Source organism: Aliiroseovarius sediminis, from assembly GCF_022678485.1.
Classification (GTDB): Bacteria; Pseudomonadota; Alphaproteobacteria; order Rhodobacterales; family Rhodobacteraceae; genus Aliiroseovarius; species Aliiroseovarius sediminis.
Window position 1 is genome coordinate 57,333 of sequence record NZ_JALBYP010000025.1, and the last position, 54,463, is coordinate 111,795.

Below are 54,463 nucleotides of genomic sequence, written 5' to 3' on the forward strand. Positions count from 1 at the left end.
GGGAACTGACCCAAAAGCGCGCCGTCGTCCAACGTTACGGCGCTGAGGTAAAGCGCGGTCGGCAGATCAAACAGGGCCGCGTCGATTTGGTTGGCTTTCATCGCCTCGACTACGTTTACGTTGTCGTCGTAAAGCAGGGGCGTTTGATCGGGCGCAATCAACGCCATTACGGTTTCCAGCGCCGTGGTGCCCGCCATCACGCCCCATTTCAGCGACTTGAGCGAGTCGATTGCAGCCGTTGCGCCCGCCTCGATCACCGGTTGGCGCACCAGAACCGCCATTGCGGCGGAATAATAGGGGTCCGAGAAATCCACGACCTTTTCGCGATCAGCCGTGATCGAGACCTGTTGCAGGTTGATGTCGAACTCTTTCGCTCCGGGCTGGATCGACTGGTCGAATGAGGCGCGGGTCCACGCCACGGCGTCCTTGCCAAACCCCATCCGCTTGGCGACCTCATAGGCCACGGCGGCCTCGTATCCCGCGCCGCTGGCAGGGTCGTTATCCATCACCCACGGATAATAGGCCGGGTTGCCGGTGGCGATGGTCAGAACATCCGCTGTCAGGGTTTTTCCATCTGCGCATTGGGTGTCGGCGAACACGGGTGTCGCCCCCAGAAGGCTGAACATCAGGGCTGTCGTGAAAATCGGTTTCATATGAGTCTCCAATTGGATGGCAGGGCGAGTGTATGGCGGGGGCCTTGGAAGTGTCCAGATCAACCTGTCCGCTGGGCCGCGCATTTGGGGTGTTTTCGGCTCTGGTATTCGTAGCCTGGCGCGCTTTATGCTTGCCCGGTCGCGCGACTGGCGTGTGACGATTACAAGGGGCAGACAGACGGATGCGATGGATCAAACGGTGGACACGTTCGAAGCCTGCCAGCGATGCGGGCGGTTTCGATGCCCCAATTGCGCCGGCTGCCCCTTTTTGCGCGGTGGGCGACATTCACGGGCGGGCAGATCTGCTGGAGGCGGCCCTGGCCCGCATCAACGTGAGCTGTGCGGGGCAAACGATTGTATTCGGGGGGGATTACATAGATCGCGGCCCCGACAGCGCAAGGGTTCTGCATCGCCTGTATGCCCAGCAAAATAAGTTTCCAGCCGATGTGGTCTGCCTTTCTGGCAATCACGAGGATATGATGTTGGGCTTTTTGGATGACCCACAGCGCCTGCACGATGTCTGGCTGAGAAACGGCGGCGATGCGACCTTGCGCAGCTTTGGCGTCACGCCACCAGAGGGCGCTGCCAACCCCGAACAGGTGACCAATATCCGCGATGCGCTGCTGCATGCTATCGGGCCGGAATTGCTGGCCTGGCTGCGAAACCTGCCCACGCTTTGGCAGTCGGGCAACGTGTGGGTGACACATGCGGGCGCGGACCCTATGGTGGACATGGGCCGTCAGGACCGCGCGGCCCTTTTGTGGGGGCACCCGGATTTTCGCAAAATCCCGCGCAGCGACGGACAATGGATCGTGCATGGCCATACTATCGTGCCCGAGGTCCGCATCCGCGCGGGTCGTATTTCCATCGACACTGGCGCCTATCGCACGGCGAGGTTGTCGGTGGTTTGTATCACCGACAAGGGGATCGAGGTTCTAAGTTGACGCAGAGTTGCGACTGCCAATCGCCAACGGCGTGTCGAATTCAGGTTGCAGCGTACGGCAACTGTGCGAACATCGGGCTGGTTCACTGGCTTGCCACAAGCCGCCCCATGCAAAAGCGATCAGCATCATGAACGCCGATCACAGCGCTACCGACCGCGATCCGGTTTACCGGATGCAGGACTTGACCAAGACCTATCGCACCGAAGCGGTCGAGGTTCACGCCCTGCGCGGCGTCACGGCTGAGCTTCCGGCGGGTGAATTCGTCGTGCTGCTGGGGGCCTCGGGGTCGGGGAAATCAACGCTTCTGAACATTCTTGGCGGGCTGGATACGGCCACATCAGGCAAGGCGTGGTTCAATGGCCGCGAGCTGACCGCAAAAACGGAACGCGAGTTGACCCGCTATCGTCGCGACCATGTGGGGTTCGTGTTCCAGTTCTATAACCTTGTCCCGTCGCTGACTGCCCGCGAAAACGTGGCCCTTGTGACCGAGATCGCCGCCAACCCCATGACGCCGGAAGAGGCGTTGGAGCGGGTCAGTCTGGATCACCGCATGGACCATTTTCCGGCCGAACTTTCAGGTGGCGAACAGCAACGCGTCGCCATCGCCCGCGCCATCGCCAAGCGGCCCGAGGTGCTGTTATGCGACGAACCCACCGGCGCGCTGGACAGTAAGACCGGCGTTCAGGTGCTTCAGGCGCTTGACATGATCAACAAGGAACTTGGCACATCGACCCTTGTCATCACGCATAATGCGGGCATTCAGGCGATGGCGCACCGGGTGGTGTTCCTTGCCGACGGCAACATCTCGGAAATTCGGGAAAACACCGAACGGGTCGACCCCTCGAAGATCGAGTGGTGATGATGCGGGTGCTGGACCTCAAACTGCTGCGCGACCTCAGACGGCTTTGGACGCAAAGCCTGGCGATCTCGGCGGTGCTGGCGGTGGGCGTGATGATCATGGTCATGTCGAACGGGGCCGAACGCAGTCTGCGCGAAACCCGCGACACCTTCTATGAACGCAACCGCTTCGGGGATATCTTCGCCAGCGCCTCGCGGGCGCCTGATGCGTTGGCGACGGACATCCTTGCCATTGACGGCGTGGCGCGCGTGGACACGCGGATTTCGACCTTCGCGATCCTTGATATCGCGGATATGACACAACCCGCGATGGGGCAGGTCCTGTCCCTGCCGTCCAGTGGGCTGCCGGCGATGAATATTCCAACGATCACGCGGGGGCGGATACCCGAACCCGGACAGCGGGACGAGGTTCTGGTGAACCAGAACTTTGCCCAGGCGCATGGGTTTTCGATTGGCGACCAGTTCGGGGTCACGCTGAACGGGCAAAAGCGGATGTTGACGATAACCGGCACCGCGTTGAGCCCCGAATTCATCTATACGATCGGTCCCAACTCGATCATGCCCGACGACCGCCGCTTCGGCATCCTGTGGATGGACGAGGACGTGCTGGGCGCGGCCTTCAACCTCACGGGGGCGTTCAACGACGTGTCGGTCCAGCTTGGGCGTAACGCTGACCCCGATGCGGTGACGGACGCGCTGGACAATCTGTTGAAACCCTATGGTGGAACCGGAGCTTTTCCGCGCAAAGATCAGATATCAAACGCCTTTCTGGATGGAGAGCTGAAGCAGCTTCGCGTCATGGCCGAGGTCGTGCCGCCGGTCTTCCTAGTGATTTCGGCCTTTCTGGTGAACATGGTTCTGGGCCGGCTGATCGCGCTGGAGCGTGAACAGATCGGGCTGTTGAAGGCGCTGGGCTATCAGCGGACCGAAATCAGTTGGCATTATATCAAGCTGGCGCTGGTGATTGGCTGCGTGGGCGTGGGGTTGGGCTGGACCTTCGGGATGCTGGCCAGCCGCGGCATGGCGCAGCTCTATGCCGAGTTCTTTCATTTCCCTTATCTGGTGTTTGTCCAATACCCCTCGATCTATGCCATCTCGGCGGGGGCGGGGTTGATGGCGGCGGCGTTGGGTGCGGTTGGCGCGGTCCGGCGGGTGGTGGGGTTAAGCCCGGCGGTCGCCATGGCACCTCCGGCGCCGACGCGGTTTCGGCGCGGGGTGCTGGATCGGTTGATCCTGTGGCTGAAGCCGCGCCAGCCGACGATGATGATCCTGCGCTCGATCGGTCGCTGGCCATTCAGGGCGGCGCTGACGACCTTCGGCATCGCGACATCTGCATCGGTAATGATTGCCGCCCTGTTCATGTTCGACGCGATGGACGAGTTGCTGGATGTCAGTTTCGTGCAGATCAACCGGCAGGACGCGGTGCTGCAATTTGCCGAGGCTCGATCTGACCGAGTGGTGCAGGACGTGGCCCATCTGCCGGGAGTGATGGCCGCAGAAGGCGTCTGGTCGATCCCTGCGCGCCTGACCCACGGCCACCTGTCGCGCCGCATCGGGGTCGAGGGGCGGCGGCCGGGCGATACCCTGTCGCGTGTGATTGACACCGACAGTCTTGACTTGGTGCGGCCTGAACACGGGATCGTTTTGGCTCGACGTCTGGCGGATCATCTGGACGTTGGTGTTGGAGACGCGATTGAGGTTGAGTTCCTGACCATTCCCGACAGCCGCCACAAACTGATTGTGACAGGTCTGGCCGGGCAGTATTTCGGGTTGGGCGCCTATATGGAGGTGACCACGCTGGCCCGGTTGCTCGACCGTCCCGTGCAGGTCACGCACGCCAACCTGCTGATCGACCCGGCACGCGAAGAGGCGTTGTTTAACGCCATCAAGGGTGCGCCAGCCGTGGCCGGTCTGACGCTGTTGGCGCAGGTGCGGCAGTCCTTCACCGACACGATTGCGCAGAATGCTGGTATGACGACGACGATCAACTCGTTCCTGGCCGCATTGATTGCGATCGGCGTGGTTTACAACTCGGCCCGCATCCAGTTGTCCGAACGCGCCCGCGAACTGGCCAGTTTACGCATCCTTGGCTTCACGCGCGGCGAAGTCAGCTATATCCTGCTGGGCGAGCTTTTCCTGCTGACGCTGGCGGCGATCCCGCTGGGGCTTTTGATCGGGCGATTGCTGGCGGGGGCGATGGTGGCCAGCTTCGACAGTGATCTGTATGCGATCCCGCTGGTCGTGTCGCGCGGGACATATATGTGGGCGGCGGGGGTGGTTGCTGCTGCCTCGGTGGTGTCAGCGTTGATCGTGCGCCGGCGGATCGACAGGATGGACCTGATCGCCGTCATGAAAACAAGGGAGTAACCCGATGGGCTGGAATATGCGCAAGATCATACTGGCTGGTGCGGCGGTCGCAGCGGTGGCCGTGTTTGCTTATCTGGCGATGAAACCTGAACCAGTGCCGGTCGATATCGAAACCATCGTCAGCGGCCCGATTGAGGTCACGGTAAATGCGGACGGGCAGACCCGCGTGCGCAACGTCTATGACGTGTCCGCGCCGGTGTCCGGCCAATTGGCGCGCAGCCCGGTGTCTATTGGTGATCAGGTGGTTGCGGGCGAAACCGTGGTTGCGCGGATTGCGCCGGGCGACCCTGCATTTCTGGACGAACGGTCGCGCGCGCAGGCAGCGGCAGCGGTGGCGCAGGCCGAAGCGGCGGTGGCCGAAGCCCAAGCCCAAATCGCGATGGCCGAGGCCGATCTGGCTCATGCGCAGACCAGCCTGAACAGGCTGCACGATCTGTATGCGCGCGGAACTATCCCCCAAGCCCAACTGGACGATGCTGAACTTGGGGTCGATGTCGCGGCGGCAAGACTGGACAGCGCACACGCTGCCTATGACATGCGCGTGGCGGAGTTGGCCGCGCAGAAGGCCACCCTGATCGAGCCGCGCTCCCATGAGACGGTCACGCCGAACGAGGCCTGTTGCATCGACGTGAGGGCCCCCGTATCGGGCACGGTGCTGAGCGTTGCCAGCGAGAGCGAACGACCCATTCTGCCCGGCGCGCCGATCCTGTCCATTGGCGAAACCGATGATCTGGAGATTATGGCCGAGATCCTGTCCACCGATGCGGTCCGGCTTCAGGTCGGCGCCCCCGCCTATGTCGAACGATGGGGCGGCGCGGGCAATTTGGACGCCGAGGTGCGGATTATTGAACCGGCAGGCTTTACCAAAGTTTCGGCGCTGGGCATCGAAGAACAGCGCGTTCGTGTCGTGTTGGACCTGTTGACCCCAGCCGAAGATCGCGCTGCGTTGGGCCACGGTTTTCGCGTCTTTTTGCGCATCGTCGAGTGGCAAGGCGACGGCGTGATCGTCCCCTTGTCTGCGCTGTTTCGCGATGGCCCGGATTGGGCGGTCTTCGTGGTCGACGGCGACCGCGCGGTGTTGCGCAAACTGTCCGTGGGCCACCGCAACAGCGATGTTGCCGAGGTGGCTGGGGGGCTTGAGGAAGGTGCGCGGGTGATCACCCATCCCAGTGATCGTGTGAGCGATGGTGCCTTGGTGGTCGATCGCTCTACGCTTTAATCTCGCCGGTATGACAGTTGATCAGGTGGGGTTGCCCACGACATCGCGGCACGAGGCGCGGTTTTTTAACCAAGCCGCACTTATCCAATATGACGCGAAAATCACAAAATGCGTCGGCTGGAGTGCCGCCCGAGTAACAATAATATAGAAACTATCATTACCACGTTCTAAAGTTTCAAAATATCGTGCATATTTGCAGTTGAAATTCGTGTTAGCATCGTGTTGGCTTGCGCCGAACAGATGAAAAAAAAGAAAAATAGACCAAGGGGGGTCACTTGGCTGATACAGCTTCCAGCGACGGTTTCGTCGTTTTTGATCGTGTCCAGAAAAGCTATGATGGGGAAACACTGGTCGTCAAAGACCTGAATTTGTCTGTTGCACGTGGCGAGTTTCTGACGATGCTTGGACCTTCGGGGTCGGGCAAGACAACATGCCTAATGATGCTTGCGGGATTTGAAACCGCGACACATGGCGACATCCTGCTCGGCGGTCAGCCGATCAACAACATCCCGCCTCATAAGCGCGGCATCGGGATGGTTTTTCAGAACTATGCGCTTTTCCCTCACATGACCGTTGCCGAAAACCTCGCCTTCCCGCTGGAAGTGCGCAAGATGGGCAAATCCGAGCGTGAGGCCAAGGTAAAGCGCGCGCTGGATATGGTTCAGATGGGTGATTTCGGCGGACGCCGTCCGGCGCAGTTGTCGGGGGGGCAGCAGCAGCGGATCGCTCTGTCACGCGCATTGGTGTTTGAGCCCGAACTGGTCTTGATGGATGAACCCCTGGGCGCGCTGGATAAGCAGCTTCGCGAACGTATGCAGTTCGAAATCACGCGTCTGGCGCATGAGTTGGGGATCACCACGGTTTACGTGACCCACGACCAGACAGAGGCGCTGACCATGTCCGACAACGTCGCCGTGTTCGATGATGGACGCATCCAGCAATTGGCCCCACCAGATCAGCTTTACGAAAAGCCGGAAAACAGCTTTGTTGCGCAATTTATAGGTGAAAACAACACACTGGAAGGTGTCGTGACCGAGATTAGCGGCGACACCTGTATCGTAAAGCTTGACGACGGCGAGATCCTGGACGCAACCCCGATCAATGTCAGCAAGGTCGGCGACCGGACGCAGGTCTCGATCAGGCCCGAGCGGGTGGAATACAACAAGGATCGTTTGCAGGAAGGGGCGCACACCCTGAAAGCCGAAGTGCTAGAGTTCATCTATATGGGCGACATTTTCCGCACACGTTTGCGGGTGGCGGGCAATGACGAATTTGTCATCAAGACCCGCAACGCGCCTGACCAAGACCGTCTGATGCCAGGCCAACAGATCGAGATCGGCTGGCTGCCGTCAGACTGCCGCGCACTGGACGCGTAAGAAACCAGTCAGGGGTTCGCGGTGTTCCCGTTCATGCGAACCCGACCAATCAAGCGGGACAACTAGGGAGAATAAAGTATGAAGCTTGTGAAAACTCTTTTGGCCAGTTCGGCGCTGACGGTCACCGCCGGTGCGGTGTCCGCACAGGATATGGCCAACGAGATGACCCTCGTTTCTTGGGGTGGGGCCTATCAGGCCAGCCAGGTAAAGGCTTATGTCGAGCCTTATCTGGAAATGTACCCCGAGGTGAGCGTGACGTGGGACGAAAGCTCGGCCGAGGCTGTGGCAAAGTTGCGCGCCATGAACGAGGCTGGCAACGTCACATGGGATCTGGTCGACGCGGTGGCATCTGACGCCATGCGTCTATGCGACGAAGGTCTTGCAATCGAACTTGAGCACGATGAGGTGCTGGAGCCCGCCCCGGATGGCACGCCCGCATCGGAAGATTTCGGTGACCTGCTGGTGTCCGACTGCTTCGTGCCGCAGATTGTCTATTCAACAACCTTCGGATATCGCACCGACCTTATCGGTGACGAAGCACCGACCAGCGTCTGCGATGTGTTTGACCTTGAGAAATTCCCCGGCAAACGCGCGCTGCAGAAGCGTCCGATCGACAACATGGAATGGGCCTTGTACTGCGATGGCGTCGAGAAAGACGCGATCTATGACACGCTGGGCACGGATGAAGGCGTGAACCAAGCGCTTGATAAATTGGCTACAATCAAAGATCAGGTTGTTTGGTGGACCGCAGGTGCGGAAACACCCCAGCTTCTGGCCGATGGCGAAGTCGTAATGGGGTCGACCTATAACGGTCGTCTGTTCTCGGCAATTGCCGAGCAGGATCAGCCGATTGAAATGCTGTGGGACATGCAATCCTTTGACCTTGACGGCTGGGTGGTTCCCGCTGGTCTGCCCGAAGATCGCAAGGCGCGCGTGATGCACTTCTTGAAGTTCGCCACCGACACGCAGCGTCTGGCGGATCAGGCGAAATTCATCTCGTACGGCCCGGCGCGTAAATCGTCGGCTCCCTTGGTCGGCCAACATGCTGAACTGGGGATCGAGATGGCACCGCATATGCCGACCGATCCCGCCAATTCGGGCAACGTTCATATCTATGACTATGAATGGTGGGCCGACAACCGCGACGATCTGAACGCCAAGTTCGAAGCTTGGTTGGCCAGATAAACACGACATCGGGAGGGGCCGGGGGCGGCCCTTCCCACCCAAATAAACGACTTGCGCCCTTGTCAATCGTTGGCACACGGCGCGTCGCATAATTAATAAAAGCAAACGCTGACAGGGAAAATATGAGCGACATGACCGATACGGGCGGCCCCGTTCTGGCCGCAGATGGAACGCCGCTGAAACGCAGCCTAAGGAAAGCGCTGCGACGTCAAAAAATGCGCGCTTTGCTTTTGATCGCACCGCTGCTGATCTTTGTTCTGGTCAGCTTCATAATGCCGATCGGGGACATGCTGTATCGCTCGGTCGAAAACAAGATTGTCAGCCAGACGCTTCCCCGCTCCACTCAGGCTCTGTCGTCCTGGGATGCGGATTCGGGTGAGCTTCCCAGTGAAGCTGTGTTCGCCGCGATGGCTGCCGACTTGAAAGAGGCGGCTGAGCAGAAGATTCACACGAGGGTGGGCAGCCGTCTGAACTATGAAAATCCCGGCATGTCTTCCGTGTTTCGAACATCGGGACGCAAGGCCAAGAAGTTCGACTTGGAAAATGGCGGACCGTGGAAAGAACAGCTGATCGAGATCAACGAGGACTGGGCGGACACCGATGTCTGGCGCACTATCAAAACCTACTCTCCGCCGGTGACGGCCGGCTATTTCCTGAACGCCGTCGACATGCGTGTGGGTCCCGACGGGGCCGAGATGCGCCCGGAACGTGAACGCATTTACATGAATCTGCTCAAGCGGACGCTGTGGATGTCACTTCTGATCACCTTTTCCTGCATTGTGCTGGCATATCCGGTGGCATGGCTTCTGGCGAATTTGCCGACGCGCAAAGCCAACCTTTTAATGATCCTCGTGCTGCTGCCGTTCTGGACATCGCTTCTGGTGCGAACGTCGGCGTGGAAAATTCTGTTGCAGCAACAAGGGGTGATCAACGACGTTCTGGTCTGGATCGGCCTTGTGGATGACAATGCACGGCTGATCATCATCAACAACCAGTTCGGCACGATCGTTGCGATGACCCACATTCTGCTGCCCTTCATGATCCTGCCGATGTATTCGGTTATGCAGACCATTCCGCCCAGTTACGTCCGCGCGGCCAAGAGCTTAGGCGCGACGGATTGGACCGCGTTTTGGCGCGTCTATTTCCCGCAAACCATTCCAGGCATTGGGGCGGGGTCGATTCTCGTGTTTATCTTGGCAATCGGTTACTACATCACGCCCGCGCTTGTGGGTGGCACCAAGGGGACGTTTATTTCGAACCAGATCGCGTTCCACATCTCGACATCCCTGAACTGGGGCCTTGCCTCGGCGTTGGGGGCCATTCTTCTGGCGGTCGTCTTGGTCCTGTATTGGGCCTATGACAAGATCGTCGGCATTGACAACGTGAAGCTGGGGTAACTGACATGGCCAAACTTCCTCCTTATGCAACGACCGGCCAGCGGATCTGGCACTATACCTTTCTGGTAATCTGTGGCTTGATCTTCTTTTTCTTGATCGCGCCCATTGCCGTCGTGGTGCCGCTTAGCTTCAACGCCGAGAACTTCTTCACCTTCACGCCAGAGATGCTGCGGCTTGACCCGGACGGGTATTCGCTGAAGCACTATCGTGATTTCTTCTCGAACCCCGATTGGCAGAACGCCATGTGGAATTCGATCAAGATTGCGCCGGTGGCCACGGTGGTTTCGGTATCGCTGGGCACTTTGGCGGCCATCGGGTTAAGTCAGCCGCATGTGCCTGCGCGCCGTGCAATCATGGCGATCTTGATTTCACCGATGATTGTGCCACTGATTATTTCAGCAGCGGGGATGTATTTCTTCTATTCCAAGATCAATCTGGCGGGCACTTACTGGGGCGTTGTTCTGGCCCATGCCGCGCTTGGCATTCCCTTCGTCATCATCACGGTGACGGCAACCTTGGTCGGGTTTGACCGGTCGCTGACACGCGCTGCGGCGAATATGGGTGCGGATCCTGTGACCACGTTCTTTCGTGTGCAGATGCCGCTGATTCTGCCCGGCGTGATCTCGGGGGCTTTGTTTGCCTTCATCACCTCGTTTGACGAGGTGGTTGTGGTGATTTTCGTCGGCTCAGCCAAGCAGCAAACCCTGCCTTGGCAGATGTTCACCGGCCTGCGTGAGCAGATTAGTCCGACCATTCTGGCGGTTGCTACGCTTCTTGTCGGTGTCTCGATTATCTTGCTGACGGTGGTCGAACTGTTGCGTCGCCGGTCCGAGCGTCTGCGCGGAATGAGCCCCGGTTGACCCAAGCACATCTTTTAAGGACAACGGCGCCTGAAAATGGCGCCGTTTTTCTTTTCGCCGGGGAAGGCACTCTGCAAGTGGCAGGGTTTTATTAACCAATTTGCGGCATCTCGGAGCCAAACGTCGTCCCGCGGGGCAGACGGGTTGCGCGCCCCCCCTTGCAGCCCCTTTCCTGCGACTTTAACATCATGCGTCAGGGGCCGGATTGGCGGCCTTGGCGTGAACATGAAAGCAGGCTGAAATGCACGACCCACTCGAAATTTATAACAATACCCTTGTGCCCATGGTGGTGGAACAGACATCGCGGGGCGAACGGGCCTATGACATCTTTTCCCGCCTACTGAAGGAACGCATCGTTTTCGTGAACGGCCCCGTCCATGACGGCATGTCCAGCCTGATCGTGGCACAGCTTCTGCACTTGGAAGCCGAGAACCCGAAAAAAGAAATCTCGATGTATATCAATTCGCCCGGCGGCGTGGTGACGTCCGGGCTGTCGATCTATGACACGATGCAATATATCAAACCGGCGGTATCAACCCTTGTGATCGGGCAGGCGGCGTCCATGGGATCGCTTTTGTCGGTGGCGGGTGAAAAAGGCATGCGCTTCTCACTGCCGCATTCGCGGATCATGGTCCACCAACCGTCCGGCGGTTATCAGGGGCAGGCGACGGACATCATGATTCACGCCGCCGAGACCCAGAAGGTCAAGGATACGTTGAACCAGATATACGTAAAACATACCGGCAACACGTTGAAAGACGTTGAAAAAGCGTTGGAGCGTGACAATTTCATGTCACCGCAAGAGGCCAAGGACTGGGGCCATATCGACGAGATCGTTGAGAATCGCGGCAAAGGTGACGACGACGAATAAGCGCCACGCCCGGTGCGTATCGGGCTGGCAACACGCGGGCAGGCCGTTCGGAAAAACCGGATTGTGCCTGCCCGGCCACTGGCCTAGACTTGGGGTTGCGAAAGAAATTTACGGCTCGAATGGGCATAAACCGGATCCGACCACGGACCCAATAGGACGAGATGATGGCGAACAACTCCACCGGCGACAGCAAGAACACACTCTATTGTTCGTTCTGCGGCAAAAGCCAACATGAAGTGCGCAAGCTGATCGCGGGTCCGACCGTGTTCATTTGTGACGAATGTGTCGAATTGTGTATGGACATCATTCGCGAGGAAACAAAAACATCTGGGCTGAAAGCATCAGATGGTGTGCCGACCCCGATCGACATCTGCAATGTGCTTGACGATTATGTGATCGGGCAGGCCCACGCCAAGCGCGTGCTGTCTGTGGCGGTTCACAACCACTATAAGCGTCTGAACCACGCCGCCGCATCGGGCGACGAGATTGAACTGGCGAAATCCAACATCATGCTGATCGGCCCCACGGGTTGCGGCAAGACGTTGTTGGCACAAACGCTGGCGCGCATTCTGGATGTGCCGTTCACCATGGCCGATGCGACCACGCTGACCGAAGCGGGTTACGTGGGCGAGGATGTCGAGAATATCATCCTGAAGCTGCTTCAAGCATCTGAATACAATGTCGAACGCGCTCAACGCGGTATCGTTTATATCGACGAGGTCGACAAAATCACGCGTAAGTCTGACAATCCTTCAATCACCCGCGATGTGTCGGGCGAAGGCGTGCAGCAGGCGCTTCTGAAGATTATGGAAGGCACCGTTGCCTCGGTGCCGCCGCAGGGCGGGCGCAAGCATCCGCAGCAGGAATTCCTGCAGGTTGACACGACCAACATTCTGTTCATTTGTGGCGGAGCGTTTGCGGGTCTGGACAAGATCATCGCGCAGCGCGGCAAGGGCTCGGCGATGGGCTTTGGGGCTGACGTGCGCGAAAATGATGACCGCGGCGTGGGCGAGTTGTTTCAGGAACTGGAGCCGGAAGACCTGCTGAAATTTGGCCTGATTCCCGAATTTGTTGGCCGTTTGCCGGTGATCGCAACGCTGGAAGATCTGGACGCCGATGCACTGGTCACGATCTTGACCAATCCCAAGAATGCCTTGGTGAAACAGTACCAGCGGCTGTTCGAGCTGGAAGATGCTCAGCTGACCTTCACTGATGACGCGCTGAAGGCGATTGCCAAACGCGCCATTGAACGCAAGACCGGTGCGCGGGGTTTGCGCTCGATCATGGAAGACATCCTGCTGGATACCATGTTTGACCTGCCTGGGCTGGAAAATGTGGACGAGGTTGTGGTGAATGAAGAGGCTGTATCGTCGGACGCCAAGCCGCTGATCATCTATAGCGAAGGCGCGAAAGAAGAGGTCAGCGCAAGCTGATCGCGCCCGGGCGCGCAACGTGAAACTATCAAGCCATTGCCCACGCGGTGGCTTTTTTGTCCAGACTATCGCGGCGCCCGCCGCAATTTACCCAAACGCCGCCCAATTGGTTGCAAAGCACTGGACCTTCCGGGCCGCTTGCGCCATATGAAGTAAGAACCAAACCGGAGACTGACATGCGTTTCATCTTGTCCCTGCTGACCTGGTATCACCGTGAGACCATCGGCACCCGTCTGTTCACTTGGCGCAAAGGCGTGAAAGTGGGCGAAGACGAGCAAGGCAATGTCTTTTACCGCAATCGCGACGACAGCCGCCGCTGGGTGATTTTCAACGGCGAACCCGAAGCAAGCCGCGTCAGCCCCGCATGGCATGGGTGGCTACATCACACGTTTGATAACAGCCCGGCCGAAGCCCCATTGCCCCACAAGGCATGGGAAAAGCCGCATCAGGACAACCTGACAGGCACCGCGTTCGCCTATGCGCCGTCGGGGTCGCTGCGTCAGGCCGAACCTGCTGATCGGCGCGATTACGAAGCTTGGCAGCCGGAATAAACGGCGGCAGCCTTCATTCCTGTATTCCCTGTTCACGAGGGGCTTTTATGAGCGATAGCCACACAACCGAAGTCGTCACCGGCAGCATGGTTCTGGCCGCAGCTGTTGGTTTTTTTCTGTATGCTGGCCAGATCGTGGGTCTGTCGGGCAGCGGCGATAGCCACAGTTATAGCGCGTCGTTCCGCACGGCGGACGGGATATCGGTCGGCACCGATGTGCGGCTGGGTGGCGTCAAGGTGGGCGCAGTAACAGGGATCAACCTGAACCCCGAAACCTTCCGCGCGGTCACTTCATTCACTGTGAAATCGGATGTGGCCCTGCCCGAGGATACGGCCGCTCTTGTCTCTTCCGAAGGGTTGCTGGGCGGATCGTATGTTGAGCTTTTGCCAGGCGGATCGCCCTTCAACCTGGAACCGGGGTCCGAAATCGAGGACACTCAAGGCTCTGTCAGCCTTGTTCAACTTCTGATGAAATTTGTCGCTGGAAGCGAGGATGATCAGTGATCATACGCGCCGCCGCATTGGGCATCGTGATCATGGCGTCTGTCATGCCTGTCGCGGCGCAAACCGCTAAGGCAACTGGCGCGATGCTGCGCGGGCTGGACAAAGTTTCAGGCGCACCTATCGACTTTTCGATGAAGGTTGGCGACACTGTCGAACTAGGGCGATTGCGCGTGACGTTGGGGGAATGCAGATACCCCACCAATAACCCGTCGGGTGATGCCTATGCTTGGCTTGTGGTGCGCGACGGCAATGACGATCAGACGACGTTTGAAGGTTGGATGATCGCGTCATCGCCCGCCCTAAACGCGCTGGATCACCCGCGTTATGATGTTTGGGTGCTGCGCTGTACCACGGACTGAGCGTCTGGCAGGGGGCGCGATGTGATGTCTGCCGCACCATCTGACAACGCAGCCTCCAACATTTCGTGATACGTTTTGCGGGGGATTTTAACCGCGCCCAAGCTGGCCAGATGCGGCGTCAAGAATTGCGTGTCAAACAGCCGGAAGCCGGTGTTCGACAGGTGCCGGACCAGATAAGCCAGCGCGACCTTTGACGCATCCCGACGGCGGGAAAACATGCTCTCTCCGAAAAATGCCCGGCCCAGTGTCACGCCATAGACCCCACCAACCAGTGCGTCACCATCCCACATTTCCAACGAATGGGCGTGACCCATGCGATGAAGATCTTGGTAAAGGCTATATATTGTGTCATTGATCCATGTTTCGTCGCGATCTGCACAGGCGGTGACGACGCTCGCAAAATCGCGGTTCAATGTCACGGAAAACGGCGCACGCCGGATAGTGCGCGATAGACTGCGCGAGATGTGAAAATGGTCCAGCGGAAAGATGCCGCGCGCTTCTGGATCAACCCAGAAAACGCGCAGATCATCGCGCCGTTCAGCCATGGGGAACACACCCATTCCGTAGGCGCGCAACAGAAGCTCGGCGCAGAGCGGTGGCGGATCAAGGGACGGGGCCAATGGCCCTAACCCAGATTTTCGTCCAGCCAGCGTTCCAGCCAGTGGATGTTGTAGTTGCCGGTCTGGATGTCTTCTTCCGCCAGCAATTCGTGGAACAGCGGCACTGTGGTTTCGACACCATCGACGATCAATTCACCCAGCGCACGGTTCAGCCGCGCCAGCGCCTCGGGCCGGTCGCGACCATGCACGATCAGCTTACCGATCAGGCTGTCATAATAGGGCGGGATCGAATAGCCATCATAAAGTGCACTGTCCATCCGAACACCCAACCCACCCGGGGCGTGATATTGCGTGATCTTGCCGGGGCAGGGCGCGAAGTTGGGCAGGCGTTCAGCGTTGATGCGAATTTCGATTGCATGGCCGTTCAACACAAGATCGTCTTGCCCGAAGGACAGTGGCAGACCTTCGGCGACGCGGATTTGTTCGCGCACCAGGTCAACGCCGAAAATGGCTTCGGTCACGGGGTGTTCGACCTGAAGGCGGGTGTTCATCTCGATGAAATAAAACTCACCGTCTTCATAAAGGAACTCGATCGTGCCGGCACCACGATAACCCATTTCACCGATCGCGTTGGCACAGATGCCGCCGATACGGGCGCGTTCTTCGGGGGTGATGCTGGGGCCGGGGGCTTCTTCGAACACCTTCTGATGGCGGCGCTGAAGCGAGCAGTCACGTTCGGCTAAATGGACGCCGCCACCTTGACCATCGCCAAAAACCTGAACCTCGATATGGCGCGGTTTTTGCAGGTATTTTTCGATATAGACTTCGTCGTTGCCAAATGCCGCCTTGGATTCGGTTCGTGCGGTTGCGAAGGCAGTGTCGATATCCGCTTCGGTCTGGGCCACTTTCATGCCCCTGCCACCACCACCGGCGGTTGCTTTGACGATCACCGGATAGCCCATTTCGGCCGCCACTTGGCGCGCGGTTGCCACGTCAGGCACGCCGCCTTCGGACCCTGGTACAACCGGGATGCCCAGATTGATCGCGGTTTCCTTGGCGGTGATTTTGTCGCCCATCATGCGGATATGTTCTGCCGAGGGGCCGATGAAGGTGATGTCGTGATCTTCAAGAATCTGCACGAACTGCGCGTTTTCGGACAGGAAGCCATAGCCGGGGTGAACCGCCTGCGCGCCGGTGATTTCACAAGCGGCGATGATGGCGGGGATGGACAGATAGCTGTCGGTGCTGGATGGCGGGCCGATACAGACGCTTTCATCAGCCATGCGGACATGCATCGCGTCCACATCCGCAGTCGAATGAACGGCGACCGTCTTGATCCCCATCTCGCGAGCGCCGCGAATGATGCGAAGAGCGATCTCGCCGCGGTTGGCGATCAGGATTTTGTCGAAATGGGCCATTGGATGTTCCCTATTCGATGATCATCAGGGGCGCGCCGAATTCTACAGGGGCGCCATCTTCGACCAGAATCCGTTTTACTATGCCGGATTTGGGCGCGGGGATCTGGTTCATGGTCTTCATCGCTTCGACGATCAGAAGGGTTTGTCCTTCGTCGATCTTGTCGCCGACGTTAACGAAGGCGGGGGTGCCGGGTTCGGCTTGAAGATAAACCGTGCCCACCATCGGCGAGGGAACGGCGCCGGGATGGCTTGCAGGGTCTTCCACCGGGGCACCGGGCGCGCTGGTATCGGGGGATGCGACAGGCGCCGCGATGGGCGCGGGCGCCACGGTTTGCATGGGGGCGTGCACCACCTCTTTCGCGCGGCTGACGCGCACGTTCAGGCTGTCATTTTCGCCGTAATCGCGCATCACCTCGACTTCGGTCAGGTCGTTTTCCTGCAGGAGCTTTGCCAGTGCCTCGATGAAGGACACGTCGTTTTCATGATGTTTTTTCGTCATGGGTCCTCACCCTAGTTTGGTTGCCCGGAGTTAGCGCGAGCAATGCATGTTCGTCACGCTTATAGGACGCCACGGAAGGGGTGAAAAGCAATTAAAGCGGTTCGTCGGCGGTGGGGTGCGGTATCGTATCGTTCAGCATCCGGGCGTGGGTGCGCTGTGTTTCGATGCGCGCCAGTTGTTGTTGAAGTTTTTGGTCCAGCTCAAGCAGGTTTAGCCGAAAGCTCGGGGGTGGCCCGGCCAAGGTATCTGGGCTGACATCGTCTTCAAGCGCTGAGGGGGCCAGGTGACGGCGATCCTGCGCCGGGTCATGCTGCTTTGCCGAATTATGCAGGTCCGCTCGTGCCTTACCCGCATTTGGGGTGGCTTCCACCTTGGAAGTATCAGGCGCCTTGCGTGCTGGCGAATTGGCTATCAGATTGGCCTGCGCGCCCAGAGGCGCGGCGATTGTAAACTCCACGGGCTTGCTCCTGTCTGGCGACGTGTCTCTAAGGAAAAGAATAATTAACGTTTCCTACCTAATCGTTAATTTACTCGGCCTGTCATAACGTATGGTTAACGACTACAGCGGCATTCCCGAGAATTTGGCGACCAGTTCGGGCAGTTTGCGCGCGCCGAATTTTTGCAAAAGCCGAGCACGGTGTGCCTCGATCGTGCGATAGCTGAGGTTGAGTTGCAGCCCGATTTCTTTCGAGGTCCGCCCCTGACAGGTCAGGATCGCCACATCACGTTCGCGCGGGGTCAGTTCGACCACGGGGCGTTCGGCTGACAGATCTGCCAAGCTCCACACGCCTTTTCTGAAAGGGTCATCCGGGGTCAGGCTGGTGCCGCGCACCCGGCACCAGAAAAGCTCACCATCCAGTCGTCTCATCACCCTTTCGTCTGAATAACGCCCCGTCTTGCGCAAGCTGTCTCCGCCCACGCGTGCGACTTTTTCATAATCTTTGACAGACGGATATAGCCGTTCAAGCGGCATGTCGGTGAAGACACCGACGGCATCGCCAAACATTTCCGCAAACCGCAAATTGCATTGCCGCACGATCCGGTTTTCGGTCAACGCAAGCCCGGTGGGGGCGTGCATAAAGGCAAGGTCCATTGGCGTCATTCGATCATTTTGCCAAAGCTGGGCATGCAATTCAATCTTATGTGATGCAGAGCAGGTCGGGGATGTGTTCTGACAAGTGGGAAAACAAAAAGACGCGCCCGAAGGCGCGCCTTTCGTTGTGGTGTTATGTGTTGATCAGACGGGGCACGGCGCGGTGCGATAGGTCCCGTCACCATTCGAATACGCGCATTGGTTGGTATGTTGGTTGCGGGCAACCATGATACCTGCGGCGGCACCAGCCAATGTGGTCAGAACAGTCCAGTTTTTGTTTGCGCCAATCGCGTTTGCAGTGATCAGCCCGGCGCCGATCCCGGCCACACCGCCGACGATCGTTTTTTCTTGATCCGTCAGCGGGCGGTTACAGGCTGAAAGCGCCAGCGCGGCAACGCATGTGAGGGTCAGTAGGGTTTTCTTCATAGTATCCTCCTGGATGATTCATGGTTTCACCCTAGTGTGTAAGCATTTGTGAGGGCAAGGGAATGTTGGTCGACCGCCGAGGAGCAGAAGCGGCGGGAACTCGCCATGAAGCCGTTGCTGTAGCCTTCTTGGGCTAGTCTAGTGTGCTATTTTGGGTCTGACATAAAGTGAAATAATTGCAGATTGAAAACGTCCAAAAGCCTGCTTTCATGCGTTTACATGGGCTGTGGATGCCTGACGAAATTATGATAACCCCTTTCTCAACACACATGAATCTAACGGATTTCTTGTAAACGCGATCAGAAACCGGCAAGGTTTCTGTAAATGCGGCCGCATGTGGTCGCCTTGGTGTACAGTAAGGAAGCAGCGATGCCTCAGTCCCGTTTGGCAGGAAGCCGTATTCGCGAGCGTCGATTGTTTCTTGGCTATAAACAATCCGCCCTGGCGAAGGCGGTTGGTATCTCAGCAGCGTATTTGAACCTGATTGAACACAACCGCCGCCGCGCGGGTGCGCAGTTGGTTCGCGACTTGGCGCGCGAGTTGAAAACCGACCCCCGTGCGCTGACCGAGGGGGCGGAGGTCGCGTTGTTGGGCGCGCTGCGCGAGGCAGGGCAGCGGATGCCTGATCTTGCCCCGGAAACCCATCGGTCCGAAGATCTGGCGGGTCGCTTTCCCGGCTGGGCGTCCTTGGTCGCCGCCCAGCATCAACGTATCCGCGATCTTGAGCAGCTGGTAGAGGCTTTGTCCGACCGGCTGACCCATGACCCGGAACTTGCCGCGTCGTTGCACGAAGTGATCTCGGCCGTGACAGCGATCCGCTCGACGGTGGGGATTCTGACCGGCGGGGGCGAGATCGACGCTGACTGGCAGCAGCGGTTCATGCGCAATATGCGCGACGAAGGCTTGCGGCTGTCTGGCGCCGCGCAGGGGTTGGTCGGATATCTTGATGCAGGCGCGGATCAGGATATGGCCCCCGTAGTGCCGGGCGAGGAACTTGCCGCTTTTCTGGATCGCTGCGACCACCATCTGGACAAGCTGGAAGGGTTGGATGGTGCCGCCCGCGACGACATCTCTGCCCGGATTGAAACGTTGGTGGCACAGGTTGCAAGCGTGCAGACCGAAGCGGCCAAGGATGTGGCACGACGGCATTTCCAGCAATATGCCGAAGATGCGTGCGCCATGCCGCAGGGTGCCTTTCAAGCCGCGCGGCGCGACCTGTCTGGCGATCCGGGGCGACTGGCGGCCCGCTTTGGGCAACCGCTTCCGTCCGTCATGCGCCGGTTGGCCTTTCTTCCGGCGGGCAGGGACGTGCCGGCTGTTGGACTGGTGTCCTGCGACGGGTCAGGCGCTTTGATCTTGCGAAAGTCAGTGCCGGGTTTTGCCGTGCCGCGCTTCGGCGCCGCCTGTCCATATTGGCCGCTTTATCAGTCGCTAAGCCGACCGGGTCATCCGATACGAGCGGTTGTAGAAATGCCGGGTACCACGCCGCGCCGGTTTCTGTGCCAAGCGGTCTGCCTGCCGCGTGAGCCGTTGCGCTTTGACAAACCACCTGTGTTCGAAGCTGTAATGCTGATCGAACCGTTCGACGATGCGCAAGTCACGACGACGACGGACGGACCGATTTTGGCTGTCGGGTCGTCCTGTCGCGTCTGTCCACGCACCGAATGTGCGGCCCGTCGCGAGGCATCGTTGCTGGCCGCCGACCCCGGCTAGGGTTCAGAATGGCTTTGCGGTTGGCCGTATGGCGGCGTTCCTTGGGGTTTGCTTTTGACAAGGAACTGCGCATTGTCAATATTCAACTCAAAGAGGTCGGCACAGACCGACCCGAGCGGAGGGTGACATGACAAGACAGGTCCTGATCATTGAAGACGAACCGAATATTGTCGAGGCGATCAGCTTCATCCTCAGTCGTGACGGCTGGGCGGTTGCGACGCATGCCGATGGGAAAACGGCTGTCGATGCCGTATTAAACGCTGTGCCGGACGTGCTTGTTCTGGATGTCATGCTGCCGGGGCGATCTGGCTATGACATTTTGCAGGAGTTGCGCGGCCATGACCTGACCCGCCGCTTGCCGGTTCTGATGCTGACCGCCCGCGGTCAGCGGACCGACCGCGAACAGGCCGCGCGCCTTGGGGTAAATTGTTTCATGACAAAGCCCTTTTCGAACGCAGACGTGATAAGATCGCTGAACGAACTCGTGCCGGGATAGGTCGCAGATGTTGCGCATCCTCGTGCCCCCGCCGTTCATACCGGATCTGCCCCGATGAGGGCACGCCAAGAGCCTCTGTTCCTGGCGCGCCAAAGCTATCGCCGTCGGCGGCTGGAGGATGCGGCCCGGCTTTTGCCGATCCTTGGTGCGTTCCTGTTCCTTCTACCGCTTCTGGTTCCCGCGATTGGCACCGCGTGGCAGGGCGTGTATCTGTTTGTCGCGTGGTTCGGTCTGATCATCGCGACGGCCCTTATTTCGCGCGGATTGGGCCGGGCGCCTGAGCTGCCGCAAGATCCTGACACTGGATCTGCCGGGGACCTGCCCGCTGCCACCTCCACCGCCCCGACGGACGAGGGGCGCGACTGATGCTCAGCTTCAACACGCTGGTGGCGGTGTGCCTGATTTACGTGATGATCTTGTTCCTTGTGGCCTTCGTCGCCGACCGCAGTGCCGCGCGCAACAAGAACCGGCTGCTCAGCTCGCCGTTGATCTACACCTTGTCACTGTCGGTCTATTGCACGGCGTGGACGTTTTACGGTGCGGTCGGCTACGCAGCGCGGTCGGGGCTGGAGTTCGTCACGATCTATTTGGGCCCGACACTGGTCATGATTGGTTGGTGGTGGTTTCTGCGCAAGCTGGTGCGCGTCGGTCGCAGTCAGCGCGTGACCTCGATCGCGGATCTTCTATCGTCGCGCTATGGCAAATCGAACCTGTTGGGGGTGATTGTGACGCTGATCGCGGTTGTCGGCTCGACGCCTTATATCGCGCTGCAACTGCAATCCGTGACGTTGTCGTTTTCGGTCTTTGCGCGTCACCGTGCGGCGGGTCAGGAGTTTTTGGGGCTAGAGGCCACGGCGCTTTGGGTTGCGGGGGGGCTTGCGCTGTTCACCATTCTGTTTGGCACTCGTAACCTTGACGTAAACGAACGTCACCACGGTGTTGTGACGGCCATTGCGGTCGAAGCGATCGTGAAACTGGTCGCCCTTCTGGCGGTTGGCGTGTTCGTGGTTTGGGGTGTGGGGGGCGGTCCGGCGGGTATCGCCGCGTCGGTGCAAGACGCGATGCACGCGGCGCCCGATGGTGCATGGCGCCTGACCGGCGGGCGCTGGATTGGGCTGACCTTCCTATCCGCGGCGGCCTTCCTGACCTTACCACGCATGTTTCACGTGCTGGTGGTCGAAAACCTGGGCGAGCGGCAGCTGTTTGTCGCGTCCTGGGCGTTCCCTACCTATCTGTTTTTGATGAGTCTTTTCGTCCTACCCATCGCCGTGGTCGGATTGGGCACGTTGCAGCAAGGAGCAAACCCGGATCTTTTTGTCCTGACCATTCCCTTGCATTTTGAACGTGACGGGCTTGCGATGCTGTCGTTTTTGGGGGGATTCAGTTCGGCGACCTCGATGGTTATCGTGGCGTCGATCGCACTGGCGACGATGTTATCCAATCACATCATCATGCCCATCTGGCTGTCGATCCGGTCGCAAGAGGCAACGGTGTCTGGCGATGTGCGCCAAATCCTGTTGATCGCCCGACGCCTGTCGATCATCGGCGTGTTGGTGCTGGGCTATCTTTACTATCGCATTTCGGGCGGCGGCTCGGCGCTGGCGGCGATTGGCATGATCTCGTTTTGTGGGGTGGCGCAGATATTGCCGGCGATGGCGGGGGGGCTGTTGTGGCGCGGGGCCTCGCGCAATGGGGCCGCGGCAGGGCTGCTGGTGGGGTTCACGCTGTGGGCCTATACACTGTTTCTGCCCAGCTTCGGGGACGCGGGCGCGATGAGCGCATCTTTTCTGGCCGATGGCCCCTTCGGTATCGCATGGCTGAAGCCCCATGCCTTGTTCGGCGTGACGGGAATGGATCCGGTGGTGCACGCGATTTTCTGGTCCATGACCTTGAACACCTTTGCCTTCGTAGGCGTCTCGCTTCTGTCGTTGCCCAGCCCGCTTGAACGGCTGCAAGGCGCGCAATTCGTCAATGTTCTGGACCATACCCGCCCCGCGCAGGGTGCCAGCTTCTCGGCGGCGGCGGCCGAGGATCTGTTGATCATGGCCCAACGCACCATTGGTGCGGACGCCGCCCAGACGCTGTTTCAGAACCAGGCCCGCGCCCAAGGGAAAGAAGGCTATCTGCCCGACACCACGCCCGATTTCATCGCGCGCCTTGAACGGGCGCTGTCCGGGTCGGTCGGGGCGGCCACCGCCCACGCGATGATCGCGCAAATCATGGGGGGCACCACCGTATCGGTCGACGACCTGATGGCCGTGGCTGATGAAACCCAGCAGATGCTGGTCTATTCCTCGCAGCTTGAGGAAAAACAGAAAGAGCTGACCACTACGGCGCGTCAATTGTCCGTTGCGAACGAAAAACTGACGCAACTGTCGATCCAGAAGGATGCGTTTCTCAGTCAGATCAGCCACGAATTGCGCACGCCCATGACATCGATCCGCGCGTTTTCCGAGATTTTGCGTGATGGCGGGGCCGAGGATGCCGAGGCCGCCGGTCGCCACGCAGGGATCATCCACGCCGAGGCCTTGCGGCTGACTCGGTTGCTGGATGATCTGCTTGACCTCAGCGTGCTTGAACACGGGCAGGTGCAACTGAACCCGCAACGCGAGATGTTGTCCAACGTGCTGGATCGTGCCGTCGCCGCCACGCAGTCGTTGATCATGTCCGAAGACTTGCGCATCCATCGCGATCCTTCGCGTGAACAGATCGTCATCTCGACGGACACCGACCGGCTGGCCCAGGTTTTCATTAATCTGATTGCAAATACGGCGAAATATAACGATGCGAAGTTCAAGCGTCTGACCATCCGGGTGCGGGTGCGGGATGACGTGTTACGCATTGATTTCGTTGATAATGGATCCGGTATTCCAATCGAAAGCCAAGCGATGATTTTCGAGAAGTTCTCGCGCCTGACGGATACCTCTGCCGCTGGTGGAGCGGGGTTGGGGCTGGCCATCTGTCGCGAGGTCATGGACCGGCTGGGTGGTTCGATCACCTATCTTCCCGGCCAACGTGGTGCAGCATTTCGGGTAACTTTACCGTTGAAAAAAATGCCGCGAGGCGGGGAAACGTAAATCATTTTTAAACCTCGCGTTGGCAGGTGTGGGGTCATGCGACCAAAATGGACCAGACATGGCTGACCCCGACAAGAACAGCGTGTTGCGCCAAAAAGCCAACGCGCAACGCTCTGCGCCCGAGATCGCGCCGGTGACGGCGACGGGGGCGCTGGGTGATGCGCTCGCGCGTGCGGGTATGGCAACGAGCGAGCTGATGATTAACCCAACAGGTCTGTCTGATGACCGGGTCGTGTTGGCGGCTCTTGATGGTCAGATTTCGGATCATGATATGTTGGCCTTGGTGGAAGGGCCGGACAGCCGTTTCGGGCTGCTGGTCGCGGACCCCAATCTAATTGCGGCCTTGATTGAAATGCAGACGATCGGGCGCGTTCTGCCCACCCCCGCACACCCCCGACGCGTGACCCGCACCGATGCAGCCATGTGTGCCGATTTCCTTGATCGTGTATTAGAGGGGTGGGAGGCGGAGCTGACCGCGGCCGATCTGCCAATCGCAACCCTAATGAATGGATTTCGCTTTGCCGTGCGGCTAGATGATTACCGCGCGGTGACCATGACCTTGCCCGATGTACACTATCGCAGGTTTGACGCGCAGCTTGACTTGGGCGGTGACGCAAAGCAGGGGCGTTTGATGATGTTGCTGCCGTTGGTTGCGCCGCGACCCAACCCAACGTCGCTGGAAACGGCGAGGGGTGATAAACCCGGAAACCACACACCCCCGATTGTGATGGGCGCACGAGCGGAGTTGGTCGCGGTGCTGCATCGCGCTCGCATGACGCTGGATGATCTGACCGGCCTGTCGCCGGGAATGACCGTGATTGTCCCGCGCGAAGCGCTTAGCAATGTCGCGCTTGAGGATTTGACGGGTCAGGTCCGTACCGTATGCCGTCTGGGTCAGGCCAAGGGCCGCCGTGCCCTTCGCATCGGTAAGCAAAATGGGGGCGATGGGCTTTGTCCCGATGGCTCTGCGGCGCCGCCGGATGCTTTTGTTTCATCGACTATGGATCTTGGGCTGGGGCCCGCTGATCCGGCACAGCTTTCTGTAGGCGACGAAAGCCCGGCCTGACGTTTCCGGTGGCGTCTGGCGCCCAGCTTGACCTGCATCAAAGCAGTCGGGTACGCCCCGTTCCACTATCAGTTGGAAACGGAGGTATGTCATGGTTGACGTGAGCAAGTACAAGAAGATGCTGAAAACCCGCCTGAACGAGCTGAAAGCCCGCTTGGATGAGATTGAAGAAGAACTTGAAAGCCACAACTCCAAAGACTGGGAAGAGTTGGCAGTAGAGCGCGAAGAAGACGAAGTTCTTGAAGGACTGGGCACTTCCGGGCAGGATGAGATTATTAGGATAAACGCAGCGCTTGCCCGAGTGGATGAAGGCGAATTTGGCTTTTGCGTCACCTGTGGCGACGAGATATCATCAGAACGCCTTGATGTTGTGCCCCACACACCGTTCTGTCGCGACTGCGCTGCAAAACACGCCTGACGTGTGGACAGATCCGGGGTTCGAGTGTGATCAGCCCCGTGACACCTGTAAAAACCCTGGGAGGAAACGATGCCATTTGAAGAACTGAAAGCCGCGATCAGCATGATCCTGGACGAAATTGCCAAGCGTCCAGAAGACCGCCACGTGCTGCAGGAGCAATTGCGCGAAAAGATATCCGAGCTTGAAAAGACCGGTCAGCCAGTGCCTGCGGATTTCCGTAAGTTCGAAAGCGAACTGGAAGGTGACGACGCGGACGATCTGTTCGACAATATGCCGGTCTGACCCGTCACTGCCCACAGCACTGCCCGGATTGCGCCGCGTAGGCGGCTTGGTTGACCGCCGGATCGGCATCGGCGGTGTTTTGCCTCATAGGTCATTGACAAATTGTGTTAAAATCTGGCGACTTAACATAAGCTGCTGGGATGGAGGCACAGATGAAGGCAAAGGTTGAATACGATGTCACCGATGGCGTCGCGGTCATCAGCATTTCAAACCCTCCGGTCAATGCGCTGAGCGATGAGGTCCGGCAAGGTCTTTTTGACGCTTTTGAACGGGCAGACGCCGACGACCATGTAGGGGCTATTGTTCTTTCAGCCAAAGGCCGGACATTCCCGGCGGGTGCTGATGCCCGCGAATTTGGTCGCCCCCGTGCGGCGCCCACCCTGGCTGATGTCTGCGCCCGGATAGAGGCGTGCCAGAAACCGGTCCTTGCCGCTATTCACGGTCATGCGTTGGGCAGTGGGTTCGAACTGGCCTTGGCATGCCATTACCGGATTGCCCTGCAGGACGCGACGCTTGGTCTGCCCGAGGTCAATCTGGGCGTCCTTCCCGGTGGTGGCGGCACGCAGCGTCTGCCCCGTATAACTGGAGCGAATGCGGCGCTGGACCTGATGATCACTGGCAAGCCGATCACGGCCCAGCGGGGTGGCGATTTAGGACTGATCGACAAAGTGATCCAGAAAAATCTGGACCGGGCGGCGCGGCTTTCGGCTGGTAATATGATAGCCCAAAACAGTCCGCCGCGCCCAACCTGCAGCCGCGACGATGGCCTATCGAACCCCGGCGCCTATACTCAGGCGGTGAATTCGTGGCGCACCCGTGTGAAAGGGAATTTCGTGCCGTCGGTCCGCGCTATTGTTGATTGCGTCGAAGCCGCGTTGCTGTTGCCATTTGATGCCGGTATCGCGTTGGAGCGCAAGTGTTTTGATGATTGCGAAACGGGGGACGAGGCAACGGCCTTGCGCCACGCTTTTTTTGCAGAGCGGCGAACGGCTAAACTGGCCGAGCTTGAGGGGGCGACGCCGCGCAGCATCTCGTCCATCGGCATCATGGGTGCGGGTGGAATGGGGGCGGACATCGCGACCGCCTGTCTTGATGCAGGTCTGCTCGTGATCATTGTCGACAGCGATGACGACGGTCTGGCCCGTGGGGGCCAGCGGATCAAGGATATATATGAAAAGTCGGTCAGCAAGGGCCGGATGGGTCAGGCCGCTGCTGCAGATCGTCTGTCGCGTCTACGTGGAACAACTGACGTAACGTCCCTGTCAAAAGTTGATCTGGTGATCGAAACCATGTCGGAAGACGCGGCAGTTAAGCACGATGTTTTCGCCCAACTGGACAAAATCATGCGCCCCGGAGCAATCCTTGCCACGAACACCTCTCATCTGGATAGCGACGCATTGGCTGCGGCCACGTCACGCCCGCAGGACGTTGTTGGTTATCACTTTTTCGCGCCTGCGCATATCACAAAGTTGATCGAGGTCGTGGTGGGCGATCAGACCCATCGCGACGTGGCGGCGACCGGATTTGCGCTGGCTGCGATGCTGGGGAAGGTGGCTGTCCGCGCGGGCGCATCAGACGGTTTCATCGGCAACCGCGTTCTTGCCGCCTATCGTCAGGCGGCGGATTTCATGTTGGAAGACGGTGCAAACCCAGCGCAGATCGATGGCGCGATGCGCGCCTATGGTTTTGCGTTGGGGCCATATCAGGTGCTGGATATGACGGGGCTTGATACCGCTTGGAAGCGGGGCAAACACTATCAGGCCACATGTGATCGCGAAGAACGCTATGTCGCGATTAGGGACAGGATGTGCGACGAGGGCTGGCTTGGGCAAAAAACCGGGCGGGGGTTTTACGTGCACGGACATGCGCTTGGCCCGGTGGAAAATGATGATGCGCTAGGAATCATAGAAGATGAGCGTCGCCGGAAGAGCATCATACCGCGCCCCTTCACCGACGACGATATCCGCGCCCGCTGCCTGAACGCAATGGCGAATGAGGGCGCTAGATTGCTGGACGAAGGCGTGGCTTCGCGTCCGTCAGATATCGACGTGGTGATGATGTATGGCTATGGTTTTCCGCGGTTTCGCGGCGGGCCGATGATGTCCGCTGACCAACGTGGCCTTCTGGCGGTCAGAAATGCTTTGAAATCCTACCAACCGGACGCACCCGATTTTTGGACGCCGTCGCGTCTGTTTGATGAGTTGATCAAAAACGGTCGGCATTTCAGTGATTTGAACGGCGGTTAGGTGCCGCGATACTTCGGAATAGTCAGGACAGGGACACGCCCAAAATCACGCACATCAATCCGATCACCGATAAAGCCAACCCGCCCATGTTCAGCGCCATCGCCTTCTGAACCCGTTCACGCAGCGCCGCGTCGTCAAGATTTTCGCGTTTGGCCTTCATGACGCGGACAGCGCTGGCCAGCAAGCCGACAAGCCCCACAAGCGACAGGATCGCCCCGATTATGATAAGCCAGTCCATGGCGTTCTCCTATATTGCTTGGATCGCGTAGCGCGGGCAGGCGGCCAGCGCAACCCCCGGCGGTCAAGCGGTCTTGAAGCGGGCAGGGGGACGGGCTAAAGCGGTCTGCGCGAAACCTGAACAGCAGCTTTTGCGAAACGCTCTTGTCACGGGCACCCCCATTAAGAGGATCACATGGACGACAATCAGGCCGATAACAGCTATCGTGTAACCGCCAATGAACTGCGTCAGTTCGTCGAACGGATCGAACGGCTGGACATGGAAAAGAAAGACCTTGCCGACCAACAGAAAGAGGTGATGGCCGAAGCGAAAGCGCGCGGCTATGACACCAAAGTGATGCGCAAGGTCATCGCGCTTCGCAAGCGTGACAAGGACGACATCGCCGAAGAAGAAGCGGTGTTGGAAATGTACAAAGAAGCGCTTGGGATGTCGTAGTCACCGGGTGAATTATGATTGTATAGGGTAAATGTCCGGGCGTTGTGCGTTTGACGGCAGTTTCCCAGTGATCGATTCTGCGAACCGGTAACGGTCATGGGAAATCATCGACAAGCCGGGATGGCGATCTTCGAAGCCTTCGCTGCCTTTACAATTTGCGTCGGAGGCACCCGTAACGGAAGCCATTGGTAAAGCCTGATCTATGCTTTAGGTTGGTCACCAATGGCAAAACTATTGATCGTTTATCATTCCAAGACGGGTGGCAGTCGGCAGATGGCTGAAGCCGCTCATGCTGCGGCCAGCGACGAAATCACAACAGTTCTTAAACCTGCGACGGAGGCTGGACCTGACGATCTGCTGGAAGCGGACGGTTACCTTTTCTGCGCGCCGGAAAACCTTGCTGCGATTGCTGGGCTGATGAAGGATTTTTACGATCGTGCATATTATCCTGTATTGGGTCGCATTGAGGGGCGCCCGTACGCTCAGCTTGTATGTGCCGGATCAGATGGAGAGAACGCTGCACGTCAGACGGCGCGCATCGCCCAAGGGTGGCGGCTGAAAGAAGTTCAGCCGCCATTGATTATTTGCACCCATGCGCAAACACCCGAGGAAATTCTTGCCGAGAAAACCATTCCGGAGGATCAACTTGAGCTTTGTCGAGAACTCGGTGCGGCCATGGGGGCAGGGCTGAGTATGGGCGTCTTTTGACGTTCGCTGATAGAAGCTGACCTTAATGGGGTGCTTTCAGACCGAACGACACCGTTGTGCTTCGTGCGGGGGTTCGCTTGAAATGGGTTCTTTGGTCTGACCCCCGCGCTGCCAAGCGCGGGTGCAAACCATCTTCTCTATATTCCCCCATTTATGAACACGAACAGTAGGCCCGCACAGGGGGCTGACGGGCGTAAGTCGTCTGGGTAGCTATGGAATTTTCGGTTCAGGTCGATGGGCAAACTTGCCCCACGGGTTGATTGCGAGGGCCATGGATGCAAGAGTGACTGCGGCATATTGTACAATTCAGTCAAATTTTCGCGTGCTGGATGTCACAAGACTGCGTTCGCCGTGTTGTTAAAACAGGTGGGCAAAACGAAGCGGCACCGGCAGTGTCGCCAGAGAAAGGAGGGACGATGTTCAAGAAAATTCTTGCACCCGTTGACCTGTACCATGCGGATAAACTGGACAAGGCGCTGACTGCGACCGGTGAATTGGCCCGCGTGTATGGGGCCGAGGTGTGTTACGTCGGCGTGACCGGCTCCACCCCAAGCGAGTTGGCCCGCACGCCCGAACAATACGCTCGCAAACTGAAGGAATTTGCCCGCGAACAAGGCGAAAAATTCGGTGTTACGACCTCGAGCCATACGATTGTCAGTCATGACCCAGCGGTTCAGATGAACCACGAGCTTGCAGCCGCTGTAGAGGATGTGGGTGCGGATCTGATTGTGATGGCGACCCATCCGCCCGATGTGACCGACTATCTCTGGTCAGGTAACGGTGCACATCTTGCCGCGCACAGCGATGCCTCGGTGATGCTGATCCGCGGTTGATAAAGACCGAATTATAAAAAGAAAGGATGTTTGATGGCCGACCAATCAACAGAACCCAACGGGTTGGAGGGCATACCCAGCCCTGAAGGGACCACAAACCTGATCGATACCCAGTATGAAATCGGAGAGGACAACGTCGAAGGTAGTGTCGGACCTTTCGGCTTTGATATTCACAATCCGGTCTTTATGATCTCGGGCTTGGCGATCATGGCGTTCGTGTTTTATACACTTGCATTGCCGGATCAGGCGAACAGCCTTTTTGGCTGGCTTTTTAGCGCGGTGACGACAGGCTTTGACTGGTTCTTCATCGCATCGGCGAACATCTTCGTGCTGTTTTGTCTTATTCTGATCGTCACGCCTTGGGGCAATGTGCGACTTGGCGGGACCGAGGCGACGCCGGACTATTCCTATATTGGCTGGTTCGCCATGCTGTTTGCTGCCGGGATGGGCATCGGTCTGATGTTTTACGGTGTGTCCGAACCGATGAGTCATTTCTCGACTTCGTTTGGCGGCACGGCTGCTGAAGGCGGTGTGCGGACGGACTGGGCGCCCCTGAACGGCGCGGGCGGCAATGAAGAGGCGGCGATCCGGCTGGGTATGGCGGCGACGATTTTCCACTGGGGGCTTCACCCTTGGGCGATCTATGCCATCGTGGCCCTGTCGCTTGCGTTGTTTTCCTATAACAAAGGTTTGCCCTTGACGATCCGTTCGGCCTTCTACCCTATCTTCGGTGATGCGGTCTGGGGCTGGGTCGGTCACATTATCGACACGCTGGCGGTTTTTGCCACGCTGTTCGGGCTGGCCACGTCGCTGGGTTTTGGCGCGACACAGGCCAACGCGGGGCTGAACGAGCTGTTCGGCGTTCCGATCGGATCGACAACCGAGGTGATTCTGATTTCAGCCATCACGGCGGTTGCGCTGATTTCGGTCCTGCGGGGTCTGGACGGCGGTGTAAAAGTCCTGTCCGAGATCAATATGGGCTTAGCCTTCCTGCTGCTGATCTTTGTGCTGCTGGTTGGGCCGACGATCTATTTGCTGAAATTGTTCTTCAGCTCACTGGGTGCTTATGTTCAGTATTTCCCCGCACTCGCCAATCCCTTCGGGCGCGAGGATGTGAACTTCAGCCAAGGCTGGACGTCCTTCTATTGGGCGTGGTGGATCAGTTGGTCGCCCTTCGTCGGTATGTTCATTGCGCGCGTCAGCCGTGGGCGGACGGTGCGCGAATTCATCATCTGCGTTTTGTTGATTCCGTCGATGGTGTGTGTGCTGTGGATGACCGTTTTCGGCGGCACCGCGCTGCATCAGGTGGTTAATGACGGCTATACGCTGGCGCAGGATGCGGCACTGGAACTGAAGCTGTTCAAGATGCTGGATGTTATGCCGCTGGCTGGGATCACGTCGCTGGTGGGCATCTTGCTTGTGATTGTGTTCTTCGTGACGTCATCTGACTCTGGCTCGTTGGTCATCGACACGATTACCGCAGGCGGAAAGATCGACGCGCCGGTGCCCCAGCGTGCGTTCTGGTGCATATTTGAAGGCGCGGTGGCGATCGTGCTGCTGCTAAGTGCTGGCGGATTGCAGTCGCTTCAATCGATGGTGATTTCAACCGGGTTGCCCTTCACTGTGGTTTTGTTGGTGATGTGCATCGCCATCGGCAAAGGGCTGTCGTCCGAGCGCCACTCGGTCAAGGCAGCAGACGAATAGACTGATGAAGCTAAAGCAAGAAGGCCGTCCCAGATCGGGGCGGCCTTTTTGGTTGGGGCCGTCGTCGTATGACGATTACCGCCGCCAATATCGGTAGAGCAACCCAGCTGCCACCAGCGCCGCTGCGCCAAAGGCGATATGACGTGAGGTCAAGACGCGCCGTTTTGGCGTGCCGCGATCAAAGCGGGGATCAAACAGCCGAGTGTTGGCAAAAAACGCCCCGGCGCCATTGTCCTCTTGCAACTCCAGCGGTCGTAAACCGCGCCCCTTGTCCGGGTTCAGAGCCTCTATCGCGGTAAGAATGCGGCCGGTTTGGTCAATTTTGCGTTCCAGTTCTTCCGACGTGCAGTCCAGATGCTCGGCCAGCAGGTCGTTGCGCAGCCGGGCGATGATCTGGCGCGTGGCATCGTCTTGTGCCTCGATGGTCAGGTCGCATTCGGTATCAAACCCCATCGACCGACGGTCCACGTTGCTTGACCCCACCCGTAATGACCGGTCGTCAATCACACAAACCTTGGCATGGACATAGATCGGGTCTTCGCCGGCATTGACCGGCGACCAGATGCGAAATCGGTCTTCGTGATCGGCGGCTTGCAAATCTTCCACCATGCGGGTGCGGGTGACATGCATCGCGTCATCCTCGAACCCATTTTCGGCGCGGACGGGATTAATCACGATCACATCGGGGCCACCGTCCTCGCGCAGCCGAACAGACAGCGCCTGCGTGATCGCGTCAGACGCGAAGTACTGACTTTCAATATAAATCAAATACTTGGCCGAGGCGATAGCGTCCATCACCATCTTTTCGATTTCGTTGACCAGCGCACGGTCGTCTTCGGGGGGATGCGTGCGCGAAATCGCTGCGGCGATGTCGTGACAGCTGACACTGAGTGACGCGGGCCAGATATCGTGCGCCGGAAGATCCGGGGCGGCCAGTTCCTGATCCGTTGCACGGTGCCAGCGGGCGCGGGCCAGATCGCCCAGCTTGCGCGCCGCAGGGCCGGTTACGGCGGTGGTGACGTCGTGCCAAGGCGGGGCGGGGTCCCCGTTACGCAACACCCGGTGCGGGTCGTCGGGCGTATGCTCTGGCGTGTCCCAACGCGCATCCGTGACGTCGATTCCGCCGCAGAAGGCCAGCCGATCATCCACCACGACTATCTTCTGGTGATGACATGCCCCAACCGGGTGGCGCCCGTCCAGCGCCAGTTTGATCCGATCCGGCCCGGCCAGTTTCAACCGTACCGCCGGCACAAATCGGCCGGGCGCAATCACCGCCGACCCCGACCAGCGCAAAAGATAAATCTTGAGGTTGGGCTTTTCGTCCACCACGGCTTCGATAAAATCAATGACCTTGTTGGGATAACCGTCAGGCGCGTTGCCATCGCCGTCGCTTTCACCCGGACGCATCTCGATCTCAAGATCGAAGTCCCACCCGATCAGAAGCACCTGCGACTGTGCCTGAATCAGGGCCTCTCGCAGGGCAATGAAGTAGGCGGCGCCATCGACGATAAGTTCGAACTTCTCGGCAGTGCCCACCTTCCAGCAATTACGCCCCGGCTCGAATAAGCTGGGCGGATCTTGTAGGGTGCTGGGGCGTGACATGATGGATGAAACCTCGATTGAACTTGTGTTGTCAACGCATGTGAGTTGGCGTTGGTTCCCGACCATACAACACAACAGATCGCGGCTGCACTGCTTTGCAAAAACACTTTGGAACCAAATGCGGCGCCAGACGTTCCTTGACTGTGCGCTTGCCGCGCGCCTGTTACACACCAACGCAGGGAAGACAGATATGACACAGCATCATCCCAACAAAGCCTCGACACCCTCGGCCCGCCGCGCGCCATCTGGTCGCCAGCCTGTGGGGAACCTGACCAAGGCCGTCGAGATTTACCATCGTTTGCTGTCCCATATCGACCAGCGCAGCCCCGATGAGCGTGCGTCGACCATCTCTGCAATCGGCAGTGGTCTGCAAAGGATCGAAAGAACCGCGCCAGTTTTCATCTGCCATCACGGGCCGCAGCACCGGCAATTAGGCAAGCTGCGCGACCCCTTGAAGCGAGCCGACTAAATTAATCGTACAAACAGAACTGAAGGAGCCGTCAATGCCCAGCATTTATGACGCGATCAAGCAAGACCACAACAAACATCGCGAACTTCTCGATGCGATCAAGAACAGCGGCCAGGCTGAGCGTGGCAAGCTTTGGAACGACTTTTATTGCGATGTCAAAAGCCACGCAGCCGCCGAAGAAGAGACGTTCTATTCCAAACTCATCTCGAAAACTTGGGGCCAGGATGCTGCCCGCCATTCGGTGCATGAGCATCAGCAGTTGGATGATCTGATGGAAGAGTTGAATGTGATGGATCAGTCGACTGAACTGTGGATGCAGAAATTCGACCAGCTCGCGCATGACTACCACCACCACATGGATGAAGAAGAAAACGAGGTGTTCAAACGCGCCAAGGAAACGATTGACGAAGCCGAGGTTGAAGGCTTTGGCAAGAAATTCGAAGCGCGCAAGGAAAAGGAACGCAAGCTGATCGACGACAAGCGCGAGGACAGCTTGGAAGACTAGGCGATCACCCCCATATGAGAAGTAGGGGTAGGTGATTACGTCCCTTATCCATCCAGACGCGATGTCTTGGTCGCGACGTGCCAGTGTAAACGGAGGTCTTCATGACAAAATTGCGAAACGAAACGTGGGTGTTGATTGCCGACGGGGAAAAGGCGCTGTTCCTGATCAACGAGGGTGATGAGAAATATCCGAACCTGCAGGTGATCCGCAAAGACGAACAGGACAACCCGCCCAACCGCGAACAAGCCGCGAACCGCCGGGGTCGTGTGTACCAAAGCTATAACCACGGCAAATCGGCGTATGAAGACACGGATTGGCACACCCTTGGCAAAGAGCGTTTTGCCCAAGACATGGCCGAGTTGCTGTATAAACGCGCCCATGCGAACGAGTTTTCCCATCTGGTGATCTGCGCGGGGCCAGAATTACTGGCCACTTTGCGCGATGAATTGCACCAAGCTGTCACGGACCGCATCGTGGCCGAGATCCCGAAAACTCTGACCAATCACCCTCTGGATGAGGCCGAGAAAATCATTTGCGCAGATCTTCAAGAACAATCTCAGTCGGCCTGATTTTTCATGGAACCTAACACCGGACAGCACGTTGATTTCCTAATATATGACCGCATTTGGTCGGCATGACGTGAAAGGAACATCAAATGGGTATACTGTCTGGTTTAGGCGGGCTGATTGTCCTGATCCTAGATATCTGGGCGATTGTGTCCGTGCTTCGATCGGGCGTCCCGGCATTAAACAAGGTTCTGTGGATTTTACTTATTCTGGTACTGCCGTTGATCGGTTTTATCATCTGGCTGGTCGCTGGTCCCAAAGGAGCTTGACGCTTTGTGCCGAGTTACAGGCGTAACCTGCTTATCCCCGTTTATTCGCAGGATATCGCATTAAGCAACCGATAAGGCGCGCTGGCTTGGCCATGCGCGCCTTATTTTTTTATTGGATACCAACGCCCGATGTGTCCATCATTTATTGGAACGATTGTCTGACAACGGCGTTATCCTTTCGAACTGATTGACAACGAACGATAGGAGTTGACGATGAAAAATCTTCTTATGACCGCTGCTATTGCCGTGACTGCCGGCACTGCCGCTCAGGCTGACGTACTGGACAGAGCAAATATGCTTCGTGCAGACGATATTGAGGATGGCCGGGTTTATGCCGTCGATGCGACCCAATGGGGCGAGGATGTCACCTTTGACGGGGTCGACGACAATTGGGATGTCGTAGGCGAGGTCGAAGATATCGTTCTGAGCCGTGACGGCCAGATGGCCGGTGTCATCGCCGAGGTCGGTGGTTTCCTGGACATCGGCGACAAGGATGTCTTTATCGAAATGAAGGACCTTCGACTGATCCAGACCGACACGGACGAATATGGTGTCGTCATTTCGTTGACGAAAGATCAACTGATGGACAAGCCCGACCTTGAAGAAGGTTTCTGGGACTGAGCATCTGACGCTCCGGCGCATCGCCGGGGTGCTGCCGCCGAAGTTGCCCTGTGCGCCTCAAATGGCTTTTAATACTGACTTGGATGGAGGATAGGATGGCGAAATCAACCACACCCGCAAAAGCAAGCTCGAAGAAAGAGCAAGCGGCTAAGAAAATCGACGAGGCCGTAGATGAAACAACCTCGGCGCTGAAGTCTTCGGTCGAAAGTGTGAAATCGGGCGCCGAGGATATTGCAAGCTCGGCGCGTGAAACGGCAGAAGCGACCGCAGACACGGTGTCGGAAAGTGCGTCGCGCGCGTCCGACACCTTGCGCGGCGCAGCCCAATCCTTGCGCGACGGGTCCCTTCAGGAACGGACCTTCGGACAATTGGCCGCCAGTCTGGCCGATGCGTCCGATGCAGTTCGTGACAAGGATCTGGGGCAGCTTTCGCGCGATGTGTCCGACCTTGCACGCCGAAACCCACTGCTGTTTGCGGGTGGTGCGGCGCTGGTGGGCTTTGCCGTCGCTCGGATGATGACGAAGCCGGGGGATAAGTCATGAGAAAGGAACGCTCTACCCTTTCGCTGATCACCGACGTGCTGCGTCTAATCTCTAGTCTGGTCCAGAAGGAAATCCGTCTGGCCAAGGCTGAGCTAAGCGAAAATATCAGCCGCGCGGGTGCCGCCATCGGCCTGCTGGTCGGGGCTGCTATTCTTGGGATGGTCGCGCTGAACCTGATTGCTGGAACATTGGTCGCGGCACTCGCGTCTGCTGGCGTGTCCGTCGTGTGGGCGACGTTGATCGTGGCCAGCTTTTTCGGCGTCATCGCATTGATTATGGTGCTGAAGGCTCAAAGTGATCTGAAAATGGCAAGCCGCGCCCCCTCGCGGGCTGCGGATCGTATCCGACGTGACGCAAACGCTTTGAAGGAGGCCACTCATGACAAATGAATCTGACCATATCGAAACCGAAATTGAAGCGGAACGTGCGCAGTTGGAGCAAAAACTGTCTGCCCTCAGCGATCACGTATCCGTGGACGCCCTGACCGCCGAGGCCCGTGATCATATCCGCGCCGCCAGTGGCGATGTCGCCAATAAATTGATGGCCCGGTTCGGCCAGAACGCGCAGGCACACCCATTGGCCGTTGCGGCTGTGGGCGCTGGCCTGACCTGGCTGATGTCAGGCGGGGGCGGGGCTTCGGCGCCATCCTCTGACGAACCGGTGATGCGTCGCTCAATGGGGTCATATAATGGACCGAAACCAGCGGAAGGCGACCCGGGCCGTGAAACGCCCGTGTCAGTAGCTGCTCATTCCACGATACGTGAACCTGACCTGACCGAAAAGATGCAAGCCCGGGCCAAAGGGGCGGTTGAAACGGCTCAGGACCACCTGACCGACCTACGCAAACAGGCGGATGATGTGCGAAGCCGCATCGCCGAAGGCACGGAAGAGCTGTCGGCGGAGGCGCGCGCCCGCGTGGTCGCCGCCCGCGAACGTGCCTTGGATGCCGCCCAGACAACCGGGCGCAAGGTCCGCGAGGCAAGCCAGGCCAGCACCGAGTTTGCCAAAGAGAACCCGATGGTTGTGGGCGGTATCGCCCTGGCGCTTGGCGCCGCTGTTGCGGGTGCGCTTTATATGCGAAAATCTGCGCAAGACAATGAGGAGGATGAGCGGTTGGACGCGTTTACCGAAGCCGACCGGATCTTCGAAGAAGAATTGGCCCGCGCCAGGATCGAGCGAAATACCGCCGTCCAAGGCGACGACGGCAGCTGAATCAAAAGGAGATCCCTCATGGCCCGAGGTCGCGACGCGCAAACCCCGACCGACATTCCCAGTTCCGGCTGGATGGACATCGCAGCCCGGATCGCGCGGCGGGTTGGGCGTGATCGGATCAGCCTGATCGCCGCGGGCGTCGCGTTCTTCGGTATTCTTGCGCTGTTTCCGGCTATCACCGCGCTTCTGGCGGTTGGTGGGCTGGTACTGGACCCCGGCGTGATAGTTTCCCAGATGGACCGTTTCGAAGGGGTCATTCCCGCCGATGCCTTGTCGATCATCCGCACTCAGGCCACGTCTGTCACACAGGCAGAGGGGCTTGAGTTGACCCTGATCCTCAGCATCGGGTTGGCGCTTTGGTCAAGTTCACGCGGGGTCGCGACGCTTTGTGATGGGTTGAATATCGTCTATGAAGAGGATGAAAAAAGAGGGTTTTTCAAGAGAAACGCGATCTTTCTGCTTTTGACTGCACTGTTGATGATGGGCATTTTGGTGGCGATCGGTGTGATCGTTGCGCTGCCCCTGGTGTTGCAATTTCTGTCGCTCGATCCGATTGCCGACCTCGCCACGCGTGTCGGGACGTGGATTTTGCTATTGGGCATTACAATTGCCGGTATCTCGATCCTGTATCGGTTCGGGCCAAGCCGCAGCAACGCACGGTGGCGTTGGATCTCAACGGGTTCGATCTTCGCTTGTATCGGATGGATGGGGGCGTCTTTCGCTTTCACAATCTATGTGTCGAATTTCGCCAGTTACAACGAAAGCTTTGGAGCAATCGCCGGTGTGATCATTTTGTTGATGTGGCTTTGGCTGTCAGCGATGGTCATCCTGATCGGCGGCAAAGTAAATGCCGAGATGGAACACCAGACCCGCAAAGACACAACCACCGGCCCAGACAAACCGATGGGAGAGCGTGGCGCAGTGATGGCCGACACGCTTGGCCAAGCCCGTGGCGACTGAACCCCGGACAAAAGCGAACTGGGCGCAGATCGGCGTGTTCGTGTTTCTTGCCCTGTTTTTTCTGGATTGGGCCAGTGATTTCCTGATCCCAATCATCGCCGCTTTGTTGGGCTTTCTGATCATGCGACCGATCGAACGCAGAATGTCGCGCTGGGGTGTGCCGAGTGCGATAACGGCGTTTCTGATTTGTGCGGTCGCAGGTGTCAGCCTGACCTTTGCAGCGTGGAATTTCAGTCACCCGATTGCGCAACTGGCTGAAGATCTACCCGAAATGATCAACGATCTGCGCCGTATGCCCAACGCGGCGGCCGATACGTTGGACAAGCTGGGTGCGGCTGCAAAAGCTGCGGAAGATGCCGTCGACAGCGGCGATGACACCCCAGCGATGGAGGTGAAGGTGGTCGAAAACACCAACTTTATCGGCTCGTTGGTGGCGTCGGCCCCGGTCATGCTAGGGCAGATTGCGCTGACTATCGTCTTGATGTTTTTCCTGATCTCGTCCGGGTCGTCCTTTGTGCGCAAGCTTGTGGAAAGCTTGCCACGTTTCGCTGACAAGCGCGCGGCGGTGGGCATTGTTCAACAGGTCGAACAGAAGCTGGGGCTTTATCTGGGGGGGATTACCCTGATTAATTTTTGCCTTGGCATCGTGATTGGCGGGGCGATGGCATTGTGGGGGCTGCCCAATCCGGTGATGTTCGGGGTGATTGCGTTTTCGTTGAACTTCATTCCTTACGTCGGCGCAGTGTTTGGCGCGCTTCTGGCCTCGATCGTGGGATTCAACGTCTATAATGATGCGTGGACAGCGATCTTGGTTTTTTCGACCTATATGGCGTTGACCTCGATCGAGGGGCAGTTGATCACGCCCTATGTCATTTCCAACCGCCTGAAACTTAATCCGACGGTGGTATTTGTCACAGTGGCGTTCTTTGCGTGGATCTGGTCGGTGGTCGGGATGGTGATCGCGGTGCCGGTTTTGATCACTGTGAAGGTGATCCTGGATCAAAGCCAATCTACGCGCGCCGCCGGAATTTTCTTGGGTGGCGCGGGTGAGAACACCGAGGTCGAGACCGAGCTTTGATCTTTCCCACATGGCGCAAAATACCACCCGAATATTAAAAGGGCCCGCACAACTGGCGGGCCTTTGAATTCAATTTTGCGTATGATCGAGTTTATTTTTCGTTGTCGTCATCTTCGCCCTCAACCGCGTCGCGCATGGCCTCGGCCAGCTCGGTATCTGCTTCGACCTCGGCCACCGTATCCTTGAGATCATCAGCCGGCGTATCGTCGCTTTTATTGTGATCTTCATCACCTTTTTCGCCGGGCTGGTTCTTAAGCTTGTGATGTTGCGATGAACCTTTCAGGTTCAGCGGTTTATATGACGGTTGGGTCTTGGTCATGATACCTTCCTTTGCATTGTCGCCCGCAGGCGGTTGTATCTAAGAAGTCAACGCATGGCGCACCGGATCGTTCCACGGATCATTTGTCTTCAGACTCTTGCAAGTCGAAGCGGCCCCTTAGCCAACCGACGATGGCAAGGATACCGAATGCCATCAGCGTGGTGATTGCGGCCTCTGTGACATAGCCAAAACCCACCCCGATACCGATGATACCCACGACCCAGATCAACGATCCACTGCCGACACCGCGCAGCTTGCCATCGTCGCGGTTTGACATGATCGCGCCTGCGCCCAGAAAGCCGATGCCGCCCACGACGCCGCTGACGATGCGAGACATATCAAAGACGTAATCCTCGGTTCCGGTTTCCTCGGCGATATTCAGCGATACCATGCACAACGCGGCTGACCCAAGACAGACCAACATATAAGCGCGCATTCCAAGGGGCTTGTGTTTCAGTTCACGGTCAAGGCCAACCACTAATCCAAGCCCCAGTGCCACCAGACAGCGCAGCACGAAAGTTTCTGTTTCGATCATCCGACCATTCCTGTTTTTCGAATACAAAAAAGGGCACGGTGTGAACCGTGCCCTTTGACGTGTCATTTATTCAAAGGCACCGCGTTGCGGCACAAGATCAACTCTCTAACCACTTGTTGACTTCCTCGCGGGCCTCTTCTTTGGATTTTCCGTATTTTTCCTGCAGCTTACCTTCAAGCTGCTCGCGATCACCGTTGATCTGGTCCAGCTCGTCATTGGTCAGTTCACCCCATTGCTGCTGAACGTTACCTTTGAACTGCTTCCATTGACCTTGGATTTCGTCCCAATTCATAACGGATCTCCTTGCGTTTGTTACATCTGATTTCATAACGCAGAAGGTGGGGGATGGTTCCAAGACGAGGACAAAAAAAGCCGAAAAAAACGAAGGTAAGATTAGTCAATTTGGCGTGGCATGACAGCGTCATAAACTATCCCGGCATCGCCGTCGATCCATCGCGCGGTGGCCCGCAAATCATGCAGATAAACTTGCCGCAGCCGTTCGCTGACCGTGTCCGGGGCGGCAAGGGTTTGGACATCGGTCCGGATCGTCAAATGGGCCTGATCGCCTTCCTCTACAAGATCAATTTCGACATGCGTGGCACCCGATCGTGACAAGCGGTCCATTTTTTCAACGATCAGATAGCACAGGGCATAAACCCGGCTGACGCGCAGTTGCACGTCGCGATAGTTCTCGCGAATTTTAATGTGGTCGGCGACCAGTCCTTCGTGACGCAAACCTTGAACCAGCTGGCGAACGGCCGATCCCACCGGCAGCGTGGGCGCGTCGGTGGATCGGTGCATTGCGTTGTGGACAAGGTTGATCACCCGAATGCGCAGCGCCAGACGTTCGACCAGTTTCCGCTCGGCAGGTGTATCGACATCATTGGCATAGAGCCGCAAGATGGATTGGATGATTTGCAGGTTATTGCCCACACGATGAAATATTTCGCGTTGCAGGATGTTTGCGTTGTGCAGCCGATTTTGCGCCTCGGCTTCTTCATGCAAAAGCTGTTCGGACAAGGTCGAGAACTCGGACCGCATGGCTTCGGTCTCGCTGCTGTCCCAGGGGCCTGGCTCGGACCGGGGCAGGTCGCGGTCGCGGCGAAAGGCGCGCATTTCATCCGTTAGTTGGTTGATGTCGTCCAGCGCCATCTTGCGGATCAGAAGATCGGCCAGCATCAGGCTGATGGCCAGCAGCGCCAGCGGCACGAAACTGGCGTTGACAATGGTCAACCAAAGGGGTGGCGCGGCGATGCCGGAGGTTAATGTCGCAAAAAATCGGAGATCGAAAGCAGCGACCGGCAGGACGGCGATATCTTCGCCGGCAGGCCCGCTGACAATACCGCGAGCGGTGGGAGCGGGTAAGTTGGCCAATTGGTGATAGGTTGGGTGATCAGCGTCTGCAGCCATGGTTGTGGGCGACAGAAACGCATGGTCGGTCGCAATTTCTGGCGGTTCAATTGGGCTCAGCTCTGCCTCGATGGCGATGATGCGCGTCTGCACGGTTTGCGTGACGAACAGATCACGCTCGGACAGCGTGACATCGGGACGGATTGTGGTCGCGGTCGTGTCGGCCACCATGCCGGATCGCACGATCCCCTGCGTGCAGATTGGCTGCCCTTCGGGTGAATAAATTCCCGCCGCTACGACAGGAAACTGTGCCTTCAGGATAGCGCTGATGACCATATCGCATTCTTCGCCCTCAGATAAATCCTGGGTGCTTAGTTCGCTTAGGATGTCCAACAGAAGGTTGGTCTGAACGAGCGTTGATGTCACGCTGGCCGACCCATTGCCCAACGCGTCCAGCGCGGCAATCTCGCGGGTGTGATAACGGTCGGTCAGGATGCTGAACTGATAGACGCTGGCAAAAAGAGCAATCGGCGCCATTACGATCAAGTAAACCGCAATGAAGCGGCTTTGCAGTGAGCCAAGAAATTTTCGGCGTTTGCGGGTCACATATGGCCTGATTGATTGACGACGGACAGGGTTTCGCTGTCCGTCAATTCGGTGGGTTTATCGTCGTCCAGCTGCATCAGATGCCCCAGTTCCTTGCGTGCGCGGTTGGTGCGCGATTTCATCGTGCCAATTGCGACGCCGCAGGTCTCTGCCGCTTCCTCATACGACAAGCCCAAGGCGCCGATCAGGGTCAGGGCCTCGCGGTGTTCAGCCTTCAACTGCCGAAAGGCGTCGTTAAACTCGGCCATTTGCAGGTGGCCGTCATGGTCGGGTTTGACAGACAGGGCTGCGACGATCTCGCCCTCGGGATCTTCGGCTTCGCGCACGGCTTTGCGGCGTTCCGAATAAAAAGTGTTGCGCAGGATGGTAAAAAGCCAAGCGCGCAGGTTTGTGCCTTCGCGGAACTTGTCGAAATTTCCAATCGCCTTGACCATGCAATCCTGCACAAGATCGTCGGCCCGCACAGGATCGCGTGTCAGGCTTCGGGCGAAGGCGCGCAGCGCCGGAATATGTTCCAGCACTGCATCGCGCGGATCAGAAGCAGTCATTTTTCTGACTCCTGTGATGACGCGTCGGACGATGAGGTATTGGGGGCCGCGTCCTTCAGTTGGGCCAGCAAATCCTTAAACCGATCCGGCACACCTTCATCCAGCGTTTGACCAAACGCTTTCTTCAGGTTGTCGTCAATCAGGTCCTGTGATCGTTTATCGGCTGGCTCGTGCGCGGGCATTGTATTCACTCTGTTATCTCGATTTTATCCGGCATATCATACGGTCAACGGCTGGGATACCGATGGGTTCCCAACTTGCCATAAAAAATTGAATATAAGACGATGAAGGACTGTGAGATGAATCATATTGCAACCCACATCCCCTATCTGCGCCGGTATGCGCGCGCGCTGACTGGAAGCCAGCCGACAGGCGACGCTTATGCGGCAGCCGTGCTTGAAGCGATGATAGCAGATCCCAATACAATCCCCGAACAGGACGATGCGCGGGTCGCGCTGTACCACATGTTTCACACGATCTGGCACAGCTCTGGTGCCCCAGTGTCCGAGGCGGAGCGGGGCGTGGCGGCCACGGCGCAAAAGCACTTGTCGAAGCTCACGCCAAATTCACGCGAGGCGGTGTTGCTGAATGCGCTTGAGGAGTTTTCCGAAAGCGACGTGGCCCGGATCATTGACGTTCATGCCGACGAGGCAAAGGACCTGATCCGCATCGGACAGGCCGAACTGGCCGAGGCCGCGCGGGGCGCCGTGATGATCATCGAGGATGAGCCGATCATCTCGATGGATATCGAGGGGATTGTGACCGACGCAGGCCACCGTGTTTTCGGCGTGGCCCAAACCCGCGATGAAGCGGTCGAGATAGGCACCGATGGCCGCCCTGATCTGATCTTGGCCGATATTCAACTGGCCGATGACAGCTCGGGGATTGATGCGGTCAACGATCTTTTGTCCGCCCATGGCGATCTGCCAGTGATTTTCATCACCGCGTTCCCCGAACGCCTGCTAACCGGCGAACGCCCCGAACCGGCCTTTCTGATCACCAAGCCGTTCCGGCCCGAACAGGTATTATCTGCGATTTCGCAGGCGATGTTCTTTTCGTCCACTGACACGTTGAAGTAAGGTTCAGCGCCCGGCCTTCTGGAAAAGCTGGGCGTGACTTATCCGGTGTTGCGTGCGCTGCGTTGCATGGTGGGCCATGATCAAAACGACGCTGCCCAATACGGCTGCACACATCGATGCAAGCAAGACGCAAGCTTCACCCCCTTAAGCTGCGGTCCATGGAAAGGCCGAGTTCGAGATGAAGATCGACATCGTGAACCCCAGACCTGCGAAACAGCCCGCGCCCAGCACCTGCGTCATGTTGATCTCGGATGACAGGCGGCCCAGTCCCAGCCGAGCGGCAACATAGACGAAGACGAAAATACCGACGGGCTTGCCCACCACCATTCCTGGCAGCACTCGCAGGCTTTCGGGGCTGTGAAATTCACGTTGTCTGCATTGATCAAAAGCCCGGTGTTGAAAAACGCAAACAGCGGTAGGATCAGAAAACTCATCCAGTTTTTCAAGGCATGCCGGATATGCACACCCGGCACGCCCAGCCGGTCCATGACCATTTGAAGCTGGCTGAAGGTCGGCGCGGCCACGATGGTCTGCGCGCTGATCTGCTTGCCGCGCTTGAACAGTTTGGCGGTCCGGGCGGCAACGATCCGGCGCTCGGCCTTGGCGCGACTGGGTGGTGCGATGGCAATCAGCACACCGGCCAATGTGGCGTGCGGCCCGCTTTCATGGACGAAATACCAAAGAAACAGTCCCAGGATCAGATAAGGGGCACGCCAATAAATCCGGTCCATGTTCATTGCCATCATCATTGCGAAGACGGTCGCTGCGGCGATGGCTGCGTCCAAGTGAAAGCAGTGGCCGTAAAAGGCTGCAATCACCAGATTGCGCCCAAATCGTCAACAACCGCCAGTGCCCAGACAAATATTTTCAACGACGTCGGCACCCCGTTGCCCAACAGGGCCAGAATGCCCGGAGTAAACGCAATATCGGTCGCCATCGGGATACCCCAGTCGTGGCTTTGCGGCAGCCCCCAAGTCAGCGCAAGATAGAACCCGGCCGGCACGCTATCCACCCAACGCAGCGATCACAGGCATGGCAGCAGCGGATCGCTCGGACGGTTCGCCTTCGACAAATTCATGTTGTATTTCGATACCAACTAACAGGAAGAACAACGCCATCAGGGCGTCGTTGATCCAACCCAGCAGGCTTAGTTCCAGACGTTTTCGTAATGCACACCGTCAATAGAACAGATAGGGCGCGTTGGAGGGGAAGTCCTGCGACAGGGTTTCGCGGTCGCGCTGGACGCGATCTGCCACGTTCGACGCGTCAAGATCTGGCTCGAACTGTGCTATGTCCAGCCTCAGATTACGCGCGAGCTTCCGTACCGTCTTGTGGCGATATTTTGGTGGGGATTCGAACAACGCGGCCATCATGTCGAAAAAACGATCCTACCGCCCTGCAGCGAGTGCGGCCCGTGCGGCAAGATCGGCACTTTTGTTACCATCCGGATAGGTGAACCGAACAGCCACAGTGACCTTGTCAGGCGACAAGCGCCGCGCAAGGTGCAGGATCACATCGCGCAGACGCCGCGTGGGTCTGTCGGGGAAATCCACGAACCAGACAAGCCGCCGCGATGCGGTTTCATTGCCGATGACGAAATCATGGCTGGATCATAATCTTTTTTGCAGCGCCATCGCCTTGTCCGTTCCTTATTGCACCACGTTATTTTACTTGCGATCAGGTTGCCGCCATCACCCCCGTGCGCCCGTGCTGCGTGGCCCCAAAAGCAGCCATACGATGAAGCCAAGGATCGGCAATAGCAGCACGAAGATAGTCCAAAGAACCTTCGCCAATGCGGATGAACCAGAGCTGAGGATGCTGTATATCGCGTATATATCAAGAGCCAAGACGATGGCGCCGCCAAAGCTGGTGGTCAGGTTGTCCATGATTTTCCCTTTCGTGCTAAAACGCCACGTCAACGTCTTATCGTGCAACTCGGTTCCTAAAGGCGGGCGAAAACTTCTACTTGCGGGGGCTCGCGTCGATATCGCGATGCACTTGCCCCCAAGCAAGCATAGCGAAGATCACAGCGCCGCCCACCACGTTACCGGCCAGAGCGGGCAGAAAGAATCCAAACGTCGCCTGACCCCATAACAGCTTCCCGGTCACGATCAGAAAGGCCATTTCCACTGATCCCGCGACGATATGGGTGAAATCACCCGCGGCGATCAACCACGTGAACAACACGATGATCGAAATCGAGGACACGCCTGCTTCGGGCAGCATCCAGACGATGGCGGCGATCAGGATGCCGGCGGGGATGGCGCGGGCGAAGGTTTCGGCCGGCGGCATACCGGTTGCGTGGCGCGACAAGTCTTCGATCGCAACAAGAATTTCAGGGTTCAGCGCGCCGCCATGTGCATAGAAGGTCGCGATGGCAAAGGCGCCCACCACGTTGGCAGCCAATACGATTGACCATAGCACAATGATTCGGTTGAAAATGTCCCATGTGGGCGTTTGCAGAAACGGCAGGACTGTGGTGATCGTGTTTTCGGTAAACAGTTGCATCCGCCCGATGATCACCATCACGAAGCCCAGCGAATAGCCCAGATTCTCGATCAGAAAACTATAGCTCGCGTCGGGCAGGTGGCTGCGCAAAATGGCTTCGCCCAGCACCGAGAAGCTGATCACGATGCCTGCTGAAACGCCTGACCAGAACAATGAGCCATTGCTGCGGTCCAACTCCTCTTCCCCGCTTCGGCGAATGACCTCATAGACCGTGGTTGCGGGCAGTTTTCTGGCATCTTCGATGGTCTGCTCTTTGTTTTTTTCATCTTCTGTCATGGGTTAGCTATCCAAGAGGTTGTTATCTTTGTCACCTTCGACCTGCACCTGCATCTGCCGGTCCAGCTTCTCGACCTCGTTGGACAAATCGTCATCAACGACCGAGGTTTCCGGCTCGCTTGTCGCTTCGGGGATGCGTTGCGGTGCGGAGTGGGGGGCAGCAGTATCCGCGGCGCCCGCGGTGGCCAGCGGGATACCTTCGGGGAAAATGATTTCGCGCGCTTCGTCGGGCATGCTGATGCCTGCTTCTGTCAGGGCTTTTTTGACCCGACGGATCAAAACCGATCGCAGCTTGAGGGGCGAAATGGCGGCACCGTCGAACCAATAGTAAATCTTGATATTGACCGTCGCCGCCCCCAACGTATCCGCCAGAACCATAGGTTCGGGTTCGGCAGAGATGGCTTCATGTGCGAACAGTTCGGCCAAGATGATTTCTTGCACATCGCTGATTGCAGCATCATAACCGACGCCCACGTCAAACGATCCGCGACGGCTGGGACTGGCGGTGAAGTTCTCGATTGTTGCCTTGAACACGGCGGCGTTGGGGATCTGGATATGATTGCCTTCGGGCGAGACAAGGACGGTGCTGCGGGTGTTCATGCTGTGGACGACCCCCTGATGGCCGCCAACATCAACAAAATCCCCGCGCCGAAAGGGTTGGCGCAGGCTTAGCAGGAGGCTCGCAAGGAAGTTCTCGGCAATGTCACGAAAGGCGAAGCCGATGACGATGCCGATCACCCCCGCGCCGCCCAGAACCGAAATGGCAAGCTGAGTCAGCCCAGCTATTTGAAGAACGATGTAAAGCCCGATCAGAAAGACAGGCAAGGCGATGAACCGTGCTGTGATATCGCGCAGAAAAGGTGACCCAAGCCGATCCTGCAATACCCACCGGGCCATCCGCGCCACGCCCGTGGACAGGAAATAGGCTAGGGGCAGGATCAGCAAAGCCAGCACGATCAAGGGTGCCGCCGCGACCGTTTTGTTCCACAAGCCCTGCAATTCTGACAGGGCTGGATCAATGCTGAAATCGGAACCTTGCGTGACGACAATGCGGTTCACAACAGCAACCACCCCATCTGTTTTTGCTGCCAGATCACGCGCCCAGATCTGCCGTTTCGATGACGCGGCGGTGCCGTCCAGAAAAACGATCCCGTCCTGCACTTCCACCTTGATCCCCATATACCAACCGGTGGCTTTCAGAATGCTCTCGATCCTGTTCGCAATCTGATCGTCGCGCACGTTTTCCGTGACCGAGACCGTTTGATCGGTGTCCACGACCTCGGTCCCGACACCATCGGCGATGCCTTGGGTCGCTTGCTGCGGCAATGCAGGGGTGGCAGTGAGCGTGGCCGCCAGCCAGATAACCAGCGCAATCAAATGCATGTTTGTCTGTGTCATGAAATATCCCGTTCGTTCGATATCAACCGCAGGATGGCCCGAATGGTTCCGAAGGGCGATGATTTTTTTCGCATGGGGCGGTAAGAAGGTGGGAACAATATCTGGGGGGCTGCGTTAAACAACGGAGCGATAAGCAATAAAACGGGATCATTCGACGATGAGATTTGCAAAATACGGCCTTGTCTTTCTGCTCGCGTCCACCGCCTCGGCGGTGATGGGCGAGCAAGTGGGCAATGTCGACGTGGATTGGTTGGGCAATGATATTATTATCGAGGCCATTCAGGACCCGGACGTTCAAGGTGTAACCTGTCACGTGGCCTATTTCGAACGTGGTCTGATCGACAGGCTGTCCAACGGAAACTGGTTCGAGGATCCGTCAAACAGCGCCATCTCGTGCCGACAGACCGGCCCGATCAGCATCGGTGACATCAACCGCAGCGATGAAGGTGAAGATGTGTTCAGTCAACGCACCTCGATCATTCTGAAAAGCCTGCGCGTCAAACGCATTTTCGACGAGGCAAATCAGGTGTTGATCTACATCGCCCATGCCCGCGAATTGGAAAGCGGATCGGCGAAAATGGCGATTTCGACCGTTCCGCTGTACGGGCAGAAATGACTATGGATGAGGTTGTTTCATATCTGAACGCACAATGGTCCGGTTTTGTGGGCGGGGCCGCCGAGGTGTTGCCGGAATTGGCCGCCGCGCTAATCGTCATTCTTCTGACATGGGGCCTGTCACGCCTTGCCAAAATGGGCATCAGCCGGCTGGGACAGCGGATGCGTCTGCGCAGCAACCTGATCGAGGTGTTGGTGATGCTGGCCTCGGTCGGGTTTTGGCTGGTCGGCGCATTGATCGCCGTAACGCTGGTGTTTCCTTCGATCACGCCCGCCAAGGCGTTGACGACGCTGGGGCTTGGCTCGGTCGCAATCGGGTTTGCCTTCAAGGACACGTTCGAGAATTTTCTGGCCGGTATCCTTATTCTGCTGCGCGAACCCTTCGCGCTGGGTGATTTTGTGGAATGCGAGGATATCGAGGGGCAGGTTGAGAAGATCACCATTCGTGACACCCATATCCGGCAAACCGACGGGCAATTGGTCGTCGTGCCCAACCACATGTTGTTTCAAAACCCTGTCACCGTGCGCACCAGCCGCGACTTGCGCCGGATCACGGTGATCTGCGGCGTGGCGTATGGCGAAGATGTGGACAAGGCGCGCGAGGTTATTTCTGACGCCGTGCGCAATGTGCATACCGTGCGCGACGATGTGAAAGACGTGCAGATTTTTGCAAAGTCGTTCGGCGCGTCCTCTATCGATTTCGAGGTGACATGGTGGACCGGCTCGAAACCCATTGACGTGCGCCAAAGTCGTGACCAGGTGATCGCGGCTGTGAAAAGGGCGCTGGACGAGAAAGGTATTGAAATTCCTTTCCCATACCGCACACTGACTTTTGCTGAACCCATTCCTGTTACACAGGTTTCTGAATGACATCATCTGCCCTTCCCAAGAAACTTGCGTATGTCGGCGGTTATGATTGGCCACGGGCGCCGACGACAAGTTCGCTGAAGACGAATTATCGGCGGTTGTGGAAGAAGCTGCGCGTATTGGATGACCCGAAGGCGGAGCTGGTGCCGGATGATCTGGAGCGGATGTCGGGGTCGCTTATCCCTGATAATCTGTGGTCGGCGCTGCGTGAACACCAGTTTGAAAGTCTGGATCAGACCTATCTGGAATGGGCGCGCCGCACCGATGGGCCCGTCACCGTTTGCGCCTTTGTCATGATGCCCAGCGTACCACAAGGGCTGCTGGCTGATTGGGCCACTGATCGGGGCCTGGACGTTGTGGAAGGGGCCGCGGTGCCGGCTGGGCAGGGTGCGCTGATCGTACCCGATCTGTGCAATCTGGTACATCGCAACCTTGAGGGACGCGTGGCCATGCGCGCTTATTTGGCTGAACTCGACGGCGCATCGCGTAACATCCTTTTGGGAATTTCAAGCTGGGCTTGGACCTATTTCGCCCAGACCTCGGCGATTGAGGCGGTGGTGTCGGACGCGCGCAGCTTTGCCTCCTTTGATGGTGACGCCTTGGCAGAGCTGATCGCCACACATTTGGGCCAGGACACAAGGTTCAAATCTGCGGACACGGGTAACGATGTCGTAGAAACCGATGAAGATGACGCGCTGAAAGACAGCTATTTGAAAACCCTTGCCGCGCGGGCCTATGGCTGTCCTTGGGCGGCACTTCGACTGTTTGATGCTGCCGTTAAACGTCAGCCTGACGACGATGATGATGCTGATCAAGCAAAAAAAGAACAAGGCGATGATCAGGCGACGTGGTTGCAAGACCCCGCAGTGCCGCAATTGCCAGACCATATTGCGCGTGCCAGCCATTTCCTGTTGCACACGTTATTGATCAACGGCCCCCTGACAATGGCCGCAGTCAAGACCGTGTTGCCGATGACGTTACCCGTTGGTTTGCCCTCGGCGCTGGGTCGGTCGGGGTTGGTGCACGAGGATGGGGGAAAGATCGCCATTCAGCGCGATGCCTATCCGCATGTACGGCGCATTTTGTCCGAAGCGGGTTTTCCGCTGGATCAAATTTAGGACAGCATGATGGACAGTAACACAAACATGCAGGACCTTACGCGGCTTTTTAACGATCTGACCGGCTGGACGGTGGTGCAGATCGCGCTGGTCGTGGTGCTGAGCTTTGGCCTTTATCAAGGTCTTAGGCTCACGCTGCCGCGCGTGGCCGAACATCTTCCCGCCCGCTTTCGCCTGTTGGTCTTGAACCTGATCCCGTTGGCCCGCCTGACCTTGTTTGCGGTTGCCGTATTTCTGATCATTCCCTTGGTTTTCAATGTCACGCTGAAGAACTTCGTGCTTGTTCTGGGCGGTCTGGGCGTTGCGCTGGGCTTTGCTGTGAAAGATTGGGCGACCAGTGCGGTGGCGGGGGTTGTTGCGATATTTGAACGTCCCTACCGCTCGGGTGACTGGATTCGCATCGGCGAAGATTACGGCGAGGTGATCGACATTCACACCCGCTCGGTCAAGCTGCGCACGGCGGATGATGATGTGGTCACGATCCCCCACGCGCGCATCTGGACCGAGAACATTGTCAACTCGAACGATGGCGAAAAGACGCTGATGTGCGTGGCAGAGTTTATGGTTGCGCCCGACAAGCCCACCGGTGGCATTCGCGACATCCTGACTGACGTGGCCTGCACCAGCCCCTATCTCGACTGGAGCCGCCCGGTGGTCGTGGTTATGCGCAATGAGGTCTATGCGACACGCGTGCGCCTGAAGGCCTACCCCTTCGAGCTGCGCGATCAGTTTGTTTTTATCACAGACCTGACTGACAGGGGTCGCGATGCGCTGCTGGGGGCGGGCATTTCGATCATCTCGACCCCCGAATTTGGTATGGAAAACAACGGTCCTAACGCATGACGCCTCATTTTTTCCCACATTTTTCGGGAACCAATCCGGCCCCGACACGTTCTTCTTACAAGTTCTAAGATTGACAAAAGAAGGAGTTACCCCATGCTTGGCTGGTCCATTACATTTCTTGTTGTTGCCCTGATCGCGGCGTTCCTTGGCTTCGGTGGTGTCGCCGGTACTGCAGCCGGGATAGCGAAGATCCTGTTCTTCGTGTTCCTGATCCTGTTTGTGATTACCCTTTTCCGTCGCGCGGTATAGCGGGTCGTCGCCTGCACATAGCTGCGCTTTGAGCGCCCGAATTGATCCCCGCTTTGTTCCGATGGCATTCTGCGAACAAGGCGGGGGTCGCTTTTCGAAAACTCGTATTTGGCAGCCATTCATGCTTACAGATGTATATCGTAAAATCAGCGGCGGGCCTGCCAAAGCAGGCGGGCATCAGCCTGCGATCAAACGCCGTGACGCGATTAACGGACTGATTCATGTCGTGTCGCTGAGCGCGACCAAAACTGCCGATGCGCTAATTGACCCCAAATTGGTACTGAGCTGGGTGATGCACGCAATCGGTGCACCGACCTATCTGATCGGTGCGCTGGTTCCGGTGCGCGAGGCTGGGGCGCTGTTGCCACAATTGTTCATCGCACGACAGGTCCAGAGCCGCCCGACGCGCAGGAAGGCTTGGTCGCTGGGTGCGGCGGTGCAAGGGGTGATGGCGATTGTTATTGCAGCCACAGCCTTCACGCTGGGCGGCGCATCGGCTGGATGGCTGATCGTCGCCGCGCTGGGCGTTCTGGCGATTAGCCGGGCGATTGCATCCACCACCTATAAGGATGCGCTTGCCCGCTCGGTGCCGCAGGGGCGGCGGGGGGCCATCACGGGCGCAGCAGCCAGCATCGCGGCGGCCTTCGGGCTGGCCTATGGTGCGGCGATGGCATCGGGGGTGTTCGGCGGCGTATCCGTTGCTGTGGTCGCTGGCTTCATATCTCTGGCTGGGCTGTTGTTCTTGGCCGCATCGCTTCTTTTTCTGAACTTGCAAGAAGAGGTGGAAACACCAGAGGCGCAGGACAAACAAAGCTGGGCTGATTTTTTCGCCCCCCTCTGGTCCGACCGCCAATTGCAGCTCTTTATCCTGTCGCGCGGTTTTCTGACCACAACCGCGCTGGCGCCGCCCTTTATCGTTATGATCACGGTCGCCGCGTCCGAGAACAGCCTGACGCAATTGGGACCGCTCGTCGTCGCATCGTCACTGGCGGCGGTTCTGTCGGCGTTTGTGTGGGGGCGGGTGTCGGATCGGTCAAGCCGGTTGTCATTGATACTGTCAGGGTTTGCGGGTGCAGTAGTGTATGCTTTGGTCGCGATGCTGGCACTTGCGACAAGTGGTCCGTTGAACACATGGCTTGCCGCGATACTGATGTTCGCCGCACAGGTGGCCTATCAGGGCGTGCGATCGGGGCGATCGATTTATCTGACTGACATGACCCACGACGACACACGGCTGGGTTATACCGCGCTAAGCAATACGATTATCGGGCTTATCCTGCTGGCGGGGCTTGGGTTGGGTGGCGTGGCCCATTTCGCCGGGCCCGAGGTCACTTTGGTCGTCTGCGCCGTCATGTCCGCCATCGGCGCGCTGATCGCGATGCGTTTGGCGAAAACCTGAGGGCAGCGGATGACAACGGAACCCGAAACAGCACCGGACAACCAGATCGCCGATATCGTCGACACGATCGACGAGATCCGAGAGGATGACGAAACCTCCATCGGCGATATCGTTCAGCACCTGGGCGTCGCCTCTTTCACGCCGATTCTGTTGTTTGTCAGCCTTGTGATTGTCACGCCGCTCAGTGGTGTGCCGGGATTGTCGTCGATTTGCGGCATTTTGATCGCGCTGGTTTCTGGGCAGCTTTTGCTTGGGCGCAATGAACTTTGGCTGCCGGATTTCATCACCCGCCGCCGTATTCCGGGCCGCAAGCTGGACAAGGCACTGCTGCAACTTCAGGGGCCGCTTGGCTGGGTGCAAGAGGTGACGACGCGGCGGCTGGCGTTTCTGACCGTGCCGCCGGTGTCTTACCTGCTGTATTCCATCTGTTTTCTGTGTGGGGCAGCGATGCCGTTTCTTGAACTTGTGCCCATGACATCATCCTTGCTGGCGGCCGTCGTTGCCCTTCTGGCCATTGCACTGATCAGCCGGGATGGCGTCTTTACGTTGCTGGGGCTGACAAGCCTTGGCACTGCGGCCGCGTTACTGAGCACCATTGGCCAATTGATCATCTAGCCCACCGATGAAAAAGCCCACCTGACGCAGAGCCAGATGGGCAAGTTTGCCTTGGTCAGGCAAGAGGGAAACGGGAAGCGGAGGTCAGAAAGTCAGCACCTCGTGCGACCCGACATCAGGCGTGTTGCCTGTCATTCCAGCTTTTGCCATTTCGATCAGAAAGGCGGCGCTGCTGTCGGTGGCAATCCAGACCTCAGCGCTTTGCGGTTGCAATTTCAACAAACGAACGGATGGATCTGTCTTACCGTCTTCGAACCAAGCGGCGGCCATTGCGTTCCATACCTCCTCCAGTTTGTCCTGATCGGCCTCAACGCTGAGCTTACCGGTCACGTCGGCATAAAGCCCTTCCTTGTCGGACGACACAAGGTAGTGGATTTGTTCGTTCTTTACCGCGCAGTCATGCGCATCGGTGCCGTCTGCAGTCAGAAAATAAACGGCATTCTCATCTTGATGAGGGTAGTGGGTCATCGGAAGATGGCGACCATGAAGCCCCATCAGGCCGGTGCGAACCTTTTCCAGACGATCC

The 54,463-nt window shown here is 57.9% G+C and carries 64 protein-coding genes and 2 pseudogenes (2 of these 66 only partly in view); 43 read left to right on the forward strand and 23 right to left on the reverse strand.

Annotation, left to right across the window (positions count from 1 at the left end; all coding sequences use genetic code 11):
* Positions 1 to 653, reverse strand: partial view of an ABC transporter substrate-binding protein gene (locus MN186_RS05825; protein ID WP_242113421.1) — the 5' portion only. 169 nt of this gene lie to the left of the window's left edge; the window shows 653 of its 822 coding nt (coding positions 1-653); it begins with the start codon at positions 651 to 653; its stop codon lies beyond the left edge, outside the window.
* Positions 654 to 835: 182 nt separating this feature from the next.
* Here MN186_RS05825 and MN186_RS05830 point away from each other — a divergent pair, with 182 nt between their 5' ends.
* The 13 genes and pseudogenes from MN186_RS05830 to MN186_RS05890 all read left to right on the forward strand — a co-directional run bounded on the left by MN186_RS05830 (position 836) and on the right by MN186_RS05890 (position 14,576).
* A complete protein-coding gene (locus tag MN186_RS05830) occupies positions 836 to 1,597 on the forward strand; it encodes a metallophosphoesterase family protein (RefSeq protein WP_242113422.1) in 762 nt (253 codons plus the stop codon).
* 127 nt (positions 1,598 to 1,724) lie between these two features.
* Positions 1,725 to 2,456 carry an ABC transporter ATP-binding protein gene (locus MN186_RS05835; RefSeq protein WP_242113424.1) on the forward strand — a complete coding sequence of 244 codons (732 nt, stop codon included), beginning with the start codon at positions 1,725 to 1,727 and terminating at the stop codon, positions 2,454 to 2,456.
* Positions 2,456 to 4,822, forward strand: coding sequence for an ABC transporter permease (locus MN186_RS05840; protein WP_242113426.1), 2,367 nt, complete (start codon positions 2,456 to 2,458; stop codon positions 4,820 to 4,822). Before MN186_RS05835 ends, MN186_RS05840 begins: the two co-directional genes overlap by 1 nt.
* A 4-nt stretch (positions 4,823 to 4,826) precedes the next feature.
* Complete coding sequence (locus tag MN186_RS05845) at positions 4,827 to 6,041, forward strand: efflux RND transporter periplasmic adaptor subunit (protein WP_242113428.1); 1,215 nt, start codon at positions 4,827 to 4,829, stop codon at positions 6,039 to 6,041.
* Between the two features lie 275 nt (positions 6,042 to 6,316).
* Positions 6,317 to 7,417 carry an ABC transporter ATP-binding protein gene (locus MN186_RS05850; protein ID WP_242113431.1) on the forward strand — a complete coding sequence of 367 codons (1,101 nt, stop codon included), beginning with the start codon at positions 6,317 to 6,319 and terminating at the stop codon, positions 7,415 to 7,417.
* 78 nt (positions 7,418 to 7,495) lie between these two features.
* Complete coding sequence (locus MN186_RS05855) at positions 7,496 to 8,602, forward strand: extracellular solute-binding protein (RefSeq protein ID WP_242113434.1); 1,107 nt, start codon at positions 7,496 to 7,498, stop codon at positions 8,600 to 8,602.
* Positions 8,603 to 8,724: 122 nt separating this feature from the next.
* Positions 8,725 to 9,999 (forward strand): ABC transporter permease, encoded by a 1,275-nt coding sequence (locus tag MN186_RS05860; protein ID WP_242113435.1) that lies wholly within the window; start codon positions 8,725 to 8,727, stop codon positions 9,997 to 9,999.
* Between the two features lie 14 nt (positions 10,000 to 10,013).
* Positions 10,014 to 10,859 (forward strand): annotated as a pseudogene (locus tag MN186_RS05865) (ABC transporter permease); the annotation flags it as partial.
* A gap of 241 nt (positions 10,860 to 11,100) precedes the next feature.
* On the forward strand, positions 11,101 to 11,730 hold the full coding sequence (locus MN186_RS05870) for an ATP-dependent Clp protease proteolytic subunit (protein ID WP_242113437.1): 630 nt from the start codon (positions 11,101 to 11,103) through the stop codon (positions 11,728 to 11,730).
* A 164-nt stretch (positions 11,731 to 11,894) separates the two neighbouring features.
* The gene (clpX, locus tag MN186_RS05875) at positions 11,895 to 13,163 is read left to right on the forward strand and encodes an ATP-dependent Clp protease ATP-binding subunit ClpX (RefSeq protein WP_242113438.1); all 1,269 of its coding nucleotides are present in this window, start codon (positions 11,895 to 11,897) and stop codon (positions 13,161 to 13,163) included.
* 176 nt (positions 13,164 to 13,339) lie between these two features.
* Entirely contained in the window at positions 13,340 to 13,714 is a 375-nt protein-coding gene (locus tag MN186_RS05880) for an NADH:ubiquinone oxidoreductase subunit NDUFA12 (RefSeq protein WP_242113439.1), read from the forward strand.
* Positions 13,715 to 13,761: 47 nt separating this feature from the next.
* Complete coding sequence (gene mlaD / locus MN186_RS05885; protein WP_242113440.1) at positions 13,762 to 14,217, forward strand: outer membrane lipid asymmetry maintenance protein MlaD; 456 nt, start codon at positions 13,762 to 13,764, stop codon at positions 14,215 to 14,217.
* Positions 14,214 to 14,576, forward strand: a complete 363-nt coding sequence (locus MN186_RS05890; RefSeq protein WP_338024984.1) for a DUF2155 domain-containing protein — start codon at positions 14,214 to 14,216, stop codon at positions 14,574 to 14,576. The genes mlaD and MN186_RS05890 overlap by 4 nt, the downstream gene beginning before the upstream one ends.
* Here the strand turns inward: MN186_RS05890 and aat are convergent.
* From aat to MN186_RS05920, 6 genes are all read right to left on the reverse strand, one after another.
* Positions 14,540 to 15,136, reverse strand: a complete 597-nt coding sequence (gene aat / locus MN186_RS05895) for a leucyl/phenylalanyl-tRNA--protein transferase (RefSeq protein ID WP_242113557.1) — start codon at positions 15,134 to 15,136, stop codon at positions 14,540 to 14,542. The two genes, MN186_RS05890 and aat, sit on opposite strands and share 37 nt — an antisense overlap.
* Positions 15,137 to 15,201: 65 nt before the next feature.
* Positions 15,202 to 16,554, reverse strand: coding sequence for an acetyl-CoA carboxylase biotin carboxylase subunit (gene accC, locus MN186_RS05900; RefSeq protein WP_242113441.1), 1,353 nt, complete (start codon positions 16,552 to 16,554; stop codon positions 15,202 to 15,204).
* Positions 16,555 to 16,564: 10 nt separating this feature from the next.
* Positions 16,565 to 17,053 carry an acetyl-CoA carboxylase biotin carboxyl carrier protein gene (gene accB, locus MN186_RS05905; RefSeq protein ID WP_242113442.1) on the reverse strand — a complete coding sequence of 163 codons (489 nt, stop codon included), beginning with the start codon at positions 17,051 to 17,053 and terminating at the stop codon, positions 16,565 to 16,567.
* Between the two features lie 91 nt (positions 17,054 to 17,144).
* Positions 17,145 to 17,510: a hypothetical protein gene (locus tag MN186_RS05910; RefSeq protein WP_242113443.1), complete on the reverse strand. Its 366-nt coding sequence runs from the start codon at positions 17,508 to 17,510 to the stop codon at positions 17,145 to 17,147.
* A gap of 102 nt (positions 17,511 to 17,612) precedes the next feature.
* A complete protein-coding gene (locus MN186_RS05915) occupies positions 17,613 to 18,155 on the reverse strand; it encodes a LuxR C-terminal-related transcriptional regulator (protein WP_242113444.1) in 543 nt (180 codons plus the stop codon).
* Between the two features lie 135 nt (positions 18,156 to 18,290).
* Positions 18,291 to 18,572 carry a glucose-6-phosphate isomerase gene (locus tag MN186_RS05920; protein ID WP_242113445.1) on the reverse strand — a complete coding sequence of 94 codons (282 nt, stop codon included), beginning with the start codon at positions 18,570 to 18,572 and terminating at the stop codon, positions 18,291 to 18,293.
* A gap of 369 nt (positions 18,573 to 18,941) precedes the next feature.
* Here MN186_RS05920 and MN186_RS05925 point away from each other — a divergent pair, with 369 nt between their 5' ends.
* From MN186_RS05925 to MN186_RS05960, 8 genes are all read left to right on the forward strand, one after another.
* The gene (locus tag MN186_RS05925) at positions 18,942 to 20,285 is read left to right on the forward strand and encodes an XRE family transcriptional regulator (protein WP_242113446.1); all 1,344 of its coding nucleotides are present in this window, start codon (positions 18,942 to 18,944) and stop codon (positions 20,283 to 20,285) included.
* A gap of 127 nt (positions 20,286 to 20,412) precedes the next feature.
* A complete protein-coding gene (locus MN186_RS05930) occupies positions 20,413 to 20,781 on the forward strand; it encodes a response regulator transcription factor (RefSeq protein WP_242113447.1) in 369 nt (122 codons plus the stop codon).
* 54 nt (positions 20,782 to 20,835) lie between these two features.
* Positions 20,836 to 21,147 carry a hypothetical protein gene (locus tag MN186_RS05935; protein ID WP_242113448.1) on the forward strand — a complete coding sequence of 104 codons (312 nt, stop codon included), beginning with the start codon at positions 20,836 to 20,838 and terminating at the stop codon, positions 21,145 to 21,147.
* Positions 21,147 to 23,858 carry an ATP-binding protein gene (locus MN186_RS05940; RefSeq protein WP_242113449.1) on the forward strand — a complete coding sequence of 904 codons (2,712 nt, stop codon included), beginning with the start codon at positions 21,147 to 21,149 and terminating at the stop codon, positions 23,856 to 23,858. Before MN186_RS05935 ends, MN186_RS05940 begins: the two co-directional genes overlap by 1 nt.
* Positions 23,859 to 23,916: 58 nt before the next feature.
* Complete coding sequence (locus MN186_RS05945) at positions 23,917 to 24,924, forward strand: FliM/FliN family flagellar motor switch protein (protein WP_242113450.1); 1,008 nt, start codon at positions 23,917 to 23,919, stop codon at positions 24,922 to 24,924.
* A 91-nt stretch (positions 24,925 to 25,015) separates the two neighbouring features.
* Complete coding sequence (locus MN186_RS05950; protein WP_242113451.1) at positions 25,016 to 25,342, forward strand: TraR/DksA family transcriptional regulator; 327 nt, start codon at positions 25,016 to 25,018, stop codon at positions 25,340 to 25,342.
* 69 nt (positions 25,343 to 25,411) lie between these two features.
* Positions 25,412 to 25,624: a hypothetical protein gene (locus tag MN186_RS05955; RefSeq protein ID WP_242113452.1), complete on the forward strand. Its 213-nt coding sequence runs from the start codon at positions 25,412 to 25,414 to the stop codon at positions 25,622 to 25,624.
* Positions 25,625 to 25,776: 152 nt separating this feature from the next.
* Entirely contained in the window at positions 25,777 to 27,870 is a 2,094-nt protein-coding gene (locus MN186_RS05960) for a 3-hydroxyacyl-CoA dehydrogenase NAD-binding domain-containing protein (RefSeq protein ID WP_242113453.1), read from the forward strand.
* Between the two features lie 22 nt (positions 27,871 to 27,892).
* On the opposite strand, the gene MN186_RS05965 is transcribed toward MN186_RS05960, so the two are convergent.
* Entirely contained in the window at positions 27,893 to 28,108 is a 216-nt protein-coding gene (locus MN186_RS05965) for a hypothetical protein (protein ID WP_242113454.1), read from the reverse strand.
* A gap of 174 nt (positions 28,109 to 28,282) precedes the next feature.
* Here MN186_RS05965 and MN186_RS05970 point away from each other — a divergent pair, with 174 nt between their 5' ends.
* The 4 genes from MN186_RS05970 (at position 28,283) to MN186_RS05985 (ending at position 31,788) form a co-directional block, all read left to right on the forward strand.
* Entirely contained in the window at positions 28,283 to 28,543 is a 261-nt protein-coding gene (locus MN186_RS05970) for a DUF2312 domain-containing protein (RefSeq protein WP_242113455.1), read from the forward strand.
* A gap of 222 nt (positions 28,544 to 28,765) precedes the next feature.
* Entirely contained in the window at positions 28,766 to 29,251 is a 486-nt protein-coding gene (locus MN186_RS05975; RefSeq protein WP_242113456.1) for a flavodoxin family protein, read from the forward strand.
* A 416-nt stretch (positions 29,252 to 29,667) separates the two neighbouring features.
* Positions 29,668 to 30,084 (forward strand): universal stress protein, encoded by a 417-nt coding sequence (locus MN186_RS05980; RefSeq protein ID WP_242113457.1) that lies wholly within the window; start codon positions 29,668 to 29,670, stop codon positions 30,082 to 30,084.
* A 33-nt stretch (positions 30,085 to 30,117) separates the two neighbouring features.
* The gene (locus tag MN186_RS05985; protein ID WP_242113458.1) at positions 30,118 to 31,788 is read left to right on the forward strand and encodes a BCCT family transporter; all 1,671 of its coding nucleotides are present in this window, start codon (positions 30,118 to 30,120) and stop codon (positions 31,786 to 31,788) included.
* A 75-nt stretch (positions 31,789 to 31,863) separates the two neighbouring features.
* On the opposite strand, the gene MN186_RS05990 is transcribed toward MN186_RS05985, so the two are convergent.
* Positions 31,864 to 33,390 (reverse strand): phospholipase D-like domain-containing protein, encoded by a 1,527-nt coding sequence (locus MN186_RS05990; protein WP_242113459.1) that lies wholly within the window; start codon positions 33,388 to 33,390, stop codon positions 31,864 to 31,866.
* A gap of 190 nt (positions 33,391 to 33,580) precedes the next feature.
* Here MN186_RS05990 and MN186_RS05995 point away from each other — a divergent pair, with 190 nt between their 5' ends.
* The 10 genes from MN186_RS05995 to MN186_RS06040 all read left to right on the forward strand — a co-directional run bounded on the left by MN186_RS05995 (position 33,581) and on the right by MN186_RS06040 (position 39,612).
* A complete protein-coding gene (locus MN186_RS05995) occupies positions 33,581 to 33,859 on the forward strand; it encodes a hypothetical protein (protein ID WP_242113460.1) in 279 nt (92 codons plus the stop codon).
* Positions 33,860 to 33,893: 34 nt separating this feature from the next.
* On the forward strand, positions 33,894 to 34,364 hold the full coding sequence (locus MN186_RS06000) for a hemerythrin domain-containing protein (protein ID WP_242113461.1): 471 nt from the start codon (positions 33,894 to 33,896) through the stop codon (positions 34,362 to 34,364).
* Between the two features lie 101 nt (positions 34,365 to 34,465).
* Positions 34,466 to 34,933 carry a host attachment family protein gene (locus tag MN186_RS06005; protein WP_242113462.1) on the forward strand — a complete coding sequence of 156 codons (468 nt, stop codon included), beginning with the start codon at positions 34,466 to 34,468 and terminating at the stop codon, positions 34,931 to 34,933.
* Between the two features lie 86 nt (positions 34,934 to 35,019).
* A complete protein-coding gene (locus tag MN186_RS06010) occupies positions 35,020 to 35,199 on the forward strand; it encodes a PLDc N-terminal domain-containing protein (protein ID WP_242113463.1) in 180 nt (59 codons plus the stop codon).
* Positions 35,200 to 35,412: 213 nt separating this feature from the next.
* On the forward strand, positions 35,413 to 35,820 hold the full coding sequence (locus tag MN186_RS06015) for a PRC-barrel domain-containing protein (RefSeq protein WP_242113464.1): 408 nt from the start codon (positions 35,413 to 35,415) through the stop codon (positions 35,818 to 35,820).
* A gap of 95 nt (positions 35,821 to 35,915) precedes the next feature.
* Complete coding sequence (locus MN186_RS06020; RefSeq protein ID WP_242113465.1) at positions 35,916 to 36,362, forward strand: hypothetical protein; 447 nt, start codon at positions 35,916 to 35,918, stop codon at positions 36,360 to 36,362.
* Positions 36,359 to 36,751, forward strand: a complete 393-nt coding sequence (locus MN186_RS06025) for a phage holin family protein (RefSeq protein ID WP_242113466.1) — start codon at positions 36,359 to 36,361, stop codon at positions 36,749 to 36,751. The genes MN186_RS06020 and MN186_RS06025 overlap by 4 nt, the downstream gene beginning before the upstream one ends.
* Positions 36,741 to 37,574 carry a hypothetical protein gene (locus tag MN186_RS06030; protein ID WP_242113467.1) on the forward strand — a complete coding sequence of 278 codons (834 nt, stop codon included), beginning with the start codon at positions 36,741 to 36,743 and terminating at the stop codon, positions 37,572 to 37,574. Before MN186_RS06025 ends, MN186_RS06030 begins: the two co-directional genes overlap by 11 nt.
* An 18-nt stretch (positions 37,575 to 37,592) precedes the next feature.
* Positions 37,593 to 38,534, forward strand: coding sequence for a YihY/virulence factor BrkB family protein (locus MN186_RS06035; RefSeq protein ID WP_242113468.1), 942 nt, complete (start codon positions 37,593 to 37,595; stop codon positions 38,532 to 38,534).
* Positions 38,524 to 39,612, forward strand: a complete 1,089-nt coding sequence (locus MN186_RS06040) for an AI-2E family transporter (RefSeq protein WP_242113469.1) — start codon at positions 38,524 to 38,526, stop codon at positions 39,610 to 39,612. Before MN186_RS06035 ends, MN186_RS06040 begins: the two co-directional genes overlap by 11 nt.
* Positions 39,613 to 39,703: 91 nt before the next feature.
* Here the strand turns inward: MN186_RS06040 and MN186_RS06045 are convergent, their stop codons facing one another.
* The 6 genes from MN186_RS06045 to MN186_RS06070 all read right to left on the reverse strand — a co-directional run bounded on the left by MN186_RS06045 (position 39,704) and on the right by MN186_RS06070 (position 43,152).
* Entirely contained in the window at positions 39,704 to 39,931 is a 228-nt protein-coding gene (locus MN186_RS06045) for a hypothetical protein (RefSeq protein WP_242113470.1), read from the reverse strand.
* 79 nt (positions 39,932 to 40,010) lie between these two features.
* Positions 40,011 to 40,466, reverse strand: a complete 456-nt coding sequence (locus MN186_RS06050) for an MgtC/SapB family protein (protein ID WP_242113471.1) — start codon at positions 40,464 to 40,466, stop codon at positions 40,011 to 40,013.
* 97 nt (positions 40,467 to 40,563) lie between these two features.
* Positions 40,564 to 40,758 (reverse strand): CsbD family protein, encoded by a 195-nt coding sequence (locus MN186_RS06055; RefSeq protein ID WP_242113472.1) that lies wholly within the window; start codon positions 40,756 to 40,758, stop codon positions 40,564 to 40,566.
* A gap of 101 nt (positions 40,759 to 40,859) precedes the next feature.
* On the reverse strand, positions 40,860 to 42,353 hold the full coding sequence (locus tag MN186_RS06060) for a histidine kinase dimerization/phosphoacceptor domain -containing protein (protein ID WP_242113473.1): 1,494 nt from the start codon (positions 42,351 to 42,353) through the stop codon (positions 40,860 to 40,862).
* Between the two features lie 65 nt (positions 42,354 to 42,418).
* Positions 42,419 to 42,970 (reverse strand): RNA polymerase sigma factor, encoded by a 552-nt coding sequence (locus MN186_RS06065; RefSeq protein ID WP_242113474.1) that lies wholly within the window; start codon positions 42,968 to 42,970, stop codon positions 42,419 to 42,421.
* On the reverse strand, positions 42,967 to 43,152 hold the full coding sequence (locus tag MN186_RS06070) for a NepR family anti-sigma factor (RefSeq protein ID WP_242113475.1): 186 nt from the start codon (positions 43,150 to 43,152) through the stop codon (positions 42,967 to 42,969). The genes MN186_RS06065 and MN186_RS06070 overlap by 4 nt, the downstream gene beginning before the upstream one ends.
* A gap of 117 nt (positions 43,153 to 43,269) precedes the next feature.
* Between MN186_RS06070 and MN186_RS06075 the strand changes: the two genes are divergently transcribed.
* Positions 43,270 to 44,049: a response regulator gene (locus MN186_RS06075; RefSeq protein WP_242113476.1), complete on the forward strand. Its 780-nt coding sequence runs from the start codon at positions 43,270 to 43,272 to the stop codon at positions 44,047 to 44,049.
* Positions 44,050 to 44,193: 144 nt separating this feature from the next.
* Here the strand turns inward: MN186_RS06075 and MN186_RS06080 are convergent.
* The 7 genes and pseudogenes from MN186_RS06080 to MN186_RS06105 all read right to left on the reverse strand — a co-directional run bounded on the left by MN186_RS06080 (position 44,194) and on the right by MN186_RS06105 (position 48,231).
* Positions 44,194 to 45,061, reverse strand: a pseudogene (locus tag MN186_RS06080) (Na+/H+ antiporter NhaA).
* Positions 45,054 to 45,167 (reverse strand): Na+/H+ antiporter NhaA, encoded by a 114-nt coding sequence (locus MN186_RS16615; RefSeq protein ID WP_420838903.1) that lies wholly within the window; start codon positions 45,165 to 45,167, stop codon positions 45,054 to 45,056. Before MN186_RS16615 ends, MN186_RS06080 begins: the two are co-directional and overlap by 8 nt.
* Before the next feature lie 60 nt (positions 45,168 to 45,227).
* Entirely contained in the window at positions 45,228 to 45,419 is a 192-nt protein-coding gene (locus MN186_RS06085) for a hypothetical protein (RefSeq protein WP_242113477.1), read from the reverse strand.
* A gap of 18 nt (positions 45,420 to 45,437) precedes the next feature.
* A complete protein-coding gene (locus MN186_RS06090; protein WP_242113478.1) occupies positions 45,438 to 45,602 on the reverse strand; it encodes a hypothetical protein in 165 nt (54 codons plus the stop codon).
* 138 nt (positions 45,603 to 45,740) lie between these two features.
* Positions 45,741 to 45,935: a PLD nuclease N-terminal domain-containing protein gene (locus tag MN186_RS06095; RefSeq protein WP_242113479.1), complete on the reverse strand. Its 195-nt coding sequence runs from the start codon at positions 45,933 to 45,935 to the stop codon at positions 45,741 to 45,743.
* 76 nt (positions 45,936 to 46,011) lie between these two features.
* The gene (locus tag MN186_RS06100) at positions 46,012 to 46,833 is read right to left on the reverse strand and encodes a formate/nitrite transporter family protein (protein ID WP_242113480.1); all 822 of its coding nucleotides are present in this window, start codon (positions 46,831 to 46,833) and stop codon (positions 46,012 to 46,014) included.
* A 3-nt stretch (positions 46,834 to 46,836) separates the two neighbouring features.
* Entirely contained in the window at positions 46,837 to 48,231 is a 1,395-nt protein-coding gene (locus MN186_RS06105; protein ID WP_242113481.1) for a mechanosensitive ion channel family protein, read from the reverse strand.
* A 157-nt stretch (positions 48,232 to 48,388) separates the two neighbouring features.
* Here MN186_RS06105 and MN186_RS06110 point away from each other — a divergent pair, with 157 nt between their 5' ends.
* The 7 genes from MN186_RS06110 (at position 48,389) to MN186_RS06140 (ending at position 53,937) form a co-directional block, all read left to right on the forward strand.
* Positions 48,389 to 48,847, forward strand: a complete 459-nt coding sequence (locus MN186_RS06110) for a CreA family protein (protein ID WP_420838904.1) — start codon at positions 48,389 to 48,391, stop codon at positions 48,845 to 48,847.
* A complete protein-coding gene (locus MN186_RS06115; protein ID WP_242113482.1) occupies positions 48,844 to 49,716 on the forward strand; it encodes a mechanosensitive ion channel family protein in 873 nt (290 codons plus the stop codon). Before MN186_RS06110 ends, MN186_RS06115 begins: the two co-directional genes overlap by 4 nt.
* Positions 49,713 to 50,831: a hypothetical protein gene (locus MN186_RS06120; protein WP_242113483.1), complete on the forward strand. Its 1,119-nt coding sequence runs from the start codon at positions 49,713 to 49,715 to the stop codon at positions 50,829 to 50,831. Before MN186_RS06115 ends, MN186_RS06120 begins: the two co-directional genes overlap by 4 nt.
* A 9-nt stretch (positions 50,832 to 50,840) precedes the next feature.
* Positions 50,841 to 51,674 (forward strand): mechanosensitive ion channel family protein, encoded by an 834-nt coding sequence (locus tag MN186_RS06125; protein WP_242113484.1) that lies wholly within the window; start codon positions 50,841 to 50,843, stop codon positions 51,672 to 51,674.
* A gap of 93 nt (positions 51,675 to 51,767) precedes the next feature.
* Positions 51,768 to 51,923 carry a DUF1328 domain-containing protein gene (locus MN186_RS06130; RefSeq protein WP_242113485.1) on the forward strand — a complete coding sequence of 52 codons (156 nt, stop codon included), beginning with the start codon at positions 51,768 to 51,770 and terminating at the stop codon, positions 51,921 to 51,923.
* A 121-nt stretch (positions 51,924 to 52,044) separates the two neighbouring features.
* Complete coding sequence (locus MN186_RS06135) at positions 52,045 to 53,322, forward strand: MFS transporter (protein ID WP_242113486.1); 1,278 nt, start codon at positions 52,045 to 52,047, stop codon at positions 53,320 to 53,322.
* Positions 53,323 to 53,331: 9 nt separating this feature from the next.
* Positions 53,332 to 53,937 carry an exopolysaccharide biosynthesis protein gene (locus tag MN186_RS06140; protein WP_242113487.1) on the forward strand — a complete coding sequence of 202 codons (606 nt, stop codon included), beginning with the start codon at positions 53,332 to 53,334 and terminating at the stop codon, positions 53,935 to 53,937.
* Positions 53,938 to 54,021: 84 nt separating this feature from the next.
* Here the strand turns inward: MN186_RS06140 and MN186_RS06145 are convergent, their stop codons facing one another.
* A protein-coding gene (locus MN186_RS06145) for a pyridoxamine 5'-phosphate oxidase family protein (protein WP_242113488.1) crosses the window boundary here: on the reverse strand, positions 54,022 to 54,463 show its 3' portion. The gene runs 26 nt beyond the window's last position; the window shows 442 of its 468 coding nt (coding positions 27-468); its start codon lies off the right edge, out of view — the gene reads right to left on this strand; its stop codon occupies positions 54,022 to 54,024.

Excerpts from the sequence above, each read along its gene's own strand:
- MN186_RS05830 (WP_242113422.1), top strand. The coding sequence starts at position 836 with ATGCGATGGATCAAACGGTGGACACGTTCGAAGCCTGCCAGCGATGCG.
- MN186_RS05835 (WP_242113424.1), top strand. The coding sequence starts at position 1,725 with ATGAACGCCGATCACAGCGCTACCGACCGCGATCCGGTTTACCGGATG.
- MN186_RS05840 (WP_242113426.1), top strand. The coding sequence starts at position 2,456 with ATGATGCGGGTGCTGGACCTCAAACTGCTGCGCGACCTCAGACGGCTT.
- MN186_RS05845 (WP_242113428.1), top strand. The coding sequence starts at position 4,827 with ATGGGCTGGAATATGCGCAAGATCATACTGGCTGGTGCGGCGGTCGCA.
- MN186_RS05855 (WP_242113434.1), top strand. The coding sequence starts at position 7,496 with ATGAAGCTTGTGAAAACTCTTTTGGCCAGTTCGGCGCTGACGGTCACC.
- MN186_RS05860 (WP_242113435.1), top strand. The coding sequence starts at position 8,725 with ATGAGCGACATGACCGATACGGGCGGCCCCGTTCTGGCCGCAGATGGA.
- MN186_RS05870 (WP_242113437.1), top strand. The coding sequence starts at position 11,101 with ATGCACGACCCACTCGAAATTTATAACAATACCCTTGTGCCCATGGTG.
- clpX (WP_242113438.1), top strand. The coding sequence starts at position 11,895 with ATGGCGAACAACTCCACCGGCGACAGCAAGAACACACTCTATTGTTCG.
- MN186_RS05880 (WP_242113439.1), top strand. The coding sequence starts at position 13,340 with ATGCGTTTCATCTTGTCCCTGCTGACCTGGTATCACCGTGAGACCATC.
- mlaD (WP_242113440.1), top strand. The coding sequence starts at position 13,762 with ATGAGCGATAGCCACACAACCGAAGTCGTCACCGGCAGCATGGTTCTG.
- aat (WP_242113557.1), bottom strand. The coding sequence starts at position 15,136 with ATGGGTGTGTTCCCCATGGCTGAACGGCGCGATGATCTGCGCGTTTTC.
- accC (WP_242113441.1), bottom strand. The coding sequence starts at position 16,554 with ATGGCCCATTTCGACAAAATCCTGATCGCCAACCGCGGCGAGATCGCT.
- accB (WP_242113442.1), bottom strand. The coding sequence starts at position 17,053 with ATGACGAAAAAACATCATGAAAACGACGTGTCCTTCATCGAGGCACTG.
- MN186_RS05915 (WP_242113444.1), bottom strand. The coding sequence starts at position 18,155 with ATGACGCCAATGGACCTTGCCTTTATGCACGCCCCCACCGGGCTTGCG.
- MN186_RS05920 (WP_242113445.1), bottom strand. The coding sequence starts at position 18,572 with ATGAAGAAAACCCTACTGACCCTCACATGCGTTGCCGCGCTGGCGCTT.
- MN186_RS05925 (WP_242113446.1), top strand. The coding sequence starts at position 18,942 with ATGCCTCAGTCCCGTTTGGCAGGAAGCCGTATTCGCGAGCGTCGATTG.
- MN186_RS05930 (WP_242113447.1), top strand. The coding sequence starts at position 20,413 with ATGACAAGACAGGTCCTGATCATTGAAGACGAACCGAATATTGTCGAG.
- MN186_RS05935 (WP_242113448.1), top strand. The coding sequence starts at position 20,836 with ATGAGGGCACGCCAAGAGCCTCTGTTCCTGGCGCGCCAAAGCTATCGC.
- MN186_RS05940 (WP_242113449.1), top strand. The coding sequence starts at position 21,147 with ATGCTCAGCTTCAACACGCTGGTGGCGGTGTGCCTGATTTACGTGATG.
- MN186_RS05945 (WP_242113450.1), top strand. The coding sequence starts at position 23,917 with ATGGCTGACCCCGACAAGAACAGCGTGTTGCGCCAAAAAGCCAACGCG.
- MN186_RS05950 (WP_242113451.1), top strand. The coding sequence starts at position 25,016 with ATGGTTGACGTGAGCAAGTACAAGAAGATGCTGAAAACCCGCCTGAAC.
- MN186_RS05955 (WP_242113452.1), top strand. The coding sequence starts at position 25,412 with ATGCCATTTGAAGAACTGAAAGCCGCGATCAGCATGATCCTGGACGAA.
- MN186_RS05960 (WP_242113453.1), top strand. The coding sequence starts at position 25,777 with ATGAAGGCAAAGGTTGAATACGATGTCACCGATGGCGTCGCGGTCATC.
- MN186_RS05965 (WP_242113454.1), bottom strand. The coding sequence starts at position 28,108 with ATGGACTGGCTTATCATAATCGGGGCGATCCTGTCGCTTGTGGGGCTT.
- MN186_RS05970 (WP_242113455.1), top strand. The coding sequence starts at position 28,283 with ATGGACGACAATCAGGCCGATAACAGCTATCGTGTAACCGCCAATGAA.
- MN186_RS05975 (WP_242113456.1), top strand. The coding sequence starts at position 28,766 with ATGGCAAAACTATTGATCGTTTATCATTCCAAGACGGGTGGCAGTCGG.
- MN186_RS05980 (WP_242113457.1), top strand. The coding sequence starts at position 29,668 with ATGTTCAAGAAAATTCTTGCACCCGTTGACCTGTACCATGCGGATAAA.
- MN186_RS05985 (WP_242113458.1), top strand. The coding sequence starts at position 30,118 with ATGGCCGACCAATCAACAGAACCCAACGGGTTGGAGGGCATACCCAGC.
- MN186_RS05990 (WP_242113459.1), bottom strand. The coding sequence starts at position 33,390 with ATGTCACGCCCCAGCACCCTACAAGATCCGCCCAGCTTATTCGAGCCG.
- MN186_RS05995 (WP_242113460.1), top strand. The coding sequence starts at position 33,581 with ATGACACAGCATCATCCCAACAAAGCCTCGACACCCTCGGCCCGCCGC.
- MN186_RS06000 (WP_242113461.1), top strand. The coding sequence starts at position 33,894 with ATGCCCAGCATTTATGACGCGATCAAGCAAGACCACAACAAACATCGC.
- MN186_RS06005 (WP_242113462.1), top strand. The coding sequence starts at position 34,466 with ATGACAAAATTGCGAAACGAAACGTGGGTGTTGATTGCCGACGGGGAA.
- MN186_RS06010 (WP_242113463.1), top strand. The coding sequence starts at position 35,020 with ATGGGTATACTGTCTGGTTTAGGCGGGCTGATTGTCCTGATCCTAGAT.
- MN186_RS06015 (WP_242113464.1), top strand. The coding sequence starts at position 35,413 with ATGAAAAATCTTCTTATGACCGCTGCTATTGCCGTGACTGCCGGCACT.
- MN186_RS06020 (WP_242113465.1), top strand. The coding sequence starts at position 35,916 with ATGGCGAAATCAACCACACCCGCAAAAGCAAGCTCGAAGAAAGAGCAA.
- MN186_RS06025 (WP_242113466.1), top strand. The coding sequence starts at position 36,359 with ATGAGAAAGGAACGCTCTACCCTTTCGCTGATCACCGACGTGCTGCGT.
- MN186_RS06030 (WP_242113467.1), top strand. The coding sequence starts at position 36,741 with ATGACAAATGAATCTGACCATATCGAAACCGAAATTGAAGCGGAACGT.
- MN186_RS06035 (WP_242113468.1), top strand. The coding sequence starts at position 37,593 with ATGGCCCGAGGTCGCGACGCGCAAACCCCGACCGACATTCCCAGTTCC.
- MN186_RS06045 (WP_242113470.1), bottom strand. The coding sequence starts at position 39,931 with ATGACCAAGACCCAACCGTCATATAAACCGCTGAACCTGAAAGGTTCA.
- MN186_RS06050 (WP_242113471.1), bottom strand. The coding sequence starts at position 40,466 with ATGATCGAAACAGAAACTTTCGTGCTGCGCTGTCTGGTGGCACTGGGG.
- MN186_RS06055 (WP_242113472.1), bottom strand. The coding sequence starts at position 40,758 with ATGAATTGGGACGAAATCCAAGGTCAATGGAAGCAGTTCAAAGGTAAC.
- MN186_RS06060 (WP_242113473.1), bottom strand. The coding sequence starts at position 42,353 with ATGGCGCCGATTGCTCTTTTTGCCAGCGTCTATCAGTTCAGCATCCTG.
- MN186_RS06065 (WP_242113474.1), bottom strand. The coding sequence starts at position 42,970 with ATGACTGCTTCTGATCCGCGCGATGCAGTGCTGGAACATATTCCGGCG.
- MN186_RS06070 (WP_242113475.1), bottom strand. The coding sequence starts at position 43,152 with ATGCCCGCGCACGAGCCAGCCGATAAACGATCACAGGACCTGATTGAC.
- MN186_RS06075 (WP_242113476.1), top strand. The coding sequence starts at position 43,270 with ATGAATCATATTGCAACCCACATCCCCTATCTGCGCCGGTATGCGCGC.
- MN186_RS16615 (WP_420838903.1), bottom strand. The coding sequence starts at position 45,167 with ATGGCGTTGTTCTTCCTGTTAGTTGGTATCGAAATACAACATGAATTT.
- MN186_RS06085 (WP_242113477.1), bottom strand. The coding sequence starts at position 45,419 with ATGGCCGCGTTGTTCGAATCCCCACCAAAATATCGCCACAAGACGGTA.
- MN186_RS06095 (WP_242113479.1), bottom strand. The coding sequence starts at position 45,935 with ATGGACAACCTGACCACCAGCTTTGGCGGCGCCATCGTCTTGGCTCTT.
- MN186_RS06100 (WP_242113480.1), bottom strand. The coding sequence starts at position 46,833 with ATGACAGAAGATGAAAAAAACAAAGAGCAGACCATCGAAGATGCCAGA.
- MN186_RS06105 (WP_242113481.1), bottom strand. The coding sequence starts at position 48,231 with ATGACACAGACAAACATGCATTTGATTGCGCTGGTTATCTGGCTGGCG.
- MN186_RS06110 (WP_420838904.1), top strand. The coding sequence starts at position 48,389 with ATGAGATTTGCAAAATACGGCCTTGTCTTTCTGCTCGCGTCCACCGCC.
- MN186_RS06115 (WP_242113482.1), top strand. The coding sequence starts at position 48,844 with ATGACTATGGATGAGGTTGTTTCATATCTGAACGCACAATGGTCCGGT.
- MN186_RS06120 (WP_242113483.1), top strand. The coding sequence starts at position 49,713 with ATGACATCATCTGCCCTTCCCAAGAAACTTGCGTATGTCGGCGGTTAT.
- MN186_RS06125 (WP_242113484.1), top strand. The coding sequence starts at position 50,841 with ATGGACAGTAACACAAACATGCAGGACCTTACGCGGCTTTTTAACGAT.
- MN186_RS06130 (WP_242113485.1), top strand. The coding sequence starts at position 51,768 with ATGCTTGGCTGGTCCATTACATTTCTTGTTGTTGCCCTGATCGCGGCG.
- MN186_RS06135 (WP_242113486.1), top strand. The coding sequence starts at position 52,045 with ATGCTTACAGATGTATATCGTAAAATCAGCGGCGGGCCTGCCAAAGCA.
- MN186_RS06140 (WP_242113487.1), top strand. The coding sequence starts at position 53,332 with ATGACAACGGAACCCGAAACAGCACCGGACAACCAGATCGCCGATATC.